This is a genomic window from Malikia spinosa (assembly GCF_002980625.1).
Classification (GTDB): domain Bacteria; phylum Pseudomonadota; class Gammaproteobacteria; order Burkholderiales; family Burkholderiaceae_C; genus Malikia; species Malikia spinosa.
Map to the genome: position 1 here is coordinate 1 of NZ_PVLR01000003.1, position 57,509 is coordinate 57,509.

The 57,509-nt window shown below is 65.9% G+C and carries 46 protein-coding genes and 1 tRNA gene (1 of these 47 running past the window's edge); 25 read left to right on the forward strand and 22 right to left on the reverse strand.

Annotated features, from left to right (window positions below; translation table 11 throughout):
* The 11 genes from C6P61_RS00650 to C6P61_RS00700 form a co-directional block, all read left to right on the forward strand.
* The coding region (locus C6P61_RS00650) for an EF-Tu C-terminal domain-related protein (protein WP_483403485.1) at positions 1 to 94 on the forward strand (94 nt) is incomplete at its 5' end.
* A gap of 14 nt (positions 95 to 108) precedes the next feature.
* Positions 109 to 184, forward strand: a tRNA-Trp gene (locus C6P61_RS00655).
* Positions 185 to 300: 116 nt separating this feature from the next.
* Entirely contained in the window at positions 301 to 681 is a 381-nt protein-coding gene (secE, locus tag C6P61_RS00660) for a preprotein translocase subunit SecE (RefSeq protein WP_105727996.1), read from the forward strand.
* Positions 682 to 683: 2 nt separating this feature from the next.
* Positions 684 to 1,256 carry a transcription termination/antitermination protein NusG gene (nusG, locus tag C6P61_RS00665; RefSeq protein WP_105727997.1) on the forward strand — a complete coding sequence of 191 codons (573 nt, stop codon included), beginning with the start codon at positions 684 to 686 and terminating at the stop codon, positions 1,254 to 1,256.
* A 191-nt stretch (positions 1,257 to 1,447) separates the two neighbouring features.
* Positions 1,448 to 1,879 (forward strand): 50S ribosomal protein L11, encoded by a 432-nt coding sequence (gene rplK, locus C6P61_RS00670; RefSeq protein WP_105727998.1) that lies wholly within the window; start codon positions 1,448 to 1,450, stop codon positions 1,877 to 1,879.
* 1 nt (position 1,880) lies between these two features.
* Entirely contained in the window at positions 1,881 to 2,576 is a 696-nt protein-coding gene (rplA, locus tag C6P61_RS00675; protein WP_105727999.1) for a 50S ribosomal protein L1, read from the forward strand.
* Positions 2,577 to 2,818: 242 nt separating this feature from the next.
* The gene (gene rplJ / locus C6P61_RS00680; RefSeq protein ID WP_105728000.1) at positions 2,819 to 3,352 is read left to right on the forward strand and encodes a 50S ribosomal protein L10; all 534 of its coding nucleotides are present in this window, start codon (positions 2,819 to 2,821) and stop codon (positions 3,350 to 3,352) included.
* Positions 3,353 to 3,388: 36 nt separating this feature from the next.
* On the forward strand, positions 3,389 to 3,763 hold the full coding sequence (gene rplL / locus C6P61_RS00685; RefSeq protein WP_105728001.1) for a 50S ribosomal protein L7/L12: 375 nt from the start codon (positions 3,389 to 3,391) through the stop codon (positions 3,761 to 3,763).
* Between the two features lie 278 nt (positions 3,764 to 4,041).
* The gene (gene rpoB / locus C6P61_RS00690) at positions 4,042 to 8,166 is read left to right on the forward strand and encodes a DNA-directed RNA polymerase subunit beta (protein ID WP_105728002.1); all 4,125 of its coding nucleotides are present in this window, start codon (positions 4,042 to 4,044) and stop codon (positions 8,164 to 8,166) included.
* Positions 8,167 to 8,245: 79 nt separating this feature from the next.
* A complete protein-coding gene (rpoC, locus tag C6P61_RS00695; protein WP_105728003.1) occupies positions 8,246 to 12,454 on the forward strand; it encodes a DNA-directed RNA polymerase subunit beta' in 4,209 nt (1,402 codons plus the stop codon).
* A 107-nt stretch (positions 12,455 to 12,561) separates the two neighbouring features.
* Entirely contained in the window at positions 12,562 to 12,906 is a 345-nt protein-coding gene (locus C6P61_RS00700; protein ID WP_105728004.1) for a RidA family protein, read from the forward strand.
* Between the two features lie 48 nt (positions 12,907 to 12,954).
* On the opposite strand, the gene C6P61_RS00705 is transcribed toward C6P61_RS00700, so the two are convergent.
* Positions 12,955 to 13,431, reverse strand: coding sequence for an Lrp/AsnC ligand binding domain-containing protein (locus tag C6P61_RS00705; protein ID WP_105728005.1), 477 nt, complete (start codon positions 13,429 to 13,431; stop codon positions 12,955 to 12,957).
* A 99-nt stretch (positions 13,432 to 13,530) separates the two neighbouring features.
* Here C6P61_RS00705 and putA point away from each other — a divergent pair, with 99 nt between their 5' ends.
* The 3 genes from putA to C6P61_RS00720 all read left to right on the forward strand — a co-directional run bounded on the left by putA (position 13,531) and on the right by C6P61_RS00720 (position 18,700).
* The gene (putA, locus tag C6P61_RS00710) at positions 13,531 to 17,253 is read left to right on the forward strand and encodes a trifunctional transcriptional regulator/proline dehydrogenase/L-glutamate gamma-semialdehyde dehydrogenase (protein WP_105728006.1); all 3,723 of its coding nucleotides are present in this window, start codon (positions 13,531 to 13,533) and stop codon (positions 17,251 to 17,253) included.
* Between the two features lie 77 nt (positions 17,254 to 17,330).
* On the forward strand, positions 17,331 to 17,930 hold the full coding sequence (locus C6P61_RS00715; protein ID WP_105728007.1) for a hypothetical protein: 600 nt from the start codon (positions 17,331 to 17,333) through the stop codon (positions 17,928 to 17,930).
* Between the two features lie 122 nt (positions 17,931 to 18,052).
* Positions 18,053 to 18,700: a class I SAM-dependent methyltransferase gene (locus tag C6P61_RS00720; protein ID WP_105728008.1), complete on the forward strand. Its 648-nt coding sequence runs from the start codon at positions 18,053 to 18,055 to the stop codon at positions 18,698 to 18,700.
* Positions 18,701 to 18,728: 28 nt separating this feature from the next.
* On the opposite strand, the gene C6P61_RS00725 is transcribed toward C6P61_RS00720, so the two are convergent.
* From C6P61_RS00725 to C6P61_RS00760, 8 genes are all read right to left on the reverse strand, one after another.
* Positions 18,729 to 19,352, reverse strand: coding sequence for a response regulator transcription factor (locus C6P61_RS00725; protein ID WP_244908706.1), 624 nt, complete (start codon positions 19,350 to 19,352; stop codon positions 18,729 to 18,731).
* An 8-nt stretch (positions 19,353 to 19,360) separates the two neighbouring features.
* The gene (locus C6P61_RS00730) at positions 19,361 to 21,358 is read right to left on the reverse strand and encodes an ATP-binding protein (RefSeq protein ID WP_105728009.1); all 1,998 of its coding nucleotides are present in this window, start codon (positions 21,356 to 21,358) and stop codon (positions 19,361 to 19,363) included.
* Positions 21,359 to 22,873, reverse strand: coding sequence for a tripartite tricarboxylate transporter permease (locus tag C6P61_RS00735; protein WP_105728010.1), 1,515 nt, complete (start codon positions 22,871 to 22,873; stop codon positions 21,359 to 21,361).
* 11 nt (positions 22,874 to 22,884) lie between these two features.
* Positions 22,885 to 23,373, reverse strand: coding sequence for a tripartite tricarboxylate transporter TctB family protein (locus C6P61_RS00740; protein WP_105728011.1), 489 nt, complete (start codon positions 23,371 to 23,373; stop codon positions 22,885 to 22,887).
* An 89-nt stretch (positions 23,374 to 23,462) separates the two neighbouring features.
* Positions 23,463 to 27,059 carry an LAGLIDADG family homing endonuclease gene (locus C6P61_RS00745; protein ID WP_105728049.1) on the reverse strand — a complete coding sequence of 1,199 codons (3,597 nt, stop codon included), beginning with the start codon at positions 27,057 to 27,059 and terminating at the stop codon, positions 23,463 to 23,465.
* A gap of 253 nt (positions 27,060 to 27,312) precedes the next feature.
* On the reverse strand, positions 27,313 to 29,004 hold the full coding sequence (locus C6P61_RS00750; RefSeq protein ID WP_105728012.1) for a SulP family inorganic anion transporter: 1,692 nt from the start codon (positions 29,002 to 29,004) through the stop codon (positions 27,313 to 27,315).
* A 25-nt stretch (positions 29,005 to 29,029) separates the two neighbouring features.
* Positions 29,030 to 30,346 (reverse strand): sulfatase family protein, encoded by a 1,317-nt coding sequence (locus tag C6P61_RS00755; RefSeq protein ID WP_105728013.1) that lies wholly within the window; start codon positions 30,344 to 30,346, stop codon positions 29,030 to 29,032.
* Positions 30,347 to 30,372: 26 nt separating this feature from the next.
* Complete coding sequence (locus C6P61_RS00760) at positions 30,373 to 31,344, reverse strand: Bug family tripartite tricarboxylate transporter substrate binding protein (RefSeq protein WP_105728014.1); 972 nt, start codon at positions 31,342 to 31,344, stop codon at positions 30,373 to 30,375.
* 100 nt (positions 31,345 to 31,444) lie between these two features.
* Here C6P61_RS00760 and C6P61_RS00765 point away from each other — a divergent pair, with 100 nt between their 5' ends.
* Positions 31,445 to 31,981: a MarR family winged helix-turn-helix transcriptional regulator gene (locus C6P61_RS00765; protein ID WP_105728015.1), complete on the forward strand. Its 537-nt coding sequence runs from the start codon at positions 31,445 to 31,447 to the stop codon at positions 31,979 to 31,981.
* Positions 31,982 to 32,070: 89 nt separating this feature from the next.
* Here the strand turns inward: C6P61_RS00765 and groL are convergent, their stop codons facing one another.
* Complete coding sequence (gene groL / locus C6P61_RS00770; RefSeq protein ID WP_105728016.1) at positions 32,071 to 33,717, reverse strand: chaperonin GroEL; 1,647 nt, start codon at positions 33,715 to 33,717, stop codon at positions 32,071 to 32,073.
* A gap of 96 nt (positions 33,718 to 33,813) precedes the next feature.
* Positions 33,814 to 34,101 (reverse strand): co-chaperone GroES, encoded by a 288-nt coding sequence (gene groES / locus C6P61_RS00775; RefSeq protein ID WP_105728017.1) that lies wholly within the window; start codon positions 34,099 to 34,101, stop codon positions 33,814 to 33,816.
* A gap of 407 nt (positions 34,102 to 34,508) precedes the next feature.
* Here groES and C6P61_RS00780 point away from each other — a divergent pair, with 407 nt between their 5' ends.
* The gene (locus C6P61_RS00780) at positions 34,509 to 35,495 is read left to right on the forward strand and encodes a porin (RefSeq protein WP_105728018.1); all 987 of its coding nucleotides are present in this window, start codon (positions 34,509 to 34,511) and stop codon (positions 35,493 to 35,495) included.
* Positions 35,496 to 35,771: 276 nt separating this feature from the next.
* On the forward strand, positions 35,772 to 36,773 hold the full coding sequence (locus C6P61_RS00785; RefSeq protein ID WP_161125798.1) for a porin: 1,002 nt from the start codon (positions 35,772 to 35,774) through the stop codon (positions 36,771 to 36,773).
* Between the two features lie 125 nt (positions 36,774 to 36,898).
* On the opposite strand, the gene C6P61_RS00790 is transcribed toward C6P61_RS00785, so the two are convergent.
* Positions 36,899 to 38,053, reverse strand: a complete 1,155-nt coding sequence (locus C6P61_RS00790; RefSeq protein WP_105728020.1) for a Fic family protein — start codon at positions 38,051 to 38,053, stop codon at positions 36,899 to 36,901.
* 264 nt (positions 38,054 to 38,317) lie between these two features.
* Here C6P61_RS00790 and C6P61_RS00795 point away from each other — a divergent pair, with 264 nt between their 5' ends.
* The gene (locus tag C6P61_RS00795; RefSeq protein WP_105728021.1) at positions 38,318 to 39,811 is read left to right on the forward strand and encodes a bifunctional aminoglycoside phosphotransferase/ATP-binding protein; all 1,494 of its coding nucleotides are present in this window, start codon (positions 38,318 to 38,320) and stop codon (positions 39,809 to 39,811) included.
* Between the two features lie 65 nt (positions 39,812 to 39,876).
* Here C6P61_RS00795 and mrdA read toward each other — a convergent pair whose 3' ends face one another.
* Genes mrdA through C6P61_RS00815 form a run of 4 tightly spaced genes read right to left on the reverse strand, consistent with a single transcriptional unit; the run spans position 39,877 to position 44,316 of the window.
* Positions 39,877 to 41,832 carry a penicillin-binding protein 2 gene (gene mrdA, locus C6P61_RS00800; RefSeq protein ID WP_105728022.1) on the reverse strand — a complete coding sequence of 652 codons (1,956 nt, stop codon included), beginning with the start codon at positions 41,830 to 41,832 and terminating at the stop codon, positions 39,877 to 39,879.
* A 6-nt stretch (positions 41,833 to 41,838) separates the two neighbouring features.
* Entirely contained in the window at positions 41,839 to 42,369 is a 531-nt protein-coding gene (mreD, locus tag C6P61_RS00805; RefSeq protein WP_105728023.1) for a rod shape-determining protein MreD, read from the reverse strand.
* On the reverse strand, positions 42,366 to 43,250 hold the full coding sequence (gene mreC, locus C6P61_RS00810) for a rod shape-determining protein MreC (RefSeq protein ID WP_105728024.1): 885 nt from the start codon (positions 43,248 to 43,250) through the stop codon (positions 42,366 to 42,368). Before mreC ends, mreD begins: the two co-directional genes overlap by 4 nt.
* A gap of 19 nt (positions 43,251 to 43,269) precedes the next feature.
* Entirely contained in the window at positions 43,270 to 44,316 is a 1,047-nt protein-coding gene (locus C6P61_RS00815; RefSeq protein ID WP_105728025.1) for a rod shape-determining protein, read from the reverse strand.
* Between the two features lie 244 nt (positions 44,317 to 44,560).
* On the opposite strand from C6P61_RS00815, the gene gatC reads away from it, so the two are divergent.
* From gatC to gatB, 3 genes are read left to right on the forward strand one after another with little or no spacing between them, the layout of a single operon-like run.
* Positions 44,561 to 44,860, forward strand: coding sequence for an Asp-tRNA(Asn)/Glu-tRNA(Gln) amidotransferase subunit GatC (gene gatC / locus C6P61_RS00820; protein ID WP_105728026.1), 300 nt, complete (start codon positions 44,561 to 44,563; stop codon positions 44,858 to 44,860).
* The gene (gene gatA / locus C6P61_RS00825; protein ID WP_105728027.1) at positions 44,857 to 46,353 is read left to right on the forward strand and encodes an Asp-tRNA(Asn)/Glu-tRNA(Gln) amidotransferase subunit GatA; all 1,497 of its coding nucleotides are present in this window, start codon (positions 44,857 to 44,859) and stop codon (positions 46,351 to 46,353) included. The genes gatC and gatA overlap by 4 nt, the downstream gene beginning before the upstream one ends.
* The gene (gene gatB, locus C6P61_RS00830; protein ID WP_105728028.1) at positions 46,350 to 47,825 is read left to right on the forward strand and encodes an Asp-tRNA(Asn)/Glu-tRNA(Gln) amidotransferase subunit GatB; all 1,476 of its coding nucleotides are present in this window, start codon (positions 46,350 to 46,352) and stop codon (positions 47,823 to 47,825) included. The genes gatA and gatB overlap by 4 nt, the downstream gene beginning before the upstream one ends.
* 60 nt (positions 47,826 to 47,885) lie before the next feature.
* On the opposite strand, the gene C6P61_RS00835 is transcribed toward gatB, so the two are convergent.
* Positions 47,886 to 48,581: a DUF4124 domain-containing protein gene (locus tag C6P61_RS00835; protein ID WP_146114945.1), complete on the reverse strand. Its 696-nt coding sequence runs from the start codon at positions 48,579 to 48,581 to the stop codon at positions 47,886 to 47,888.
* A 51-nt stretch (positions 48,582 to 48,632) separates the two neighbouring features.
* Positions 48,633 to 49,337: an orotate phosphoribosyltransferase gene (gene pyrE, locus C6P61_RS00840; RefSeq protein WP_105728030.1), complete on the reverse strand. Its 705-nt coding sequence runs from the start codon at positions 49,335 to 49,337 to the stop codon at positions 48,633 to 48,635.
* Here pyrE and C6P61_RS00845 point away from each other — a divergent pair.
* Positions 49,336 to 50,139, forward strand: a complete 804-nt coding sequence (locus tag C6P61_RS00845) for an exodeoxyribonuclease III (protein WP_211296902.1) — start codon at positions 49,336 to 49,338, stop codon at positions 50,137 to 50,139. The two genes, pyrE and C6P61_RS00845, sit on opposite strands and share 2 nt — an antisense overlap.
* A gap of 15 nt (positions 50,140 to 50,154) precedes the next feature.
* Here C6P61_RS00845 and C6P61_RS00850 read toward each other — a convergent pair whose 3' ends face one another.
* Genes C6P61_RS00850 through C6P61_RS00860 form a run of 3 tightly spaced genes read right to left on the reverse strand, consistent with a single transcriptional unit; the run spans position 50,155 to position 52,899 of the window.
* Positions 50,155 to 50,550: a glycerate kinase gene (locus C6P61_RS00850; RefSeq protein ID WP_105728031.1), complete on the reverse strand. Its 396-nt coding sequence runs from the start codon at positions 50,548 to 50,550 to the stop codon at positions 50,155 to 50,157.
* Positions 50,551 to 50,590: 40 nt separating this feature from the next.
* The gene (gene eutC, locus C6P61_RS00855) at positions 50,591 to 51,466 is read right to left on the reverse strand and encodes an ethanolamine ammonia-lyase subunit EutC (RefSeq protein ID WP_244908708.1); all 876 of its coding nucleotides are present in this window, start codon (positions 51,464 to 51,466) and stop codon (positions 50,591 to 50,593) included.
* Between the two features lie 26 nt (positions 51,467 to 51,492).
* A complete protein-coding gene (locus tag C6P61_RS00860; RefSeq protein WP_105728033.1) occupies positions 51,493 to 52,899 on the reverse strand; it encodes an ethanolamine ammonia-lyase subunit EutB in 1,407 nt (468 codons plus the stop codon).
* A gap of 119 nt (positions 52,900 to 53,018) precedes the next feature.
* Between C6P61_RS00860 and C6P61_RS00865 the strand changes: the two genes are divergently transcribed.
* From C6P61_RS00865 to C6P61_RS00875, 3 genes are all read left to right on the forward strand, one after another.
* Entirely contained in the window at positions 53,019 to 54,077 is a 1,059-nt protein-coding gene (locus tag C6P61_RS00865) for a helix-turn-helix domain-containing protein (RefSeq protein ID WP_244908710.1), read from the forward strand.
* A 188-nt stretch (positions 54,078 to 54,265) separates the two neighbouring features.
* The gene (locus C6P61_RS00870; RefSeq protein ID WP_244908712.1) at positions 54,266 to 56,203 is read left to right on the forward strand and encodes a GspE/PulE family protein; all 1,938 of its coding nucleotides are present in this window, start codon (positions 54,266 to 54,268) and stop codon (positions 56,201 to 56,203) included.
* A 28-nt stretch (positions 56,204 to 56,231) separates the two neighbouring features.
* The gene (locus C6P61_RS00875) at positions 56,232 to 56,870 is read left to right on the forward strand and encodes an MBL fold metallo-hydrolase (protein WP_105728036.1); all 639 of its coding nucleotides are present in this window, start codon (positions 56,232 to 56,234) and stop codon (positions 56,868 to 56,870) included.
* A gap of 24 nt (positions 56,871 to 56,894) precedes the next feature.
* On the opposite strand, the gene C6P61_RS00880 is transcribed toward C6P61_RS00875, so the two are convergent.
* Positions 56,895 to 57,509 carry the 3' portion of a M48 family metallopeptidase gene (locus C6P61_RS00880; RefSeq protein WP_105728037.1) on the reverse strand. 267 nt of this gene lie beyond the right edge of the window, so the window shows 615 of its 882 coding nt (coding positions 268-882); the start codon falls outside the window, past its right edge; the stop codon is at positions 56,895 to 56,897.

Genomic DNA, 57,509 nt, shown 5'->3' on the forward strand with positions numbered 1-57,509 from the left:
CGCCCCGATCGCCATGGAAGAAGGTCTGCGCTTCGCCATCCGCGAAGGCGGCCGTACCGTCGGCGCCGGCGTCGTTGCCAAGATCATCGACTGATTTTGAATCAGCGTAGGGGTATAGCTCAATTGGCAGAGCGTCGGTCTCCAAAACCGAAGGTTGGGGGTTCGATTCCCTCTGCCCCTGCCACCTGATCCGGGCAAGTTTTATCGCCCGCTTCCGAGTGGTAACCGAAAGCCCGCCCGAGTCGCAAGATTCCGGTGGGCTGGTGTTTTTTCAAGCGCATAATTCACGAGTGCAAATTCATGGCCACAACTGATGTAGAAACCGTTGGTTCCGGCGCCGACAAAGCCAAGCTCGCCGGCTCTGTTGCTCTGCTGGTGCTTGGCTTCGTGGGCTTCTACCTGCTGTCTGCCCAGGGTGCCCTGGCGCAGTGGGCGGTCCTGCTGGTCGCGCTGGCCGCGGCTGTGGCTGTGTTCGCGGTTTCCGAGCCGGGCAAGCGGTTGCAGGCCTATGGCCGCGATTCCTGGAAAGAAGTCAAGAAGGTGGTCTGGCCGACGCGTCGTGAGGCAACTCAGATGACGGCCTATGTGTTTGCCTTCGTGTTCGTGATGGCCCTGTTCCTGTGGCTGACCGACAAGACACTCGAATGGGTGCTTTACGACCTCGTGCTGGGTTGGAGATAAGAATGAACGAACAAGCTGCCACCATGAATGCCGCTCCCGCAGAGGGTATGCGCTGGTATGTCGTGCACGCCTATTCCGGCATGGAAAAGGCTGCCGAGCGCAACATCCTTGAGCGCGTCCAGCGCGCCGGCATGCAGGACAAGTTTGGTCGCATCCTGGTGCCGACCGAAGAGGTCGTCGAAGTCAAGAACGGCGTCAAGCGCACCACCGAACGCAAGTTCTTCCCTGGCTATGTGCTGGTGGAAATGGTCATGGACGACGAGACCTGGCATCTGGTCAAGAACACCGGCAAGGTGACTGGCTTCGTCGGCGGTGCCAAGAACCGTCCGGCACCGATCTCGGAAGAAGATGTCCAGAAGATCGTCAGCCAGATGCAGGAAGGCTCCGACAAGCCGCGCCACAAGGTCGAGTTCCTCACCGGCGAATATGTGCGCGTCAAGGAAGGTCCGTTCACCGACTTCAACGGCACCGTCGAGGAAGTCAACTACGAGAAGAACAAGGTGCGCGTCTCGGTCACGATCTTCGGTCGTGCGACTCCGGTCGAGCTCGAGTTCAACCAGATCGAAAAGACCTGAGCTGACGTAAAAAATGCTTGACCCCGCAGGTTGGGCGGCATAAAATCTAATGCTTTTCGCCGACGTGCTGCTGTGCGTCGGCGTTTGCACTGGTGGCTTCGTTCCGACGCCAGCTGCAATACTTTCGGAACCTGTCAGCGAGGAGGCCGTTGCCGTGGGGCAAGGGCCGATTGGACTCGCAGGAGCTCAAAATGGCGAAAAAAATCGTCGGCTTCGTCAAGCTGCAAGTCCCAGCTGGCAAGGCCAACCCCTCTCCCCCGATCGGTCCGGCGCTGGGTCAGCGCGGCCTGAACATCATGGAGTTCTGCAAGGCGTTCAACGCCCAGACCCAAGGCGTTGAGCCGGGTCTGCCGCTGCCGGTGGTGATCACCGCCTATGCGGACAAGAGCTTCACCTTCATCATCAAGACCCCGCCGGCGACGACCCTCATCAAGAAGGCCATCAAGCTGGACAAGGGTTCTTCGACTCCGAACAGCGCCAAGGTCGGCAAGATCACCCGCGCTCAGCTGGAAGAGATCGCCAAGACCAAGCTCAAGGACATGAACGCTGCCGACATCGAAGGCGCGATCAAGACCCTGGCTGGTTCTGCCCGTTCGATGGGCGTGATTGTGGAGGGCGTGTGACATGGCCAAACTGACCAAGAAGCAAAAAGCCCAAGAAGGCAAGATCGAATCGACCAAGCTGTACCCCATCGCTGACGCGCTGGCACTGGTCAAGGAATTCGCCAACGCCAAGTTCGACGAGTCGATCGACGTCGCCGTGCAACTGGGCGTTGACGCCAAGAAGTCGGACCAGGTCGTTCGTGGCGCCGTCGTGATGCCCAACGGCACCGGCAAGACCAAGCGCGTCGCCGTGTTCGCCCAGGGTGCCAAGGCTGAAGAAGCCAAGGCCGCTGGTGCCGACATCGTCGGTTTCGACGATCTGGCCGCCGACATCAAGGCTGGCAAGATGGACTTCGACGTCGTGATCGCTTCCCCGGACGCGATGCGCATCGTCGGTACCCTGGGTCAGATCCTGGGCCCGCGCGGTCTGATGCCGAACCCGAAGGTCGGCACCGTGACCCCGGACGTCGCCACCGCTGTCAAGAACGCCAAGGCTGGTCAGGTCCAGTTCCGCGTCGACAAGGCCGGCATCATCCACGGCACCATCGGTCGTCGCTCGTTCGGCGCCGAGCAGCTGCAGGGCAACCTGGCAGCACTGCTGGACGCTCTGAACAAGGCCAAGCCGGCTTCGTCCAAGGGCCAGTACCTGCGCAAGGTCGCTGTCTCGTCCACCATGGGTGTGGGCGTGCGCGTCGAAGTCGCATCCATCGCGGTCTGATCGCGAATTGAAGATTCGGTGTTCCGGCCCAGGCCGGAGCGCCAAACTGGTGGGCTCGGGCGGCGCAAGTCACCCGAGGCCATCCAAGACCGCTGGCGTGGTCGGGCCGCAAGGCCGGGCCACTTAATCAGAGCCAGCGCAGATGGCGATCCCGCCGCAGATGGATAAGTCCTGAAACGGTTGATCGCTGCAAGAAGGTGCATGGAAGGGGTGACCCGACCGTGCTTTTTAAGGAGTAGACCTTGAGTCTGAATCGCAGTGAGAAGCAAGTCGTCATCGATGAGGTGTCGGCACTCGCAGCTAAAGCTCAAACGCTCGTGATGGCGGAATACCGCGGCATCACGGTCGCTGCCCTGACCCAGTTGCGCGTTGCTGCCCGCAGCCAAGGTGTGAGCCTGAGTGTTCTGAAGAACACCCTGGCCCGCCGTGCTGTGGCCGGTACCGGCTTCGAGGCAGGCATCGACCAGATGACCGGTCCGCTGATCTACGGCTTCTCGGAAGACGCAGTTGCCGCCGCCAAGGTGGTGGCTGACTTCGCGAAAACCAACGACAAGATGGTTATTCGCGGTGGTGTCTATGCCGGCAAGTCGCTGGACGCGAACGGCGTTAAGCAACTGGCAAGCATCCCTTCGAAGGAAGTGCTGCTGGCTCAGTTGCTGGGCTTGATGCAATCCCCGATCTCGCGCACCGCACGCGTTCTGGCCGCTCTGGCCGAGCAGCGTGGTGCAGCGCAGCCTGCCGAAGCAGAAGCTCCGGCCGAGGCGCAGCCCGCTTAAGGCGTGCTGGAATCCAACTAGTTTTAGGAAATCAAAATGGCATTCGACAAAGACGCATTTTTGACCGCTCTGGACAGCATGAGCGTCATGGAACTCAACGAACTGGTCAAGGCCATCGAAGAGAAGTTTGGCGTGTCCGCTGCAGCCATGGCTGCTCCGGCCGCTGCTGGCGGCGGCGCTGCTGCTGCTGCTGAAGAGAAGACCGAATTCAACGTCGTTCTGCTCGAAGCTGGCGCCCAGAAGGTTGGCGTCATCAAGGCCGTGCGTGAAATCACCGGCCTGGGTCTGAAGGAAGCCAAGGACCTGGTCGACGGCGCTCCGAAGAACGTCAAGGAAGCGCTGCCGAAGGCTGACGCTGAAGCTGCCGTCAAGAAGCTGATCGAAGCTGGCGCCAAGGCTGAAATCAAGTAATTCATTTGGGGCTTTGCCCCAAATCGGTTACAAAGGCAGGTTGCGAAACCTGCCTTTCGGCGTTGCTCTCGAAAACGCTGAAAAGCGGATTGCCCGGCAGTCCGCTTTCCAGTGTCTTCTGACCCCGACTGCAGAAGACGACTTGGTTCGGGCCTGTGTGCAAGGCACAGGCCGTCCGCCATGGGCTGGTAGAGGCCAGCCGCCAAGACCGGGTGCTAGGCCTGTACTCCTACGCCGCCCACTAGACAGTCGCCGCAGACCTCATGTCCGGAGATCTCATGGCCCCTGCTTCCCAATATTCTTACACCGAACGCAAGCGCATCCGCAAGAGCTTTGGCACTCGCGAAAACGTCTTGGCGATTCCCTATCTGCTGCAAATGCAGAAGGATGCCTACACCGCCTTCCTGCAAGCTGACGTCGCGCCCAAGAAGCGCGCGCCAGAAGGCCTGCAGGCTGCGTTCGAGTCGGCCTTCCCGATCGTCTCGCACAACGGCTATGTCGAGATGAAGTTCGTCGAGTACAACCTGGCCAAGCCGGCGTTCGACGTGCGCGAGTGCCAGACCCGCGGTCTGACCTTTGCCTCGGCCGTGCGCGCTCGCGTGCAGTTGATCATCTATGACCGCGAGTCCTCGACCAGCCAGTCCAAGGTCGTCAAGGAAGTCAAGGAGCAAGAGGTCTACATGGGCGAAGTGCCCCTGATGACCGAGAAGGGCTCCTTCATCATCAACGGCACCGAGCGCGTGATCGTCTCGCAGCTGCATCGTTCGCCGGGCGTGTTCTTCGAGCACGACAAGGGCAAGACGCACAGCTCGGGCAAGCTGCTGTTCAGCGCCCGCATCATTCCCTACCGTGGCTCCTGGCTCGACTTCGAGTTCGACCCCAAGGACCTGCTGTACTTCCGCGTTGACCGCCGCCGCAAGATGCCGGTGTCGATCCTGCTGAAGGCGATCGGCCTGAATCCGGAATCGATCCTGGCGAACTTCTTCGTCAACGATCATTTCCGTCTGATGGACAGCGGCGCGCAGATGGCCTATGTGGCCGATCGCCTCAAGGGCGAGGTCGCGCGCTTCGACATCACCGACAAGTCGGGCCAGGTCGTCGTCGCCAAGGACAAGCGCATCACTGCGCGTCACACCCGCGAGCTCGAGCAGTCGGGCACCACCCATGTCAGCGTGCCCGAAGAGTTCCTGCTCGGCCGCGTCGTGGCCAAGAACATCGTTGACCCCGACACCGGCGAGATCATCGCCAAGGCCAACGAGGAACTGACCGAGACCCTGCTCAAGAAGCTGCGCAGCTCCGGCATCCAGGAACTGGCCTGCATCTACACCAACGAGCTGGACCAGGGCGCCTACATCAGCCAGACCCTGCGCACCGACGAGACCAGCGACGAGTTCGCGGCCCGCGTCGCGATCTACCGCATGATGCGTCCTGGCGAGCCGCCGACCGAAGACGCGGTCCAGGCCCTGTTCCACCGCCTGTTCTACAACCCGGACACCTACGACCTGTCGCGCGTGGGCCGCATGAAGTTCAACGCCCGCATCGGGCGTGACGAGTCGACCGGCGCCATGGTGCTGTCGAACGAGGACATCCTGGCGGTCGTCAAGCTGCTGGTCAACCTGCGCAACGGCAAGGGCGAAGTCGACGACATCGACCACCTGGGCAACCGCCGCGTGCGTTGCGTCGGCGAACTGGCCGAGAACCAGTACCGCACCGGCCTGGCCCGGATCGAGAAGGCGGTCAAGGAGCGTCTGGGTCAGGCTGAGCAAGAGCCGCTGATGCCGCACGACCTGATCAACTCCAAGCCGATTTCCGCGGCCCTGAAGGAGTTCTTCGGTGCGTCGCAGCTGTCGCAGTTCATGGACCAGACCAACCCGCTGGCCGAGATCACCCACAAGCGCCGCGTGTCGGCCCTTGGCCCGGGCGGTCTGACCCGCGAACGCGCCGGCTTCGAGGTGCGCGACGTGCACGTGACCCATTACGGCCGCGTCTGCCCGATCGAAACGCCTGAAGGTCCGAACATCGGCCTGATCAACTCGCTGGCCCTGTATGCGCGCCTGAACGAGTACGGCTTCATCGAGACCCCGTACCGCCGCGTCATCGACGGCAAGGTCACGAGCGAGATCGACTACCTGTCCGCGATCGAAGAGGGCAAGTACGTGATCGCCCAGGCCAACGCGGCGCTCGACGCCAGCGGCCAGCTGGTCGAGGAACTGGTGTCGGCACGTGAGAAGGGCGAATCGATCCTGACTCCGCCCGAGACGGTCCAGTACATGGACGTGTCGCCGGCGCAGATCGTGTCGGTCGCTGCCTCGCTGGTGCCCTTCCTCGAGCACGACGACGCGAACCGCGCGCTGATGGGCGCCAACATGTCGCGCCAGGCCGTGCCGGTGCTGCGTCCGGAAAAGCCGATGGTCGGCACCGGCATCGAGCGCGTCGCCGCGGTCGACTCCGGCACCGTCGTGACCGCGACCCGTGGTGGTGTGGTTGACTATGTCGACGCGACCCGGATCGTGATCCGCGTCCATGACGCCGAGGCTGTCGCTGGCGAAGTCGGCGTCGACATCTACAACCTGATCAAGTATCAGCGTTCGAACCAGAACACCAACATCCATCAGCGTCCGATCGTCAAGGTCGGCGACAAGCTGGCCAAGGGTGACGTGATTGCTGACGGCGCTTCGACCGATCTGGGCGAGATTTCGATCGGCCAGAACATGCTGATCGCCTTCATGCCCTGGAACGGCTACAACTTCGAGGACTCGATCCTGATCTCGGAGCGTGTCGTGGCCGAGGACCGCTACACCTCGATCCACATCGAGGAACTGGTGGTGATGGCGCGCGACACCAAGCTGGGCGCCGAGGAAATCACCCGCGACATCCCGAACCTGGCCGAGCAGCAGCTCAACCGCCTGGACGAGTCGGGCATCATCTACGTCGGCGCTGAAGTGCTGCCGGGCGATGTGCTGGTCGGCAAGGTCACGCCGAAGGGCGAGACCACGCTGACGCCGGAAGAGAAGCTGCTGCGCGCGATCTTCGGCGAGAAGGCTTCCGACGTGAAGGACACCTCGCTGCGCGTGGACCAGGGCTCGCAAGGCACCGTGATCGACGTCCAGGTCTTCACCCGCGAAGGCATCCAGCGCGACAAGCGCGCCCAGCAGATCATCGACGATGAGCTCAAGCGCTTCCGCCTCGACCTGAACGACCAGCTGCGTATCGTCGAGGCCGACGCCTTCGACCGGATCGAGAAGCTGCTGGTCGGCAAGGTCGCCAACGGCGGCCCGAAGAAGCTGGCCAAGGGCGCGACCATCGACAAGGCCTATCTGGCCGATGTCGAGCGCTTCCACTGGTTCGACATCCGCCCGGCTGACGAGGCCGTCGCGGCCCAGCTCGAGTCGATGAAGAACTCGATGGAGCAGACCCGTCACAGCTTCGACCTGGCTTTCGAGGAAAAGCGCAAGAAGCTGACCCAGGGCGACGAGCTGCCCGCTGGCGTGCTGAAGATGGTCAAGGTCTACCTGGCCGTCAAGCGCCGCCTGCAACCGGGCGACAAGATGGCCGGCCGTCACGGCAACAAGGGTGTGGTCTCCAAGATCACCCCGGTCGAGGACATGCCGCACCTGGCCGACGGTACCCCGGTCGACATCGTGCTGAACCCGCTGGGCGTGCCGTCGCGCATGAACATCGGTCAGGTGCTCGAGGTCCACCTGGGCTGGGCCGGCAAGGGTCTGGGCCAGCGCATCGGCGACATGCTGCAGCGCGAGGCCGCGACCACCGAGCTGCGTGGCTTCATGGAGCAGATCTACAACGGCACCGGCCGCAAGGAAGACCTGGCCGCGCTGAGCGACGGCGAGATCCGTTCCATGGCGCAGGAGCTGACCAGCGGCGTGCCGTTTGCCTCGCCGGTGTTCGATGGTGCCTCCGAGAAGGAGATCATGGACATGCTGCAGCTGGCCTACCCGGACGACATCGCCAAGGCCAAGGGCCTGACCGCGACCCGTACCCAGGCCCAGCTGTATGACGGCCGCACCGGCGACGCTTTCGAGCGCGTCACGACCGTCGGCTACATGCACTACCTGAAGCTGCACCACCTGGTCGACGACAAGATGCACGCGCGTTCGACCGGCCCGTACTCGCTCGTCACGCAGCAGCCGCTGGGTGGTAAGGCGCAGTTCGGTGGCCAGCGCTTCGGTGAGATGGAAGTCTGGGCGCTGGAAGCCTACGGTGCCTCCTACATCCTGCAGGAAATGCTGACCGTCAAGTCCGACGACGTGCAGGGCCGCACCAAGGTGTACGAGTCCATCGTCAAGGGCGAGCACGCGATCGATGCCGGCATGCCGGAATCGTTCAACGTGCTGGTCAAGGAAATCCGTTCGCTCGGTATCGACATCGAGCTGGACCGTTCCTGATCACCAAGGAAGCTGGCGGGACAGGGCAGCCAGGCACAGCCAGCCGCTCTGTCCCCAAAGAATTTAAGGAAAAATTCACATGAAATCCTTGCTCGACCTGTTCAAGCAGTTCACGCCCGACGAGCATTTCGATGCGATCCGCATCGGTCTGGCTTCGCCGGAAAAGATCCGTTCCTGGTCCTTCGGTGAAGTCAAGAAGCCCGAGACCATCAACTACCGCACCTTCAAGCCTGAGCGTGACGGCCTGTTCTGCGCCAAGATCTTCGGCCCCATCAAGGACTACGAGTGCCTGTGCGGCAAGTACAAGCGCCTCAAGCATCGCGGCGTGATCTGCGAGAAGTGCGGCGTCGAAGTCACCCAGACCAAGGTGCGCCGCGAGCGCATGGGCCACATCGATCTGGCCGCGCCTTGCGCCCATATCTGGTTCCTGAAGTCGCTGCCGAGCCGTCTGGGCATGGTGCTCGACATGACGCTGCGCGACATCGAACGCGTGCTGTATTTCGAAGCCTATGTGGTGGTCGACCCGGGCATGACCCCGCTGAAGAAGTTCAGCATCATGACCGAGGACGACTATGACGCCAAGGTCAAGGAATACGGTGACGAGTTCGTCGCCAAGATGGGTGCCGAGGGCATCAAGGACCTGCTGGAGTCGATCGACATCGAGTCCGAGATCGAGCGCCTGCGCAACGATCTGACCGGCTCCGAGCTCAAGGTCAAGAAGAACGCCAAGCGCCTGAAGGTGCTCGAAGCGTTCAAGAAGTCCGGCATCAAGCCCGAGTGGATGGTGCTCGAAGTGCTGCCGGTGCTGCCGCCGGACCTGCGTCCGCTCGTTCCGCTGGACGGCGGCCGCTTCGCGACCTCCGACTTGAACGACCTGTACCGCCGCGTCATCAACCGCAACAGCCGTCTCAAGCGCCTGCTCGAGCTGAAGGCACCGGAAATCATTGCGCGCAACGAAAAGCGCATGCTGCAGGAAGCCGTCGACTCGCTGCTCGACAACGGCCGCCGCGGCAAGGCCATGACCGGCGCCAACAAGCGTGCGCTGAAGTCGCTGGCTGACATGATCAAGGGTAAATCCGGTCGTTTCCGTCAGAACTTGCTCGGCAAGCGGGTGGACTACTCGGGTCGTTCGGTCATCACCGTGGGCCCGACCTTGAAGCTGCACCAGTGCGGCCTGCCCAAGCTGATGGCGCTCGAGCTGTTCAAGCCCTTCATCTTCGCCCGTCTCGAGAACATGGGCATCGCGACCACCATCAAGGCCGCGAAGAAGGAAGTCGAAGCCGGCACGCCGGTGGTGTGGGACATCCTCGAGGATGTGATTCGCGAACACCCGGTGCTGCTGAACCGTGCGCCGACGCTGCACCGCCTGGGCATCCAGGCCTTCGAGCCGATCCTGATCGAAGGCAAGGCGATCCAGCTGCACCCGCTCGTCTGCTCGGCCTTCAACGCCGACTTCGACGGTGACCAGATGGCCGTCCACGTCCCGCTGTCGGTGGAAGCGCAGATCGAAGCCCGCACCCTGATGCTGTCTTCGAACAACGTGCTGTTCCCGGCTTCGGGCGAACCGTCGATCGTGCCGTCGCAAGACGTGGTGCTGGGTCTGTACTACACGACCCGTGAGCGCATCAACGGCAAGGGCGAAGGCATGTACTTCACCGACGTCGCCGAGATCCAGCGCGCGCTCGACGCCGGCGTGGTCGAGCTGACGGCCCGCATCAGCGTGCGTCTGGTCGAGTGGGTCAAGGACAAGGACACTGGCGAATTCGTGCCGGAGACCAAGCTGGTCGACACCACCGCTGGCCGTGCCCTGCTGTCCGAAATCCTGCCCAAGGGCCTGGCGTTCGAGAACATCAACAAGGCCTTGAAGAAGAAGGAAATCAGCAAGCTGATCAACACCTCCTTCCGCAAGTGCGGCCTGAAGGACACCGTTGTCTTCGCCGACAAGCTGCTGCAGAACGGTTTCCGCCTGGCGACCCGCGCCGGCATCTCGATCGCGATCGACGACATGCTGGTGCCGGCCGAGAAGCCCGGCATCATCGCGCGCGCCGAAGCCGAGGTGAAGGAAATCGCCCAGCAGTACTCCTCGGGTCTGGTGACCTCGGGCGAGCGCTACAACAAGGTGGTGGACATCTGGGGCAAGGCTGGTGACGACATCTCCAAGGTCATGATGGACAACCTGCGCAAGCAGAAGACCATCGACCGCGCCGGCAATGAAGTCGACCAGGAATCGTTCAACTCGATCTACATGATGGCCGACTCGGGCGCGCGGGGTTCCGCCGCCCAGATCCGTCAGCTCTCCGGCATGCGCGGCCTGATGGCCAAGCCGGATGGCTCGATCATCGAGACCCCGATCACGGCGAACTTCCGTGAAGGTCTGAACGTGCTGCAGTACTTCATTTCGACCCACGGCGCACGTAAGGGCCTGGCCGATACCGCGCTCAAGACCGCGAACTCGGGTTACCTGACCCGTCGTCTGGTCGACGTGACGCAGGATCTGGTCGTGATCGAGAACGATTGCGGCACCGTCAATGGCACGCTGATGCGCGCCATCGTCGAGGGCGGCGAAGTGATCGAGTCGCTGCGCGAGCGTATCCTGGGCCGCACCACGGCCGAGGAAGTGCTGAACCCGGAGAACCAGCAGCTGCTGTTCCCGGCCGGCCAGATGCTGGACGAGGACGCGATCGACCTGATCGAGGCCACCGGTGTCGACGAGGTGCGCGTGCGCACCGCGCTGACCTGTGAAACCCGTTTCGGCCTGTGCGCGCGCTGCTATGGCCGCGACCTGGGTCGTGGCGGCCTGGTCAACGTCGGCGAAGCGGTCGGTGTGATCGCCGCGCAGTCGATCGGCGAGCCGGGCACCCAGCTGACCATGCGTACCTTCCACATCGGTGGTGCGGCGTCGCGTGCAGCGGTCGCTTCGAGCGTCGAGGCCAAGTCGAGCGGCAACATCGCGTTCAACGCGACGATGCGCTACGTGACCAACACCAAGGGCGAGCTGGTGGTGATTTCGCGTTCGGGCGAAATCGTGATCCAGGACGACCTGGGCCGCGAGCGTGAGCGTCACAAGGTGCCGTACGGCGCCATCCTGACGATCAAGGCCGACCAGGCTATCAAGGCCGGCACCATCCTGGCCAACTGGGACCCGCTGACCCGACCCATCATCACGGAATTCGCCGGTGTGGCGAAGTTCGAGAACGTGGAAGAGGGCCTGACGGTGGCCAAGCAGGTCGACGACGTGACGGGCCTGAGCACCCTGGTGGTGATCGATCCGAAGCGTCGCGGCTCGGCCAAGGTCGTGCGTCCGCAGGTCAAGCTGATCGATGCCAATGGCCATGAGGTCAAGATCCCCGGCACCGACCACTCGGTGACGATCGGCTTCCAGGTCGGCGCGCTGATCCAGGTCCGTGACGGCCAGGACGTGGGCCCCGGCGAGGTGCTGGCGCGTATTCCGGTCGAAGGCCAGAAGACCCGCGACATCACCGGCGGTCTGCCGCGCGTGGCCGAGCTGTTCGAAGCCCGCAGCCCGAAGGACAAGGGCATGCTGGCCGAGATCACCGGTACCGTGTCGTTCGGCAAGGAAACCAAGGGCAAGGTCCGCCTGCAGATCACCGATCCGGAAGGCAAGATCTGGGACGAGCTGATCCCGAAGGAAAAGAACATCCTGGTGCACGAAGGCCAGGTGGTCAACAAGGGCGAAAGCATCGTCGACGGTCCGGCCGATCCGCAGGACATCCTGCGCCTGCTGGGCATCGAGGAACTGTCGCGCTACATCGTTGACGAAGTCCAGGACGTCTACCGACTCCAGGGCGTGAAGATCAACGACAAGCACATCGAAGTGATCGTGCGCCAGATGCTGCGTCGGGTCGTGGTGGACAACACCGGTGACTCGAGCTACATCGCGGGCGAGCAGATCGAGCGCTCCGAGATCCTCAACACCAACGACGCGCTGCGCGCCGAAGGCAAGACCCCGGCGACCTACAGCAACGTGCTGCTCGGTATCACCAAGGCCTCGCTGTCGACCGACTCGTTCATCTCGGCGGCTTCCTTCCAGGAAACCACCCGCGTGCTGACCGAAGCGGCCATCATGGGCAAGCGCGACGAGCTGCGTGGCCTGAAGGAAAACGTGATCGTGGGTCGTCTGATCCCGGCCGGTACCGGCATGGCCTTCCACGATGCCCGTCGTGCCAAGGAGCAGATGGACGACGAAGAGCGCCGTTCGATCGCCGAGGCCGATGCCGCTGCACTGGCGAACGACCAGTCCGAAGCCAGCGACGCCGCGGCCGAGTGAGGCGCTGAGCGTTGATGGGGCAGGGCGCCAGTCCTGTCCTGCCAAGCTGCAAAACCCCGGCCGGCACCCGCCCGCCGGGGTTTTTTCATGATCAACAAGGAGTTCCCATGATTCAACGTTTCGATGTCGGCGCCCGTCTGTCCGAGATGGCGGTTCACAACGGTGTTGCCTACCTGGCCGGCCAGGTGCCGGAAGATGCCAGCCAGGACATCCGGGGCCAGACCGCCCAGGTGCTGGCGGCGATCGATGCGCTGCTGGCGCGCGCCGGCAGCGACAAGAGCCGGATCCTGATGGCGCAGATCTATCTGGCCGATCTGGCCGATTTCGCCAGCATGAACCAGGCCTGGGATGCCTGGGTGGCTGCCGGCCATGCGCCGCCGCGCGCGACCGTGCAGGCCGCGCTGGCCAAGCCGGACTGGAAGATCGAGGTCGTTGTCACGGCCGCCTGCTGACGCGGCTGGTCAGGTCGGCCTGGCCCTGGGCGCTGGCCGCCTTGGCGCTCAGCCCAGGTTCAGGTGGGTCGAGTGCTTGACCTCTTCCATCACCGCGTAGGTGCGGGTCTCGCGCACGCCGGGCAGCTGCCACAGCACCGAGCCGGCAAAGGCGCGGTAGGCGTTCATGTCGGCGCTGCGGGTCTTGAGCAGGTAGTCGAAGCCACCCGCGACCATGTGGCATTCCATGATCTCGGGCCGCACCTGCACCGCCGCCTTGAACTGGTCGAACACATTGGGCGTGGTGCGGTCGAGCAGCACCTCGACGAAGACCAGCAGGCCGGCGCCGAGCTTGAGCGGATTGAGCCTGGCCTCGTAGCCCAGGATATAGCCTTCGCGCGTCAGGCGCTGTACCCTGGCCAGCACGGCGGCCGGCGACAGCAGGACCTGCTCGGCCAGCTTGAGGTTGCTGAGGCGGCCGTCATCTTGCAGGATCTTCAGGATGCGCAGGTCGATGCGGTCGAGTTCGGCATGGGAGGGCGTCATGCGCCGAATTTTATTCGGTCATCTGGGTCAAATACGATGATTAATTTTTCGGCTGCTTCGGCATGATCGCGTCATTCACGCATTTCCGAGACGCCGACCATGAGCCCAGCCTTCACCTCCTTCGTCGATGGCCCCCTGCAGCGCGAGCCGCTGCGTGCCGCCATCACCGCCGCCTACCGCCAGCCCGAGCCCGAGGCAGTGGCCGACCTGCTGACCCAGGCCCGGTTGCCCAAGACGCAGGCCGATGCCGCACAGGCACTGGCCCAGCGCATCGCGCGCCAGTTGCGCGAGCGCAAGAGCGAAGGCGGCCGTGCCGGCATCGTCCAGGGATTGCTGCAGGAATATGCGCTGTCCTCGCAGGAGGGGGTGGCGCTGATGTGCCTGGCCGAGGCGCTGCTGCGCATCCCCGATGCCGCCACCCGCGACGCGCTGATCCGCGACAAGATCTCGCACGGTGACTGGACGCCGCATCTGGGGCAAAGCCCCTCGCTGTTCGTCAACGCCGCTTCCTGGGGCTTGCTGATCACCGGCAAGCTGGTCAGCACCCACAGCGAGCGCGGTCTGGGCAGCACCCTGGGCGGATTGATCCGCAAGGGCGGCGAGCCGCTGATCCGCAAGGGCGTCGACATGGCGATGCGCATGATGGGCCAGCAGTTCGTGACCGGCGAGACCATCGGGCTGGCACTCGAGCACGCCCGCGACCTGGAAGCGCAGGGTTTCCGCTATTCCTACGACATGCTGGGCGAGGCCGCGCTGACGGCTGAGGACGCCGAGCGCTACCTGGCGTCCTACGAGGCCGCCATCCATGCGATCGGCCAGGCCGCGGCCGGCAAGGGGATCTACGACGGCGCCGGCATCTCGATCAAGCTGTCGGCTCTGCACCCGCGCTACAGCCGCGCGCAATACCGCCGCGTCATGGCCGAGCTCTATCCGGTGCTGCTCAAGCTGACCCTGCTGGCCCGACAGTACGACATCGGCCTCAACATCGATGCCGAGGAGACCGACCGGCTCGAACTCTCGCTCGACCTGCTCGAACAACTGTGCTTTGCGCCCGAGCTCAAGGGCTTCAACGGCATCGGCTTCGTGATCCAGGCCTACCAGAAGCGCTGCCCCCATGTGATCGATTACTGCATCGACCTGGCGCGCCGCAGCGGCCACCGCCTGATGATCCGCCTGGTCAAGGGCGCCTACTGGGACAGCGAGATCAAGCGCGCCCAGCTCGACGGCCAGGATGGCTATCCGGTCTACACCCGCAAGGCCTATACCGATGTCTCCTATCTGGCCTGCGCCAGCAAGCTGCTGGCGGCGCCCGAGGCGGTCTATCCGCAGTTCGCGACCCACAACGCGCACAGCCTGGCCGCCATCTACCAGATGGCCGGTCCCGATAGCTACACCCCGACCCAGTACGAGTTCCAGTGTCTGCACGGCATGGGCGAGCCGCTCTACGAGCAGGTGGTCGGCAAGACCAGCGACGGCAAGCTCGGCCGGCCCTGCCGCATCTACGCGCCGGTCGGCACCCACGAGACGCTGCTGGCCTACCTGGTGCGCCGCCTGCTCGAGAACGGCGCCAACACCTCGTTCGTGAACCGGATCGCCGACCCCAGCATCGCGATCGAGACCCTGGTCGAGGACCCGGTCGCAACCGTCGAGCGCTGGGCCGCCGATGAAGGCGCTGTCGGCCTGCCGCATCCGGGCATCCCGCTGCCGCAAGCACTGTATGGCGCGCAGCGTGTCAACTCCGCCGGCCTGGACCTCTCTAACGAGACCACGCTGGCTGCACTGAGCGATGCGGTGCGCCGTACCTGCCAGCAGTCCTGGGACGTGACGCCGCTGCTGGCGTTCGATGGCGCCGACAAGCTGCCGGCCGAGCTGGTGCTGAACCCGGCCAATCATGCTGATCGGGTCGGCAGCGTGCGCTCGGCGACCCCCGCTGAGGTCGAGGCAGCTATCGGCCACGCGCAGGCCTGCTTCCCGGACTGGGCCGCGACCGCTGCGGTCGATCGCGCCGCCTTGCTCGATCGTGCCGCCGACCTGATGCAGGGCGAGCTCCAGACCCTGATCGGACTGCTGATCCGCGAGGCCGGCAAGACCGCTGCCAACGCGATCGCCGAGGTGCGCGAGGCGATCGACTTCCTGCGCTACTACGCGGCCCAGGTGCGCGCCGATTTCCACCACGACACGCATCTGCCGCTGGGCCCGGTAGTCTGCATCAGCCCCTGGAACTTCCCGCTTGCCATCTTCACCGGCCAGGTCGCTGCCGCGCTGGCTGCCGGCAACACCGTGCTGGCCAAGCCGGCCGAGCAGACCCCGATCGTCGCCCACTACGCCGTCGAGCTGTTGTGGCAGGCCGGCGTGCCGCGCGCCGCGGTTCAGCTGGTGCCGGGTTCCGGCTCGAGCGTCGGCGCGCAGCTGGTGGCCGATGCCCGGGTCCAGGGCGTGATGTTCACCGGCTCGACCGAGGTGGCACGCCTGCTGCAGGCCACCCTGGCACAGCGGCTCAGCCCGACCGGCAAGCCGGTGCCGCTGATCGCCGAGACCGGTGGCCAGAACTGCATGATCGTCGATTCCTCGGCCCTGACCGAGCAGGTCGTCAACGACGTGGTGTCGTCGGCCTTCGACAGCGCCGGCCAGCGCTGCTCGGCGCTGCGCGTGCTGTGCCTGCAGGAGGAGATCGCCGACCGCGTGATCGAGATGCTCAAGGGCGCGATGGCCGAGCAGCAGCTGGGATCACCCGACGCGCTTCAGGTCGACATCGGCCCGGTGATCGACGCCGAGGCGCGCGACGGCATCGCGCGCCACATCGACGCCATGCGTGCCAACGGCCGTCCGGTGTTCCAGCAGGCCCGCCAGGCCGCAGGCGCGACCGCCCAGGGCAGCTTCATCGTGCCGACGCTGATCGAGCTCGAGCGCATCGGCGAGCTCAAGCGCGAGATCTTCGGCCCGGTGCTGCATGTGTTGCGCTACCAGCGCCGCGAGCTCGGTGCCTTGATCGAGCAGATCAACGCGACCGGCTATGGCCTGACCTTCGGTATCCACACCCGGATCGACGAGACCATCGCGCGCGTGACCGAATCGGTCCATGCCGGCAACCTGTACGTGAACCGCAACCTGGTCGGTGCCGTGGTCGGTGTCCAGCCCTTCGGTGGCGAAGGCCTGTCGGGCACCGGCCCCAAGGCCGGCGGTCCGCTCTACCTGTACCGGTTGCTGGCGCAGCATCCGGCCGACGCGATGGCGCGCGGCGTGGACTTCTCGGGCGGCGCCGAGCGGCCTGCGGTCAGGCCGGCATTGCAGGCCTTGTACCAGTGGGCGCAGACCGGTCGTCGCAGCGCACTGGTTGCCGCCTGCGACCGCTTCGCGCTGCAGTCGCGTAGCGGTGTCACGGTCCTGCTGGCCGGCCCGACCGGCGAGCGCAACAGCTATCAGCTGCTGGCGCGCGAGGCGACGCTGAGCCTGGCCCGCCAGGAATCCGACCGCCTGTTGCAGCTGGCTGCCACGCTGGCGGTCGGTAGCCGGGCAGTCTGGCCGGCCGCTGCGGCCCCGCTGCGCGAAAGCCTGCCGCCGCTCGTGCGCGAGCAGATCGCGTTGGCCGAGGACTGGCAGTCGCCGCTGGTGCATTTCGATGCGGTGCTGCACCATGGTGATGCCGCCGAGCTGCGCGAGGTCTGTGCCGTCCTGGCCCGACGTCCGGGCGCCATCGTCGGCATCCAGAGCCTGGCCGATGGCGAGTCCGAGCTGGTGCTGGAGCGGCTGGTGATCGAGCGCTCGGTCAGCGTCAACACCGCAGCGGCCGGCGGCAATGCCAGTCTGATGACGCTGGCCTGAACGCAGCGCCTGGTCCGGCCGGCTGTCCTTGACAGGCCGGCGGTGGTACAGTGCGCTCGACCGCACTGCACAGACCCATGAACCTTTACCTGTTGGCGGCCCTGGCCGCCTTTTTCCTTTTCCAGTTGCGCACTCGCGAGCAGCGCCAGCGCATCGCCTTGCTGGCCGAGCAACTGCGCCGCTACCAGATCGAGCCGCTGATGGAGCGCCTGACCGAGGGCTACCAGCGCGCGCTGGCCGAGTCCGATCCCGAGCGTCGCCAGTCGCTGTGGCAGCAGCATGGTGCCAGCGAGCTGGCGCTGGCCGACCAGGTCGGCCGGCTGGCGAACGATTTCGCCCGCCTCGACGCTGCCCAAACCAGCGTCAGTCGCATTCCCCTGCCTTACGCCACCCGTTGGTGGCCGCAGACCAGCTTCGATTTCCGTCAGCTGCTGGCGCTGCATGCGCGCGGACTGGCCGCGGCGGCGAGCCAGGAGTTGGCGCGCTCGCCGCAGGATCGTGCCTACACCCTGCTGGCCGAGATGCTGCTGCTGCAGCACAGCTGCCACTGGTTCTGCCGTTCGCGTCCGGTCGCCAGCGCGCGGCTGCTGGCACGCCACAAGACCCGTCACGACCAGGTCCTGCAGTCGGTCGGCGCGGCGACGCGCGAGGGCTACGGCCAGATCGTCGGCACCTGAGTCCGGTCAGCCCGCGTATCCCAGGGCCTCCTGGCTGCTTGCCCCCCTGTTGTCGGCCGCCTACACTGGTCCGGCGGCCTGCCTCCGTCTGGCGGAGGTGCCCATTACAACAAGGGGAGCGGATGAGGGACTTTGCACTACCCGGAGCGGGCCAGGCCGATGAGGCCGCCGCCCTGGCGCTGTATCGGGCGCGCTGTGGCTATTACGACTGGCAGCTCGCGCCCTACGAGGCGATCCGCCGCTGTGCGGTCGAGCGCCTGGGCCTGCAGCGCGGCCAGATCGTGCTCGACATCGGCTGCGGCTCCGGCATGAGCCTGGATCTGCTGCAGCAGGCGGTCGGACCCGAGGGCCGGGTGATCGCGATCGACCAGAGCCCCGAGATGCTCGAGCAGGCGCGCCAGCGCGTCGAGCGCGGCGGCTGGAGCCAGGTTGAGCTGGTCTGCAGTCCGGTCCAGCAGGCGAGCCTGCCGGCTCGGGCCGACGCGGCGCTGTTCCACTTCACCCACGACATCCTGCAGACACCGGCGGCGCTCGACCATGTGCTGTCGCATCTGGCGCCCGGTGCGCGGCTGGCGGTCAGCGGGCTCAAGTGGGCGCCGCCGCTGTACGGCATGCTCAATCCGCTGGTCTGGTGGAATGCGGTCCAGTCGGTCACGACCTTGGCCGGGCTCGACATGCCCTGGGCTGGACTCGCGCTGCGCGGCGCCCGGCTGACGGTCGAGCCCCTGTGCGGCGGGGCGCTCTACCTGGCCAGCGGTCGCATGCCCTAGCCGGCCCCGGCCGGGGTGCTGCCCGGCTTCAGCTCTGGTGCAGCAGCCTGACCAGGTCGACCACCGACCGGACTCCCATCTTGTCGAAGATGCGGGCGCGGTGGACTTCGACCGTGCGCACGCTGATCCCGAGCTGGTCGGCCACCAGCTTGTTCGGCATGCCGGAGGCAATCCACTGCATGACGGCCTGCTCGCGCTCGGTCAGGCCGGCAATCCGTTGCTGCAGCTCTTGGCTGCGCTTGCGCTGGCTCAGCCGTTCGGCCGATTGCTCCAGCGCGCATTCGACCCGGGCCACCAGCGCGTTGTCCGAGAAGGGTTTTTCGCAGAAGTCGAAGGCGCCACGCAGCACTGCGTCGACCGCGGTCGGCACATCGGCATGGCCGGACAGGAAGATCACCGGCATCTGGGCGAACCAGGGCTGCTCGCGCAGGTGCTCGAACAGCGCCAGCCCGCTCATGCCCGGCATGCGCAGGTCGAGCAGCGCGCAGCAGGGCGAGGACGGACCTCCGGTCCAGCCCTGGGCTTCGGCCCAGAAGGCATCGGCACTGGCGTAGGGGATGCTGAGCAGGCGGCGCGTGCGCAGCAGCCAGCCCAGCGAGTCGCGTACCGCGTCGTCGTCGTCGATCAGGAATACCGTGCCGTCTCTCGTCATGCCCCGCATCATAGGGCGGCCGGCAAGGTGAAGCTGAACCGGGTGCCGCGCGGCGAGTGGCGCGCGTAGCCCAGCGCTCCGCCATGCTGCTCGACCACGGTGCGGCACAGGCTCAGCCCCAGGCCCATGCCCTCGCGCTTGGTCGTGAAGAAGGGCGTGAACAGGCGCTGCGCCACCTCGTCCGACAGGCCGCTGCCATGGTCGGTCACGCTGAACGAGACCCATTGCCGTCCGCTGCCGGCCTGCGTGGGCGCCGGCGCTGCCCGCAGCTGCAAGGTGCGCAGGCCCGAGGCCGGCGGCGGATCGCCCGCCGGCATGGCCTGCAAGCCGTTGCGCACCAGGTTCAGCAGCACCTGCTCGACCATGGTCGAGTCGCACCAGACCGGCGGGCAGCCGGGTGCAATGTCCCACTGCACCTCGATGCCGACCTTGCGCGCCTGCAGCTGCACCAGCGGTGCGATGCCGTCGAACAGCAGCTGCGGCGCCACGGCGCTGCGCTCGCGCTCGCGCCGACGCACCAGGTCGCTGACGCTTTTGATGACCTTGCCGGCGCGCTCGGCCTGGGTCGCGATGCGCCGCATCGCTTCCTCGAGTTCCTGCCGCAGGTCGGCGCTGTCCTGGTCCGGGTCCTGCAGCAGGTTGAGCGAGCCGTTGGCGTAGCTCGAGATCGCCGCTAGCGGCTGATTCAGCTCGTGGCTGATCAGCGACGCCATCTCGCCCGCCATTGCCAGCCGGGCGGTTGCGGCCAGCCGTTCCTGCGAGGTGCGCGACTGCTCCTCGATCTTGCGCTGCGCGCTCAGGTCTAGCACCGCGCTCATCCAGCCGGTCTGCTTGCCGATGCCGTTGATCAGCGGGGCCTCGACGATCAGCACCGGCAGGCGGGTGCCGTCGGAGCGCAGGTATTCCGATTCGAAGCCCTGGCGCGGCAGCGGCTGGCCGGCCTGGCGGCTGGTCTGGCGCTGCAGGTATTCCTCGACCCGGTCCGATGGCCAGTAGGGGGCTGGATCGCTGGTGCCGATCAAGGCCTCCGGCGGCAGTCCGACCAGCTGGCAGAACGCCGGGTTGACATAGGTGATGCGGCCCTTCATGTCACGCGCGCGCAGTCCGGTCAGCAGCGAGTCCTCCATCGCCTTGCGAAAGGCCAGTGCCTCGCCGAGCCGGGCTTCGGTCTGCAGGCGCTTGCGCACGTCATAGCTCAGCAGCGCGAGCATACCGACCAGTGCCATGGCCAGTAGGGTCAGGGTCGAGCTCAGCGCCTTGGGCCTGAGTCCCTTGAGTTCGCGTGCCTGGTCGACCCGCAAGGTGTAGGCGCTGCCGGGCAGCTCCAGCAGATGCACCGCTTCCACCGTGTTGCGGTCGCGCGCGGCATGGCCGGCGATGGCCAGCCGGGTACCGTCGGATTCGGTCAACGCGACGCTGAACGAACGGTAGGCTTCGCGCGCTTGCAGCTCGCCCAGCAGATCAGTCAGGCCATAGGTCATGACCAGGAAGCCGCCATCGTCGGGCAGGGGCAGGCACATCTCGAGCAGTTCCTGGCCGCGGCCTTCCTGCAGCGGCAGGAAGTAGCTGGTCGAGTAGGCGGGACCGGCGAAGCGCAGCGCGTTGGCACAGGCCTGCTTGACATCAGGCTGGACCTGCGAGCGCGGCATGTGGTCGAACAGGAAAGGCAGGAAGGGGCTGGCCTGTGCCAGCCGGATCTTCAGCTCGGGGCTGCGCCATTCGATGCGCAGGATCTCGCGGTTGCTCAGCAGCAGCGCAGTGGCCCCGCGCTGCCAGGCCGCATCGTCCGGCCTGGGCGCTTGCAGCCTTTGCAGCGCCTGCACGTTGTGGCTCAGGTCGGAGCGGATCTCGGTGACCATGTCGACCGCGACCTGCTCGAGCTCGCGTGCCAGCCGACTTTCCTCATAGGCCCGGGCCAGGAAGACCAGTGCGCCCAGCAGCAGCAGCAGCAGGACGCACAGAGCCGACCACAGCCACCAGCGGCCGGCTCCGAGCGACAAGTTCAATCACTCCTCCACGAAGGCTTCCTCGCGCTTCTTCTTGATAGAAGGCGAGAGCACGATCAGCAGCAGCAGTGCGGCGACGGCCAGCAGCGAGGCCGAGATCGGACGCGACACGAACACGCCCCAGTCGCCACGCGACAGCAGCATGGCGCGGCGCAGGTTTTCCTCCATCATCGGGCCCAGGATCAGGCCCAGCAGCAGCGGTGCGGGCTCGCAGCCGAACTTGACGAACAGGTAGCCGATCACGCCGAACATGCCGGTGGTCCAGATGTCGAAGGTGTTGTTGTTGGTCGAGTAGACGCCGACCGCGCAGAACAGCACGATGGCCGGGAACATCCAGCGGTAGGGCACCGACAGCAGCTTGATCCAGAGGCCGACCAGCGGCAGGTTCAGGATCACCAGCATCAGGTTGCCGATCCACATCGAGGCGATCAGGCCCCAGAACAGCTCCGGGTTGCTGGTCATGACCTGCGGGCCGGGCTGGATGTTGTGGATCGTCATCGCACCGACCATCAGCGCCATCACGGCGTTGGGCGGGATGCCCAGCGTCAGCAGCGGGATGAAGGAGGTCTGCGAGCCGGCGTTGTTGGCGGCCTCGGGTGCGGCGACGCCGCGGATATTGCCCTGGCCGAACGGCACTTCGCCCGGCTTGAGCTTGGTCTTCTTCTCGATCGTGTAGGCCGCGAAGGACGACAGCAGCGCGCCGCCGCCGGGCAGGATGCCGAGCGCCGAACCCAGCGCGGTGCCGCGCAGGATGGCGGGCATCATGGCCTTGAAGTCTGCCTTGGTCGGCATCAGGCCGCTGACCTTCTTGGTGTTGAGCGCGCGTTCCTCTTCCGGCTTGGCCAGGTTCTGGATGATCTCGCCGTAGCCGAACACGCCCATCGCGATCACGATGAAGCCCAGGCCATCGGTCAACTCGGGGATGTCGAAGGAAAAGCGTGCCACGCCCGAGTTGACGTCGGTGCCGACCATGCCGAACAGCAGGCCCAGGATGATCATCGCGATCGCCTTCAGCAGCGAGCCCGAGGCCAGCACCACGGCGCCAATCAGGCCCAGCACCATCAGCGAGAAATACTCGGCGGGCCCGAACATGAAGGCGACCTCGGTCAGCGGCACCGCGAAGGCAGCCAGCACCAATGTACCGACCGAGCCGGCGAAGAAGCTGCCGATGCCGGCGGCGGCCAGCGCCGGACCGGCGCGGCCCTTCTTGGCCATCTGGTAGCCGTCGAGCGCGGTCACGACCGAGGAGGCCTCGCCCGGCAGGTTGACCAGGATCGCGGTGGTCGAGCCGCCGTACTGGGCGCCGTAGTAGATGCCGGCCAGCATGATCAGCGCGGCAATCGGCGGCAGCGCGTAGGTCGCCGGCAGCAGCATCGCGATCGTGGTCACGGGCCCCAGGCCCGGCAGCACGCCGATCAGGGTGCCGAGCAGGCAGCCGAGCAGCGCGTAGAGCAGGTTCTGCATCGTGAAGGCGACGCTGAAACCGAGTGAGAGGTGATCAATCAGATCCGTCATGATGTTTCCTTTCAGGCGCCGACGAACCAGGGCCAGACCTGGAAGGTCAGTCCGAGCATCTTGACGAATACGAGATAGCTGCCGACGGTCAGGATGGCCGACAGCATGATGGCGCGCTTGATGCAGAAGTCCTTGCTGGCCAGCATCGACACGAAGGTCAGGCCGATGATCGCGACGATCAGGCCCATGGCTGGCAGGCCGACGCTGGGCAGGCCGCCGAGCAGCAGGCCGAAGATCAGGTTGGCGCCGATGATGAAGATCAGCGGCCGCCAGGCGAAATGGCCGATCTCACCGCCCGGCTGCGGCTTGTTGCCGAAGGACTGCAAGGTGATCAGGATGCCGAGCCCCGCCAGGATGACGCCGAGCACGAGCGGGAAGTAACCCGGTCCCATGCGGCCTGAGGTGCCCATGTCGTAGTCACGGGCGCCCAGCGTGAAGGCGGCACCCGTGAGCGTGAACATCAGCCCCGCAAGCAGATCTTTTTGGCTTTTGATCGCCATATGTACTCCTGTCATGATTTTTATGGTGACCGCATTGTCCACCAGCCACCATGACAGGAGAATTGTGGAAGCTACTTAGGCCGCCAGGCTCAGCCGCAGCTGCCCAGGTGGCCGCACTGGGTGCAGTACTCGCAGCCGTCCTTCTTGATCACGGCATGGGCGCCGCATTCGGGGCATTTCTTGCCGGCCATCACGGGCGGGGCTTCGGAGGCCGGCGCGGCATCCTGCTCGGCCAGCGGCAGGTCGAGCTGCTCGGACTGCTCGTTCTGGCGCGAGCGCAGCAGCAGGATGTTCTGGATCGCAAACGCGATCGCTGCCACTTCCGAGTCGTGCCACATCGGAATGCGGACCCCGTCCTCGCGCTCATGCGTGCCCAGGCGTACCGGTCCGCGGTCCCAGGCCACCTTGCGCATGTCGCTCAGTGCGCGCTCCAGGAAACCACCGCGCGCGGCCAGCGACAGCAGGCGCATGCTCGAGGTGATCCACTGCTGCGACTCGTTGCTCTGGCCGACCGGCATGAAGAACTCGACCGCGCGGTCCACCGTCTTGCCGTTGCCGTCGGCCACCGGCAGGAAGGACACGATCAGGTACAGCGTCTTCTGGCCTTCCTGGGTCCAGTACTCGAGCTTCTCGGCCACCGCCGACAGCGCGCCCTTGGGGCGGCTCTCGATCACGGTGCGCATCGGGTCGAACGGGACTGCAGCTGGCACCGGTGCCGCGGCGGGCGCCGGGGCAGCGGCCGGAGCCGGTGCCGGAGTAACTTCGAGCACCGAGCCTAGGATGCTGTTCGGGCGGTAGGTCGCCAGGCCCTTGAGGCGTGCGTTCCAGGCCTGCAGGTACAGGTCCTTGAAGTCCTCGTAGCGGTAGTCGGCCGGTACGTTGACGGTCTTGGAGATCGCGGTGTCGACGAAGGGCTGGACCGCCTGCATCATGCCGATGTGGTCGGCCGCCTTCATCTCGAGCGCGTTGACGAAGCCTTCGGGCAGCTGCTCCGGGTCGCCGCCGAGTTCCTGCCACAGACGCCAGGCATGGTCCTGCACCTGGTACTCGCTGCGGCTGCCGTCGGCCTCGCGCTTCTTGCGGGTGTAGGTCCAGGAGAACGCCGGTTCGATGCCGTTGGAGGCGTTGTCGGCGAAGGCCAGGCTCACGGTGCCGGTCGGCGCGATCGACAGCAGATGGCTGTTGCGGATGCCATGCTGGCGGATCGCCTGCTGGATGTCTGCCGGCAGGCGGCTGGCGAAGGTGCCGGCCTGCAGGTAGCCGTCGGCGTCGAACAGCGGGAAGGCGCCTTTTTCCTGCGCCAGCTCGACCGAGGCGCGGTAGGCGGCGTCGCGCATGGCTTCGGCGATGCGGGCGGCCATCGACCGGCCGGCTTCGCTGTCGTAGCGCAGGTTCAGCAGCGTCAGCGTGTTGCCCATGCCGGTGAAGCCGACGCCGATGCGGCGCTTGGACTTCGATTCCTCGTTCTGCTGCGGCAGCGGCCACCAGGTCAGGTCGAGCACGTTGTCGAGCGCGCGCACCTGGAGTGCCACGACCTGCTCGAAGGCCTCGAAGTCGAAGCTGGCCTCGCCGTCGCGGCCGAAGGGATGGCGCACGAAGCGGGTCAGGATCACCGGACCCAGGTCGCAGCAGCCGTAGGAAGGCAGAGGCTGCTCGCCGCAGTTGTGCACCACCAGGCCATTGGCATCAAAGGCATGGACATCGTCCACCGTCACGTCGTAGACGGTTTCCTCGCCGTCGGCTTGCAGCGATTCGACGGTGGCAATGAAGCGCTCGCGGTTGAGCTCGCGCCGGTAGCTGGCGAGCGACTGCTCCAGTCGCGCGGCCTTGTCCTCGTCGGCAAAGCCGATCCGGTCGGCGAACAGGCGCAGGTTGTCGCCGCTGATCACCAGCTCGTGCTGTGCTTGGGTGGGGTATTCGCTGCTGCCGCCTTGGCCATTGGGCAGCAGGCTCAGGCCGGCCGGGCGGCGGTTGCGGTACAGCGTGGATACGATGCCCAGGCGTAGCAGCATGCGCTGCGCGCCTTCGAGCAGCTCGGCGTCGCTCTGCGACAGGCGGATGCTCACGCCCTTGTCCTGCGTGCCTTGCACGCTGCCGTCGGCATCGAACAGGCCGCGCAGCATGCCTGCGGCGAAAGCCGAGGATTGTTGCTCGATCGCCGGCGTGATGCACTTGTTGCCAACGCTCAGCCCCAAGCTGAAGGCCAGATCGCGCAGTGCAGTGCTGGCCAGACGGGCTTCGCCGTGGCTGGCCAGCGGACGCTGGAAGCCCTTGAAGTCGGCACGATGCGCCAGCGTGGCGGCAGCGGCCTCGGCCGCCTGCATGATGCCATTGCCGGCGCGCAGGACCGGACCGTCCTGGCCGACCAGGCGCAACTCGGGCGCCCAGACCGACAGCACGGCCTTGTCGGCCTTCAGCGTGCCGTCACCCAGCAGCAGGCCGATCAGGTAGCCTTCGGCCTCGTTGCCCTGGCCGCTCCAGCCCGTCAGCGCCCGGTGATCGTTGAGCACGATCTCGTCGCCCGCCTGCAGTTGGCCGGCCTCCACCCAGTCGAGTTCCAGGCTGTGACGGGTCTTGCGGGCGACACGGCGCACGCGGTGGTCGGCGGTCAGGCGCAGGCGGTAGCCCTCGCGGGTACGCAGGCTCAGCACCGGCTTGTGTCCGGTCTCGAAGAAACCCTGGCTCTGCAGCCGGTAGCTGCGGCCGTCGATCACCGCCTTGAAATCCTGGCCGATCAGGCTGGCGACCTGGCGCGGCCCGTCCTCCGTCATCACCCAGGTGTCAGCCGTGACACAGGGGTTGGTCGCGGCGATGGTCTCGCAGTAGCTCAGGTTGTTGTCGGTGTTGATGTTGTCCAGGAACAGGATGCCCGGCTCGGCGAAGTCGTAGGCCGACTTCATCACGGTGTCCCAGAGCTCGCGCGCCGGCAGGGTCTGGTAGACCCAGAGACCGTCCTCGCGCATGTGAGCGCCGGCGGCCAGCAGGGTCTCGCCCGGCATGGCGCGGTGCACCAGCTGCCAGTCGGCATCAGCGACCACGGCCTGCATGAAGGCGTCCGACACGCCGACCGAGACGTTGAAGTTGTTCCAGCGACCCGGGGTGCGCTTGGCGGTGATGAACTCGCGCACGTCCGGATGGTCGATACGCAGCACCCCCATCTGGGCGCCGCGGCGCGCGCCGGCGCTCTCGACCGTCGAGCAGGACTGGTCGAACACATTGATATAGCTGCAGGGGCCCGATGCCATCGAGGCCGTGCCCTTGACGCGCGCGCCCTTGGGGCGGATGCGCGAGAAGTCGTAGCCGACGCCGCCGCCGCGGCGCATGGTCTCGGCAGCTTCGCGCAGCGCCTCGTAGATGCCGGGGAAGCCCTCGTCGTCTACGCCCTGGATGCAGTCGCCGACCGGCTGCACGAAGCAGTTGATCAGCGTGGCCTGGATGTCGGTGCCGGCGGCGCTCATGATGCGGCCGGCGCCGATCGCGCCGGCATGCAGGTTCTGCAGGAAGCGCGCTTCGTATTCTTCGCGCAGCTCGGGCTGCTCGACCGAGGCCAGCGCGCGCGCGACGCGGGCGTACAGGTCCTCGATGCTGGACTCGTCGCCCTTGAGGTATTTCTCGCGCAGCACGTCCAGGCTGATCGGTTGCGGGGCCATTGCGTGGGCCGACAGATGCAGGTCGTCGAGTTTCATCTTCATCCTTGGGTCTGGTGGGGGCAGCCGGGTAGACCGGTGCCGCAGGGCGGGCAGTGGGAGGCGCCAGCAGGGACACCGCTCGGACTGCCGAGCCCGAAAAACTTGCCGCCCGCTCATCTGGGCAGCGAGCCGATTTTAGCGGCGAACGCGATTCGGCACTAGATGTAGTGCCGGAAATTATTTTCCTCACTACATCTAGTGTTTGTGCTAGGGGCTGTGCGTTGCAGTTTCGTCCCCGGGGCGGCCCGCTTCAGATCACTGGCCAGGGATCGCAGGGCATGTCCGCCAGCCGGCCTGGCCGCTGCAGGGCCGTCAGCGCTTCGGCATCGGTGCGGTAAAGCGCCAGCTGGGGCGAGGCGCGCAGACAGTCCGCGCGCCGCAGCGCCTGTTCCACCGGCAGCTTGATGCCACTGATGTGCAGCCTGATGTGGCGCGTCTGCAACTGCCGCACCAGCTTGGCGAACAGCTCGACCCCGGTGGCATCGATCCGGTTGATCGGCTGGGCAAACAGGCAGACCTGTTCGGTCTCCGGGTGCCGGGCCAGGTACTCGATGATGGCGCGCTCGAAGTCGGCGGCACTGGCGAAATCCAGCGCTGCATCCATGCGCAGCGCGTAGGTGCGCGCGGCCAATGGCGGCAGTTTCCAGAGCAGGCGGTCGCGCAGGCTGCCGTCCGGGTGCTGTCCGACCTCGATGATGCGCGGGCGCAGGCGCTGGAACACGAACAAGCTCAGCGCCATCAGCACGCCGGCCAGCACGCCCCAGTACAGTCGCGGCGCTGCCAGCAGGGTGACGGCAAAAGTCACGCCGGCGATCACCGCCTCGACGCGCGAGATGCGCCACAGGCGTGCGAACTCGCGCGGCTTGATCAGCCCCAGCACGGCGACCAGCACGATCGCGGCCAGCACCGCCTGCGGCACATGGCGCAGCACCGGCGTGAAGACCAGCAGCGCGCCGAACACGACCGCGACCGAGAACAGCGTGGCCCAGCCGGTGCGCGCGCCCGCATACAGGTTGAGCGCCGAGCGCGAGAACGACGAACTGGTCGGGAAAGCGCCACTGAATCCCGAGGCCAGCTTGCCCAGGCCCTGGCCGATCAGGTCCTGGTTCTGGTTCCAGCGTTTGCCTTGGCGCTCGTTGTCGACCTTGGCGCTGGAGGCAGTCTCGAGGAAGCTCGCCAGCGTGACGATCAGCGTCGGCAGCAGCAGCTGGGTCAGGGTGGACAGTTCGGGCAGCGCCGGCCAATACAGCGCCGGCAGGCCCTGTGGCAGCGCGCCCACCACCTGACCGCCACCGGCCTCGAAATCCAGTGCCCAGGACAGCGCCGCGCTGGCCAGCACGATCAGCAGCACCGAGGGAAAGGCCGGCTTCCAGCGCCTGGCCAGCTGCAGCAGCGCCAGGCTGGCCAGGCCGAAGGCCAGCGAAGGCCAATGCAGGGCGGGCGCCTGCAGCCATTGGTCCCAGCTCAGCTGGATGCCCAGCAGATCGCGCAGCTGCGAGCCGATGATCAGCAGCGCGGCCGCCTGGGTGAAGGCCATCAGCACCGGCGCATTGACCAGGTTCAGCAGCCAGCCAAAGCGCATCAAGCCGAGCGCGACCTGCAACAGTCCCGACAGCAGGGCCAGCCAGACCGCCAGTTCGACCCAGCGCGCACTGCCGGGCTCGGCCAGGCCAGTGAGCGAGGCGCTGACCAGCAGGCAGCTCAGCGCGGTGGGCCCGACCGACAGCCGGACCGAACTGCTGAACAGCACTGCCAGCAGCGCCGGCAGCATCGAGGCATAGATGCCGGTCACCAGCGGCATGCCGGCCAGCGCCGCATAGGCCACGCCCTGCGGAATCACCATCAGGCCGACGGCCAGCCCGGCCATGGCCTCGCTGCGCAGCAGCGCGGCGTCGGGCCTGGGCCAGGACAGGAAGGGGAGCCAGCGTTGCAGTCGCTTCATGGCCGTAGGTCGTCAGCTCGGTTCATCAGCGTTGCGGCATGTCCTTGTAGGAATAACCCAGGCTGATGGTGGCATCGAGCGGGATCGGCGGCACCGAGTCGTTCCAGGCTTCCCAGCGCGCCCGCATCGCTGCCAGCCGTTCGGGCTCGCGCGGGCCCAGGTTGGCACGCTCGCGCTCGTCGGCCGGCAGGTTGAACAGATAGTCGTTGCCGTCGACGCGCAGGTATTTCCAGTCGCCGTCGCGCAGCGCACGCTGGCCGCGGTGGTTCATGCGCCAATACAGCGGCCGTGCAAACTCCTGCTGTTCGGCCTGCAGCACCGGCAGCAGCGAGACGCCGTCGAGCGGATAGTCCGGATCGGCCGCGACACCCGCGGCCGCCAGCATCGTGGCCGACCAGTCCATCGTCATGCAGGACTGGGTGCTGTTGCGTCCGGGTGCGATCACCGCCGGCCAGTGCGCGATCCATGGCACCCGGATGCCGCCCTCGGTCAGGTCCATCTTGCCGCCGACCAGCGGCCAGTTGTCGGAGAAACGCTCGCCGCCGTTGTCGCTGGTGAACACGAGCAGGGTGTTGTCGAGCTGACCATTGCGCCGCAGCGCCTCGACCAGCCAGCCTATGCCTTCGTCCATGTGGTGGATCATGCGGCGGTAGGTGTGGATGTTGCCGCCATGCAGGTGAAACAGGTTGTCCTTGACCTCTTTGGACAGAGCTTCGTCGTCGCGTGTCTCCCAGGGCCAGTGCGGCGCCGTGTAGTGCAGGCTCAGCAGGAAGGGGGCATCCTGCTGCGCCATCCGGTCGACATAGTCGACCGCGCGCTGCGACAGCAGGTCGGTCAGGTAGCCTTCCTCGCTGTGCGCCTCCTCGCCAAAATACAGGTCATGTGTGCCGCTGCTGCTGCAATGGCTGAAGTAGTCGACCCCGCCCGACATCGGGCCGAAGAACTCCTCGTAGCCCGACTGGAGCGGGCCGAAGGCCGGCGGATAGCCCAAGTGCCATTTGCCGATCAGCGCGGTGCGGTAGCCATTGTCCTTGAGCAGCGAGGGCAGGGTCGGAATCTCGGGCGGCAGGCCCAGCACCGTGCTGCCCTTGCTCTTGCTGTTGATCGGCTCGTCGGCGCCGCCGCGCAGGCGGTACTGCCAGCGCGCCGTGATCATGGCAAAGCGGGTCGGCGAGCAGACCGGCGAGTTGGAATAGCCCTGGGTGAACTTGAGCCCGTTGGCCGCCAATTGGTCGAGCACCGGCGACACCTGACCGAATTCGGCCTCGCGCCCGCCATAGCAGCCCAGGTCGGCAAAGCCGAGGTCGTCGGCAACGATGAAGATGAAGTTGGGTTTTTTCATGTTGGAGCTCCTGCTGGCGCGCGGCCTCATTCCACCTTCATGCCAGTAGCGCGCACCAGCTTGCCGTAGCGTTCCGAGGTCTCGGCCAGGCGCTTGCTGGCTTCGGCGCCGGTCTGGCCTTCAAGTGCCATGTCCAGGTTGGCCAGGCGGCTCTCGAACTCGGGCCGCTTGAGTGCTTCCAGGATGCCCGTCTGCAGTTTCTGCACCACGGCTTCCGGTGTTGCGCTCGGCACCAGCGCCAGATAGAGGATGTCCTGCTCCAGCTCCTTCATGCCGAGTTCGGCTACCGTCGGCAGTTCGGGTGCCAGCCTGGAGCGCTTGGAACTGGTCACCGCCAGGCCGGTGATCTTGCCGCTGCGCACGAACGGCAGCAGGCCGGACGTGGCCAGCACGCCGCCATCGACCTCGTTGGCCAGCACCGCCGTGACGGCCGGCGAGTTGCCCTTGTAGGGAATATGGGTGATCTTGATCTGGGCCGCATCGGTCAGGCGTTCGGCCGCCAGGTGGCCCGGCGCTCCGTTGCCCGCCGAGCTCAGGGTCAGGCCCTTGGCCTTGCCGACAGCGATGAAGTCCTTCAGCGTCTTGATGCCGGTGGCCGGATTGACCGCCACCATCAGGCCCGAGGAGCTGATGATCACCACCGGCCTGAGCTCGCTGGCCTTGAACGGCATGGTCTTGCCGTAGATATGCGGGTTGACCGTGAAGGTGGTGTCGATGCTGAACAGCAGCGTGTGGCCGTCGGCCGGGCTCTTGACCACCGCATCGGCGCCGAGATTGCCCGCCGCGCCAGGCTTGTTCTCGACGATCACGGCTTGCTTGAACTTCTCGGCCAGCACCTGCCCGATCGAGCGCGCCAGCACGTCAGAAGGACCGCCGGCGGCGAAGTTGTTGACGATCTTGATCGTCTTGCTCGGAAAACTGTCCTGGGCCATGGCCGGAGTCCAGGCGCAGCAGGCCGACAGGCACAGCGTCAGCAGGCGGAAGGTGGGGCGTTTCATGATTTGTCTCCTGATGTTTTGACTTGGATCAAGCGCGTGCCCAGAATGTAGGGGTGTAACAATCACTTGTTCAAATCAACTGTTCTAGGAAAAAACCCTGATGCCATCGACCGGATTGAGCGGGCTCGAGACGGTCAACGACCTGCTGCTCTATCGCCTGGGCCGCCTGGTTTCGACCGGCGGCAGTCTGGTGGTGCGGCTGTGCGAAGGCCAGTTCGGCATCACCCGGCGCGAATGGCGGCTGCTGGCGCAGCTCGCGCTCAAGCCCGGTCTGTCGCCGACCGAGCTCGCCAGCTTGTCCAGCCTCGACAAGGCGCGCACCTCGCGCGCCATCGGCGGACTGGTCGACAAGGGCCTGCTCGAGCGCCGCCCGCTGCCGCAGGACCGGCGCCAGGCCGAACTGGCCTTGACTGCCGCCGGCCAGGCGCTCTACGAGCAACTGATGCCCGAGGCGCGACGCATCAACCGGGAACTGCTGGCGCCGCTGAGCGCAGCCGAGCTGGCGCAGCTCGACGGGCTGCTGACAAGACTGCAGGCCCATGCCAGCCTGGTGGTGCAGCACAACGACGACCAGTTGCCGCGTATCCAGCGTCACAAGGGCGGCAGTGGCCGCGTCAACCAGGGCGCTGGCCGCTAGCCGCTAGCGCCGGACGCAAAAAAACCCGCCGGGTTAGCCCAGGCGGGTTGTTCTTGGCGACGGCCGCAGCTGCAGCCGTCAGGCAGGCATTACATGCCCATGCCGCCCATGCCACCCATGCCGCCCATGTCGGGCATGCCGCCGGCCGGAGCGTCGTCCTTCGGGGACTCGGCGACCATGCACTCGGTGGTCAGCATCAGCGAAGCGACCGAAGCGGCGTTCTGCAGCGCGGTGCGGGTCACCTTGGTCGGGTCCAGGATGCCCATCTCGATCATGTCGCCGTAGGTGTGGTTGGCGGCGTTGAAGCCGTAGTTGCCCGAACCGGCCAGCACGGCGTTGACGACCACGCTCGGCTCGTCGCCAGCGTTGGAGACGATTTCGCGCAGCGGCGCTTCGATCGCCTTCAGCACCAGCTTGATGCCGGCGTCCTGGTCGTGGTTGTCACCCTTGAGGGCGCCAACCTGGGCGCGTGCGCGCAGCAGGGCCACGCCACCGCCGGCCACGATGCCTTCTTCAACGGCTGCGCGGGTCGCGTGCAGCGCGTCTTCGACGCGGGCCTTCTTTTCCTTCATCTCGACTTCGGTGGCAGCGCCGACCTTGATCACGGCCACGCCGCCGGCCAGCTTGGCCACGCGCTCTTGCAGCTTCTCGCGGTCGTAGTCGCTGGTGGCTTCCTCGATCTGGATGCGGATCTGCTTGACGCGTGCCTGGATGTCGTCTTCAGCGCCAGCACCGTCGATGATGGTGGTGTTTTCCTTGCCCACTTCGATGCGCTTGGCCTGGCCCAGATCGGCCAGGGTCACCTTGTCCAGGGTCAGGCCGACTTCCTCGGCGATCACCTTGCCGCCGGTCAGGATGGCGATGTCTTCCAGCATGGCCTTGCGGCGGTCGCCGAAGCCCGGAGCCTTGACGGCGACAACCTTCAGGATGCCACGGATGGTGTTGACCACCAGGGTCGCCAGCGCTTCGCCTTCGACGTCCTCGGCGATGATCAGCAGCGGACGGCCAGCCTTGGCAACGGCTTCGAGCGTCGGCAGCAGGTCGCGGATGTTGCTGATCTTCTTGTCGAACAGCAGGACAAACGGGTTGTCCAGCAGGGCAGCCTGCTTTTCCGGGTTGTTGATGAAGTAGGGCGACAGGTAGCCGCGGTCGAACTGCATGCCTTCGACGACGTCGAGTTCGTTCTGCAGCGACTTGCCGTCTTCAACGGTGATCACGCCTTCCTTGCCGACCTTGTCCATCGCGTTGGCGATGATCTCGCCGATCGAGTAGTCGCTGTTGGCCGAGATCGAGCCGACCTGGGCAATTTCCTTGCTGGTCGTGGTGGCCTTGGAGGCCTTCTTCAGCTCGACGATCAGCGCTTCGACCGCCTTGTCGATGCCGCGCTTGAGGTCCATCGGGTTCATGCCGGCGGCGACATACTTCATGCCTTCGCGCACGATCGACTGAGCCAGCACGGTAGCGGTGGTGGTGCCGTCGCCAGCGTTGTCAGAAGTCTTGGAAGCGACTTCCTTGACCATCTGGGCGCCCATGTTCATGAGCTTGTCCTTCAGCTCGATTTCCTTGGCCACGGACACGCCGTCCTTGGTCACGGTCGGGGCGCCGAAGGAACGCTCCAGCACCACGTTGCGACCCTTGGGGCCCAGGGTGACCTTGACCGCGTTGGCCAGGATGTTCACGCCTTCGACCATGCGAGCGCGTGCGTCAGCGCCGAAAACAACGTCTTTTGCTGCCATTTTTCAGATTCCTTGAATACTTAAGCTTATAGAGACCTAGTCAGTTGAGGACAGAGCGACCGGGCGCTGCGCGCGTCGTTCGGTCTGTCCCGCAAATCACTCCACTACTGCGAACAGGTCGTCTTCCTTCATGACCAGCAGCTCGTCGCCGTCGATCTTGACGGTCTGGCCGCTGTACTTGCCGAACAGGACGCGGTCGCCGACCTTGACGGTCAGGGCCTTGGTCTCGCCCTTGTCATTGGTCTTGCCCGGGCCGACGGCCAGCACTTCGCCCTGGTCGGGCTTCTCGGCGGCGTTGTCGGGGATGTAGATGCCCGATGCGGTCTTGGTTTCGTTTTCCAGGCGCTTGACGATCACGCGATCGGCGAGGGGACGCAGTTTCATGGGATTCACTCCGAATTCAAAGACACAGGGGTTGTCAGGGCTGGCCTCGGATGCTGTTAGCACTCGTTGCCATCGAGTGCTAATCATAAGGGCTGGGCGCCGGGTTTTCAAGTGTGGGGTCGAGTGCCGCTCAAACGTTCCGGCCCGAGGTCAGCCCTGGCGCTTGCCGGTGAGCCTCAGCTGATCTTGGCTGGGACAGTCACGGTGCTTATCGGTTTCGGGTAAACCCTTGGGACACTAGCGCGAAAAAGTGTCGTTTTTATGACACGGTCCGCCGCAAAACCAAGGGTAAACCTGGATTTTTGGCCCGTTATCTGGTGAAATTGCTTTGCGTTTTCATTTCCTGTGATGAAAGTTTGCCAGACGCACCTCGATGCGTCCAACCCCTACCTCAAGAGGAATTCGATATGAAAAAGTCTCTGATCGCTCTGGCCGTGATGGCCGCCGCTGGTGCCGCTTCCGCTCAATCCTCCGTGCAGCTGTACGGTATCGCTGACGTCTGGTTCGGTTCCACCGAAACCGGCGTGGGCGCAGCCAAGCTCAAGCAAATCGGCCTGACCGACGGCGGCGTCGACGGCAGCCGTTTCGGCCTGATGGGTTCGGAAGACCTGGGTGGCGGTCTGAAGGCCATCTTCACTCTGGAGCAGGGTTTTGCTCTGGACACCGGTGTCGCAGCTTCTGGCTTCAACCGTGAAGCATCGGTCGGTCTGGCTGGCAACTTCGGTACCGTCAAGCTCGGTAAGCAGTTCAACGCATTCGACGACGTGAGCGGCGCTGCTGCCACCGTGTTCGACGGCGCCCTGACCCCGATGAACAACGTGTTCGAGTCCGGTGCTTTCGCCACCAATGACGCCAACACCGTCAAGTACATCTCGCCTGCCTTCAGCGGCTTCTCCGGTTCCGCCAGCTACAGCTTCGGCGAAAACAAGACCGCTACCGTTGACGCAACCAACAGCTACTCGCTGGCTGGTCAGTACGCCAACGGCCCGTTCGCTGCTGGCCTCGGCTACGCAGTCAAGGACCTGGGCGCTGCTGGCGAAGACAAGGCTACCCGCCTGAACGGTTCGTACAACCTCGGCGTCGCCACGCTGAAGGCTTCCTACGGCCTGGTTGATTTCGCCAACAACAACGAAACCAACGAATACGAAATCGGCGTTGACTACCCGGTCGCTTCGAACCTGGTCCTGTCGGCTGGCTACGCCTTCTCCAAGAAGGAAAATGGCGCTGGCGCCAAGCTGAGCGAGACCAACGGTTTCGGTCTGGCTGCTGCCTACCTGCTGTCCAAGCGCACCACCGCTTACGCTGGCGCTACCCAAGCTACCACCGAGAACGCCGCTGGCGTGGACATCGGCAAGACCACCGTTTACGCGGTCGGCGTCAAGCACGCTTTCTGATCTTGCGGCGGGCTAGCCCGCTGTTGATCACAAGCCAAAAGCCAGTCGGTTTGCCGACTGGCTTTTTTCATGGGCGTGACCCGTCCTGCCCAGACTCCATCCGGCTTATGGTTAACCCTAGTTTGTTGTGTGCTTGCAACATTTTTCGGGTATGACGCCGCCCCAATCCTTGGTGGGGGCGGGGCTCTCTGCTTTAATTCATTCAGCTTCTCTAGCTTGAAGTCAGGCGCGGCAGGATGCCGTGATCGAAGTAAATCAATTTTTGGAGATAACCCCATGAAAAAGAATCTGATCGTTCTGGCCCTGCTGGCCGCTGCTGGTGCCGCTTCCGCTCAATCCTCCGTGACCCTGTACGGTCGCGTTGACGCTGGCGTCGGCAGCTTCAAGGACAGCATCGGTGGTGACGGCGTTACCCGCACCAAGCTGCAATCCAACATCCTGAACAACAGCCTGTGGGGCTTCAAGGGCACCGAAGACCTGGGCAATGGCCTGAAGGCCAACTTCGTGCTGGAAGCTGGCATGAACATGGATGACGGCACCGCCTCGGTGGCTGGCCAGACCTTCAACCGCAAGGCCACCGTCGGCCTGTCGGGCAACTTCGGTACCGTTGAACTGGGCCGCAACTACACCGCCTACGACTCGCTGCGCGGCGCGACCAACAACACGGCTGATACCAACATGGCTGTGACCGGCGACGTCTGGGCAGTTGGCGGCGACTACGCCAACCGCACCAACAACTCGGTCCGCTTCGACAGCAACACCTACAGCGGCTTCAGCGGTGCTGTTGCCTACGCTTTCGGCGAGAACAAGGACCTGAACGGCACCACCTACACCCCGGGCCGTGACTCCACCGACACCCTGTCGCTGCACGTGAAGTACGCCAACGGCCCGGTGCTGGTCGGCTACGCTCACCAGGCTCTGCAAGCTGCCACCGGCACCGACACCAAGTACAACTTGGTGGCTGGTACCTACGACTTCGGCGTTGCCAAGCTGTCGGCTGGCTACAACAAGGCCGACCGTGCTGGCTCTGAAGATCAGGAATACCAAGTCGGCGTGTCGGCACCGTTCGGCGCCACCACCGTCTACTTCGGCTACGCCAACGGCAAGCAAGAAAACACCGCCGGTGTCACCCTCGAAGAGCGTTCGGGCTTCGACCTGGCTGCTACCTACGCCCTGTCCAAGCGCACCACCGCTTACGCTGGCTACAAGTCGTACGAAGTCAAGAACTCCAGCAAGGAAGCTACCGCTTTCGGCGTTGGCGTCCGTCACGTCTTCTGATTTCCCGCTGGCGTGAGCCAGCTGGTCTGAAGAAACCCAAAAGCCTGACTGCGCAAGCTGTCAGGCTTTGTTCGTATTGGCGCCCGACAGGTAGAGCAGCCCCAGATTGGTACGGCTGGTGCTGCTCAAGCCCCCTTGAGCGGCTGTGAGATGAAGTTCTCCTGCGACAGCGCGTGGATCACGCCGCGCATCAGGTAGTTGTTGTCGAAGCCCAGGGTGTACTGGCGTGCATTGGGCTGTATCGGCTGCAGCATCTTGCGCTCGACCAGCTTGCGAATCTGGTAAGTGCGCTGCGTCGCGTTGAGACCAGGCATGGCGACTCCCAGGTCGGCAGCCTTGACGATGCCGAGCCGGACTGCAGTGCTCAGAATGCTCTCTTCCTGCTCCGTGAGCAAAGCCCTGTTGCGTGCGTAGGCCAGGGCTGGCAGCAGGATTTTCTGTGTCAGGTAGTCGTAACGGGTCAGTTGATCGACCTTTTGCAGTTCCGTGAGGATGCCCTGCAGGACATAGGTGCACCAGTGCTCAAGATCATCAGCTTGCCCGCGGTCGGCACGCGCCAGCATGGCGTAGTACTGCTCGCGGTCGCTGCAGAAAACTGCCGTGGGGTTCAGCACGCGGCCGCCAGCCTGAACGTTGAATCCGTACTTGATCAGTAGCGCATAAGTCAGCAGTCGCACCACGCGGCCATTGCCATTGCCAAACGGGTGGATCCAGCCAAAGCGGTGATGCGCCAGCGCGACCTTGATCAAGTCGTACTTGGGGGCATCCTGGTAGTTGATGAAGCTGACCAGTTCCCGCATGTAGTCACCGACCAGCAGTGCATCTGGAGGCAGATGTTCTGCCTGTGCAATTCGTACCGGCATCAGCCGGTAGGCGCCAGGGCGGTCGTCACCCTCGCGCACCAGGTCGTTGACAGTCAAGACATGCAACTCGCGAATGAAATGTTCGGATATGTCCGCACCGGGCTTCATCGACTCCTCGATGTAGGCCATTGCAGTTTCGATGTTGGCGATTTCGCGCAGATGGTCTGCCGTCGTGGCGGCGCCTTCAAGCGAGCTTTCAACATAGTCTGCCAGGGTGGTGTGGTTGCCTTCAATGCGTGCAGAACCCAGGCTTTCCAGAATGTGGAAAACATGTTTGAGTTGGTAGAACACTGGTGCGGGGGTGGTGCCCCCCAGCTGGAGGCGTCTGAGGTGTTCAAGTTCTGTCAAAACGTCGACCAGAGCTGAGTCGAAGGCTGGTTTGACAAGGCTGAGTTCGATGTGCTTGCAGATGGGCATAGCAGTGACTATCTGGAGTATGCTCAAAGTTTTTCTTTGAAAAAATTTAATATATATATATATATCATTGACTTATGGTATTTTTATAGATCAATTATCTGTATATTGCAAGAGTGGATTCTGCACTGTACCAGTGTGAACTCTTGTCTGCCCGGTGTCGCTCGTGCGGGCGACACGGAACGTGGCAGACTGGCGCTACGAGCCATCGCAAGAAGCTGCCGAGCTAGGCAGGAAAAGCATCGCCGGGGCGCGCACAATCCAGCCATGGACCTAAGCCTCTGCCTGCCCGGTGCCGTCCGGATCGACACCCATATCTCGACCGTCTGGCTTGCTGGCGACTACGCCTACAAGCTCAAGAAGCCGGTCAAGCTGCCTTTCCTGGATTTCTCGACCCTGGCCTTGCGCCGGCATTTCCTGGCCGAGGAGCTGCGTCTGAACCAACGCACCGCGCCCGAGCTCTACCTCGACCTGTTGCCGGTCACGGGCAGCGCTTCTGTCCCCGTGCTGGGGGGCGCAGGCGAGCCGATCGAATGGGTGCTGCGCATGCGGCGCTTTCCCGCCGGGGCCCTGCTGTCCGAGCTCGCCGCCTCCGGGCAGTTGCAGGCCAGTCAGATTGACGCACTGGCCGCGCATGTGGCCGACTTTCATCGCCGCCTGCCCGCGCTGGCGCCTGCCGAGGCACCGGCCAAGGATGTCGTGGCCTGGACCTGCGAGAGCCTGGATGAGGCCGAATCCAATCCCGGGCGTCCGCCCGAGGTCGATCGGGTCCGGGTCCAGGCCTTGCGCGAGCGCTTGCTGACCCTGCTCGAAACCCAGGCTGGCTGGCGTACGCGCCGCTTGCAGGGCGGTTTCCTGCGCGAGTGCCATGGCGACCTGCATCTGGGCAATCTGGTGCTGTGGCGCGAAGCCGTGATTGCCTTCGATGCGATCGAGTTCGAGCCCGCGCTGCGCTGCATCGACCTGATCAACGACCTCGCCTTTGCCTTCATGGACCTGCTGGCCTGCGGGCAGGCCGAGCTGGCCTGGCACCTGGTCAACGGCTATGTCGAGCGCAGCGGCGATTTCGATGGCCTGACCGGCTTGCGTGCCTTTGCCGCCTACCGTGCGCTGGTGCGGGCCAAGGTGGCCTTGCTGTCGGGGCAGACCGAGGGCTTCCTGCGCTACTGGCCGCTGGCAGAAAGGCTGGCGGCCGATCCGCCACCGCCGCGCCTGCTGCTGGTCATGGGCCTGAGCGGCGCCGGCAAGTCCACGCTGGCGGCCATGCTGGCCGAGCAGTCGGGTGCGATCAGGCTGCGCTCCGATGTCGAGCGCAAGCGGCTCCATGGGCTGGCGGCGACCGATCGGCCGACGCCGAGGCTTGACCTCTACGGCGCCGCGGCGACTCTGGCCACTTACGCGCGCCTGGTCGAGCTGGCCGATGGCTTGCTGGCCGCCGGCCACTCGGTCGTGATCGATGCCGCCTTGCTGCGCCAGTCCGAGCGTGCCGCGCTGCGGCAGCTGGCGCAGCGCCGCCAGCTGCCTTGCCTGCTGGTCGAATGCCGCACCGATCCGGCCTTGATGGAGCGCCGGCTGCTGCAGCGCACTGCCGCCGGTACCGATGCGTCGGATGCCGGCATCGAGGTGCTGCGGCACCAGCGCGAGACGGTCGAGGCGGTCCCGGCCGACTGGGCGGCCGAACACCGCGTGCTGTGCAATGACGGCAGCCTGGAGCAGCTACGCGGGGCAGCCGCAGCCTTGCTGGCGGACTGGACGCGCTGAAGGTTTCTGCTGGCGGCTGTGTGGCTGCTGCCCGCAGCAGGCTCAGAAGTCCGGTCGCAGAGGGGTCAGCGTAGCGCAGCCGGGGGCCATTCGACTTCGCTGGCCGGGCGGAACGGCCCGATCGGGCTGCCTGACTGGCCGAGCCGGGTCGCGCGGATATCGTCCTCGCTCGGGTAGCGGCCTTGCAGCAGGTAGTCGAAGACGCGGCGCGCGATCGGCGCCGCGCTGGCGGCGCCGAAGCCGGCGTTCTCGACGATCACGGCCAGCGCGACCTGTGGCTTGTCCGCCGGCGCGAAGGCCGAATAGAGCGCGTGGTCGCGTTGGCGCTCGGCCATTCGCGCGGCGTTGTACTTGTCCTTCTGCCCGATCGTCACGGCCTGCGCGGTGCCGGTCTTGCCGCCGCTGCGGTAGGGCGCGCCGGCGAAGACCCGGGTGCCGGTGCCTTCGGTCGTCACGCCTTCCATCGCGCTGAGCACGGTGGCGACATGTGCGGGCTTGTAGCCGAGCGATTCGCCGGGTCCGACCTCGGCCGGGGTCTCGGCCCGGGTCACGACATCCTGCGTGGCCAGCAGCACATGCGGCTTGTGCTTGACGCCGCCGTTGGCCAGCGTCGCGGTCGCGTGCGCGAGCTGCAGCATCGTGAAGCTGTTGTAGCCCTGGCCGATGCCGAGCGAGATCGTCTCGCCCGCATACCATTTGCGCTGCTCGGGGCGTTTGTAGGTGTTGCGCTTCCACTCCTGGTTCGGCAGCACGCCACGGACCTCGCCGCGCAGGTCGATGCCGGTGATCTGGCCAAAGCCCAGCGGTGCCATGAAGTCGTGGATCGCATCGACGCCGAGGTCGTTGGCGAGGATGTAGTAGTAGACGTTGCTCGACACCACGATGCTGCGGCGCATGTTGACCGCCCCGAGCCCGCCGTCGCCATGGCTGCGGAAGCGGTGGCCGCCGAACTCCCAGTAGCCCGGGTCGTTGATCACGGTTTCGGCCTTGCGCTTGCCCAGCTCGAGTGCGGCCAGCGCCATGAAGGGCTTGTAGGTCGATCCGGGCGGGTAGGTGCCGCGCAGCGCGCGGTTCAGCAGCGGCTTGTCGATCGACTCGTTGAGTGCCTTCCAGTTCTCGACATCGATGCCCTCGACGAACAGGTTCGGGTCGAAGGTCGGCTTGCTGACGAAGGCCAGCAGTTCGCCATTGCGCGGGTCGATCGCGACCAGCGCGCCGCGACGGTCGCCAAACAGGTCCTCGACCATCTTCTGCAGCTTGATGTCGATCGTGAGCTTGACGGTGTTGCCTGGCGTCGCGGGCGAGTCGGCCAGCTTGCGCACCGCGTGGCCGCCGGCCGAGGTCTCGACCCGCTCGAAACCGGTGATGCCGTGCAGCACCTGCTCGTAGCTCTGCTCGACCCCGAGCTTGCCGATGTACTCGGTGCCGCGGTAGTTGGCGATTTCCTCGTCGCTCCAGTCCTCCATCTGCGCCTTCTCGCGCGCGTTGATGCGGCCGATATAGCCGATCACATGGCTGGCGGTCTCGCCCAGCGGATAGTGGCGGAACAGCCGGGCCTGGATCTCGACGCCCGGGAAGCGGTAGCGCTGGGCCGCGAAGCGGGCGATCTCCTCGTCGCTCAGGCGCGTGCGGATCGGGATCGAGTCGAAGCGGCGCGACTCCTCCGACAGGCGCTTGAAGCGGCGCAGGTCGCGCGGGGTGATCTCGATCAGCTCCTTCAGGCCTTCGATCACCTCGTCGAGCTTGCCGACCTTGGAGGGCGTGATCTCGAGCGTGTAGGCCGAGTAGTTGTTGGCCAGCACCACGCCGTTGCGGTCCGTGATCAGGCCGCGGTGCGGTACCACCGGCAGCACCGCGATCCGGTTCGACTCGGCCTGCTCGAGCAGGTCCTCGTGCCGGATCACCTGCAGGTAGAACATGCGTGCCAGCACCAGGCTGAAGCAGAACGCGGCGAACAGGCCCGCGACCCAGACCCGGGAACGGAACTGGGCCAGTTGCTGCTCGAGGTTGCGCAACTCCATGACGGCTCAGAGCGGACGGCTGTCGTCGGGGTCGTGCGCGCGCCGCTGCGGCGCCAGCAGCAGCCAGTTGGCCGGCAGCCAGAGCGCGGCCTCGATCAGCGGCGCCAGCAGCGCGCTCCAGTCGGGCCAGCCCGATCCCGTCAGCAGTCTGACCAGCCATTGCAGCGCATGCGCGGCCAGCAGCAGCGGCAGCACATGCAGGGCCTGGGTCGGCAGCGCGAACCAGAGCAGGCGCCGGTGCACTTGCAGGCCCAGGAAGGCGAGCGCCGAGAAAGCCAGCGCATGCTGGCCCAGCAGCGCGCCCTGGTGCACGTCCAGCGCGATGCCAAAGGCAAAGCAGGCTCCGATGCCGAGCCGGCGTGGTTCGTGCACGACCCAGAACAGCAGCACGACGGCGAGCAGGCTGGGCGCCCAGGCGGCGCGATCGCTCAGGCCCATGCCCAGCATCATTTCGAGCAGCAGCGCCAGCACCAGGCTCAAGCCGATGAACCAGGGCTTGACAGGCAGCAGCAGGGGCTGGCCAGCCGGCATGATCATCGCTTGCTCCCTTCGGGGTTGCGCAGGGGCTTGTCGTTCAAGGGCTCCAGCACCAGCAGCTGCAGCGAATGTTCCGGCCGTGCCATCGGCTGGCACAGCACGCGCGCGAAGCCGCCGTCGCCCTGGTGGGTGATGCTGTGGATATGGGCGACCGGCAGCCCGGGCGGGTAGATGCCATCGACGCCGCTGGTGGTCAGCAGGTCGCCGACCTCGAGGTCGGCACTGGCGGCGATGAAGCGCAGTTCGAGCAGTCCCTGCCGGGGCTGGCCGTAGGCGACGCTGCGCTGTCCGGTACGGGTATTGAGCACGGGAATCGCCTGGTCGCGGTCGGTCAGCAGCGTGACCTCGGACACCAAGGGGTAGACCCGGGTGACCTGGCCCAGCACACCGTAGCCGTCCATGACCGGCGAGCCGGGCTTGATGCCCTGGGCTTCGCCGCGGTCGATCACGAGCTTGCGGGTATAGGGGTCGGCGCTGTCATACAGGGCTTCGGCGCCATGCGCCTTCACCGTCAGCCGTTCACGCATGCCGAGCAGGGCGCGCAGCTCGCGGTTTTCCTGACCCAGATGCTCGACCTGGGCCGCGCGCTGGACCTGGCGCGTCAGCTCGGTGCGCGCGGCACTGGCTTCCTGTTGTGCGGCTTGCAGGCTGCCGAGGTAGCCGCTGCCGGCCTGCAAGGCGCGGATCGGCGCCAGCGCCAGCCATTGCAGCGGCGTCAGCGCGGTGGCGACGGCCGCGCGCAGCGGCGCGCCCAGCTGCAAGCGGGTGTCGACCACCATCAGCAGCACCGACAGCGCGCTCAGCAGCAGCAGCTTGGACAGGGGCGTCAGGCCCTGCCGGAACAGCGGCGGAGGTCTGCGGTCTACGGTCGCCTTCGGCATGGCCCGAGCCGCTCAGGGTTTATTCGTGGGACAGGACGCTGCCGCCCAGGCGATCCATGCGTTCGAGCGCCATGCCGCAACCGCGCACGACGCAGGTCAGCGGCTCTTCGGCCACCAGCACCGGCAGGCCGGTTTCCTCGGCCAGCAGGCGGTCGAGGTCGCTCAGCAGCGCGCCGCCGCCCGTCAGCATCATGCCGCGCTCGGCGATGTCGGCGCCCAGCTCGGGCGGGGTCTGCTCGAGCGCGATCTTGACCGCCGATACGATCTGGTTCAGCGGATCGGTCAGCGCTTCCAGCACCTCGTTGCTGCTGATCGTGAAGCTGCGCGGCACGCCTTCGGACAGGTTGCGGCCCTTGACTTCCATCTCCTTGATCTCGGAGCCGGGGAAGGCCGAGCCGATCTGCTTCTTGATCGCTTCGGCGGTTTGCTCGCCGATCAGCATGCCGTAGTTGCGGCGGATGTAGTTGATGATGGCGTCGTCGAACTTGTCGCCACCGACGCGCACGCTGCCCTTGTAGACCATGCCGCCCAGGCTGATGACGCCGACTTCGGTCGTGCCGCCGCCAATGTCGATCACCATCGAGCCCGAGGCTTCTGATACCGGCAGTCCGGCGCCGATCGCGGCGGCCATCGGTTCCTCGATCAGGTAGACCGCGCTGGCGCCAGCGGCCTCGGCCGCATCCTTGATCGCGCGGCGCTCGACCTGGGTCGAGCCGCAGGGCACGCAGATGATGATGCGCGGGCTCGGCGTCAGCAGGCTGCGCGGGTGCACCATCTTAATGAACTGCTTGATCATCTGCTCGGTGACCACGAAGTCGGCGATCACGCCGTCCTTCATCGGGCGGATCGCCTCGATGTTGCCCGGCACCTTGCCGAGCATGGCCTTGGCTTCCCGGCCGACCGCCTGGATCGTCTTCTTGCCGCTCGGGCCGCCTTCGTGACGGATCGCGACCACCGACGGTTCGTCGAGCACGATGCCCTTGTCGCGCATGTAGATCAGGGTGTTGGCGGTGCCGAGGTCAATTGCCAGGTCGGTGGAGAAATGCCGACGGAAAACTTCGAACATGTCTGGATATCCTGTGAGGCCTGCCGGCGGCTGTGGCGCGGCAGCGCCTAAGTATGGGGGGTTGTAGCTGGACTGGGGGCTGGCCGATATCAGTGCTTGGCGCGCGAGAACGCGGCAGCCGCAGCGGTCGCCAAACGGAGGATAATACCGCAATGGCCTGTCTCTAAGGCCTTTTGGCGCCAAGCTTTTTTGTAACGAAGTTCCGGTTGCGAAGCTGGATCTGTCTCACTTTCTGGACCCCGCAATGTCCCTGACCCTGCCAGATATCGGGCGCATCGCCCATCTCGCGCGGCTCGAGCTCGACCAGGCGCACGCCGAGCGCATGCTGAGCCGGCTCAACGGCTTTTTCGACCTGGTCGAACAGATGCAAGCGGTCGATACCGCCGGCGTCGAGCCGCTCGCGCACCCGACTGCCGTGATCGGCCAGGTCGCGCTGCGCCTGCGCGACGACGTGGTGAGCGAATTCAACCAGCGCGAAGCCAACCAGAAGAGCGCCCCGGCCGTGGAAAACGGCCTGTTCCTCGTGCCCAAGGTGATCGAATGAGCGAGCTGTATCAACTGGATGTGAGCGCGCTGGCCGCCAAGCTGGCCGCGCGCGAGGTTTCGAGCGTCGAAGTCACGCAGGCCCTGCTGGAGCGTGCCAAGGCGAACGCCGATCTCGGCGCCTACCTGGCGCTCGACGAGGAAACCAGCCTGGCGCAGGCCCGTGCCGCCGACGAGCGGCTGGCCGCTGGCGAGCGCGCGCCGCTGCTGGGCGTGCCGATCGCTCACAAGGACATCTTCGTCACCAAGGACTTCCCGACTACCGCCGGCTCGAAGATGCTTGAGGGCTATCGCAGCCCGTTCGACGCCACCGTGGTCGCCAAGCTGGCCGCCACCGGTGCCGTCACTTTAGGCAAGCTCAACTGCGACGAGTTCGCGATGGGCTCGGGCAACGACAACTCGGCCTACGGCCCCGTGCTCAACCCCTGGGACAAGACCCGGGTGCCGGGCGGCTCCTCGGGCGGTTCGTCGGCCGCCGTGGCCGCGCGCCTGGTGCCGGCCGCGACTGGCACCGACACCGGCGGCTCGATCCGTCAGCCGGCCAGCTTCACCGGCATCACCGGCATCAAGCCAACCTATGGCCGCTGCTCGCGTTACGGCATGGTGGCCTATGCGTCGAGCCTGGACCAGGCCGGCCCGATGGCGCGCAGCGCCAAGGACTGCGCGCTGCTGCTGTCGGCGATGGTCGGCCCCGACCTCGATCGCGACTCGACCAGCCTGGACCGCCCGGTCGAGGACTATGCCGCCGCGCTCGGACTGCCGCTGTCGCCTGAGGCCACGGTGGCCCAGCCCTTGAAGGGCCTGCGCATCGGCCTGCCGCAGGAATTCTTCGGCGCCGGCTGCGCGCCCGATGTGCTGGCCGCAGTGCATGCCGCGCTGGCCGAATACGAAAAGCTCGGCGCGACGCTGGTCGAGATCCGGCTGCCGCGCACCGAACTCTCGATTCCGGCCTACTACATCATCGCCCCGGCCGAGGCCAGCTCCAACCTGAGCCGCTTCGACGGCGTCAAGTTCGGCCATCGCGCCAAGGACTACGCCGACCTGAGCGACATGTACAAGAAGTCGCGCAGCGAGGGCTTCGGCGAGGAAGTGCAGCGCCGCATCCTGACCGGCGCCTATGTGCTGAGCCACGGCTACTACGACGCCTATTACCTGAAGGCGCAGCAGATCCGGCGCCTGATCGCGCAGGACTTCCAGTCCGCCTTCGAGCAATGCGACCTGATCGCCGGTCCGGTCGCGCCCAGCGTGGCCTGGAAGATCGGCGAGAAGTCGGACGACCCGGTCGCGGCCTACCTGGCCGACATCTACACCCTGCCGGCCTCGCTGTCGGGCCTGCCGGGCATGAGCGTGCCGGCTGGCTTTGGTTCTGATGGCATGCCGGTCGGCCTGCAGCTGATCGGCAACTATTTCCAGGAAGCGCGCCTGCTGGGCGCCGCCCACCATTTCCAGTGCGCCACCGACTGGCACACCCGTGCTCCGAAGGACTTCGCATGAGCAAGAAGCAAGCCTCCCTGCTGGTGCAGGGCTACGAGGTCGTGATCGGCTTCGAGACCCACGCCCAGCTCTCGACCCACAGCAAGATCTTCAGCCGTGCCTCGGTCGCCTTCGGCGCCGAGCCCAATACCCAGGCCTGCGCGGTCGACCTGGCGCTGCCGGGCACGCTGCCGGTCATGAACAAGGGTGCGGTCGAGCGCGCGATCCAGTTCGGCCTGGCGGTCGGCTCGCATGTGGCTGAGCGCAGCATCTTCGCGCGCAAGAACTACTTCTACCCCGACCTGCCCAAGGGCTACCAGATCAGCCAGTTCGAGATCCCGGTGGTGCAGGGCGGCGAAGTGTCGTTCTTCCTCGGCGACGAGAAGAAGAGCGTGCGCCTGGTGCGCGCCCACCTCGAAGAGGACGCTGGCAAGTCGCTGCACGAGGACTTCCACGGCCTGTCGGGCATCGACCTGAACCGCGCCGGCACGCCGCTGCTCGAGATCGTGACCGAGCCCGACATCCGTTCCAGCGCCGAGGCCGTGGCCTATGCCAAGGAACTGCACAAGATCGTGACCTGGATCGGCATCTGCGACGGCAACATGCAGGAAGGTTCGTTCCGCTGCGACGCCAACGTGTCGGTGCGCAAGCCCGGCGCGCCGCTGGGCACCCGCCGCGAGATCAAGAACCTGAACAGCTTCAAGTTCATGCAGCAGGCGATCGATTTCGAGGTCCGCTGGCAGATCGACCGCATCGAGGACGGTTATGAGATCGAGCAGGCCACTGTGCTGTTCGACCCCGATACCGGCGAGACCCGCGCCATGCGCACCAAGGAAGACGCGGCCGACTACCGTTATTTCCCCGACCCGGACCTGCCGCCGCTCATGATCGAGCGCGACTGGGTCGAGCGCGTGCGCGCCGAAATGCCCGAGCTGCCGCGCGTGCAGGCCGAGCGCTTCGTCGCCGACTACGGCCTGCCTGAATACGACGCTACCACGCTGACCCAGAGCCCGGCCATGGGCGCCTACTTCGAGCAGGCGGCCAAGCTGAGCGGACAAGCCAAGCTGGTCAGCAACTGGATCATGGGCGAGATCTCGCGCCGCCTCAACGCGGGCGAGCTCGACATCGCGGCCAGTCCAGTCAGCGCAGCCCAGCTCGCCGCGCTGGTCGCGCGCATCGCCGACAACACCATCAGCAACAACGCCGGCAAGCAGCTGATGGACGCGCTGTGGGCCGGCGAGGCGATCGCTGGCGAGCCGCAGGCGCAGGTCGACGCGCTGATCGAGTCCAAGGGCTTGAAGCAGATGAACGACAGCGGCGCGCTGGAAGCCATCGTCGACGAGGTGCTGGCCGCCAACGAGAAGAACGTGGCCGAGTACCGCGCCGGCAAGGAAAAGGCGTTCAACGCGCTGGTCGGCCAGGTCATGAAGGCCAGCAAGGGCAAGGCCAATCCGGGCCAGGTCAACGAGGTCCTGAAGGCCCGTCTGGGCTGATCCGCCACGGTTCCCGGCGGCTGCCGGGCCTGTCAGGCCGGGCGCCCGCTGGCGCTGGTGTCAGCGCGCTTCCTGCGTCCAGAGCTGGCGCAGTCGTGCCAGCTCCTCGTCGAAGCGCTGTTCGATGCGCTGGCGCTCGCGCTGCTGTGCCTCGAGCTGGGCTGACTGGAAGGCACGCTGGCGTGTGTTTTCCTGCTCCAGCTGCCTGAGCTCGGCCGGCGCCTGGTCGGGCTGCTGGCGGTAGAACTCGAGCTTGGCGGCCAGGCTCAGGCGCTGCCGGTCCAGCTCGGCTGCGCGTACTCGCACCGCGGCAATCAGTCCGTCTTGCTGTTCGAGCAGTTCGGCCCTGGCCCGGTAATGCGCGGCCGGATCGGGGTAGCGCAGCACCAGCGCGCGGTTCTGGCGCTGGTCCTCCTTGATCTGGGCCTGCAGATTCGCTTCCTGTTCCAGGCGTGCGGCTTGCTGAGCCCGCTCGCTGCCGGTCAGCAGCGGGGGAATCACGCGCTTGAGGTCGCCGCTGGCCTTGAGCTCGCGCTGGCCCGTTCCGATGCACTCGGGAATCGGCCGGTCAGCGGTGATGCGCCGACCCCTGGGGTCGATGCAGACATAGATGCTGGGCTGTCCGCCGGTCGCGTAGCTGCCCTCCTGGGCCTGGGCCCACAACAGACCCGGGCTGCCCGAGTAGCCGGCCAGGACCAGGATCAGCCAGGCAGCCGCCTTGAGGCTGCGCCCCGACCCGACCGGCTGGTTTGCCATGCTGCCTGTCCCTTCGTCGTTGGCTTCCGCCAAGACGGGCGGAACCTGGGCTCAGGCCACGCCGTAGCGGTTGCGGTAGGCCTGGACCCGATCGCGGTGTTCGGTCATCTCGCCGCCCACCTGCTGCTGCAGATAATGCAGCAGGTCGGACAGTTGCGCAATCGCGCAGACCTGCAGGCCGAGCTGTCCGCGCACATATTGCACGGCGCTGTAGGGCACGTCGCGCACGCCATCCGCCGTGGTCTCGGTCGCCATTTCCTGGCGATCCAGCGCGATCGCCACCGCATGCGGCGTGGCGCCGGCGGCCTTGATCAGCGCGATCGATTCGCGGGCGGCGGTACCCGCGCTCATGACGTCATCGATGATCAGCACCCGGCCCTTGAGCGGCGCGCCGACCAGGCTGCCGCCCTCGCCATGGTCCTTGGCTTCCTTGCGGTTATAGGCGAAGGGCTTGTTGACGCCCAGGCGTGCGAGCTCGATCGCGACCGCCGCCGCCAGCGGGATGCCCTTGTAGGCCGGGCCGAAGATCATGTCGAACTCCAGACCGCTGGCCTGGATGCGCCGGGCATAGAAGGACGCCAGCCGACCCAGCTTGGCGCCATCGTCGAACAGGCCGGCGTTGAAGAAGTAGGGGCTCAGGCGACCGGCCTTGGTCTTGAACTCGCCAAAGCGCAACACGCCCGATTCGACGGAAAATTGCACAAATTCCAGCGCCAGTGCGTCGTCTGACGCCGGCTTGTTCGCTTCAACCACCATGGGAAATTCCTTGTTCAAACTCACCAGCCTCAACCTCAACGGCATCCGATCCGCCACTTCCAAGGGGCTGGAAGACTGGGTCGCGGCCCAGGCGCCTGATTGTATTGGCGTGCAGGAGCTCAAGGCGCAAGGCGCCGACGTGGCCGGCCGCTTCGAGCAGCTCGCCGGCCTGCAGGGCTACTTCCACTACGCCGAGAAGAAGGGCTATTCGGGCGTCGCGTTCTACAGCCGGCACGAGCCCAGCGACGTGATCGTCGGCCTGGGCGAGCCTGAGTTCGACGCCGAGGGCCGCTATGTCGAGCTGCGCTTCGATACGCTCGGCCAGAAGCGCAGCCTTATCAGCTGCTACTTCCCGAGCGGCTCATCGAGCGAGGAGCGCCAGCAGGCCAAGTTCCGTTTCCTCGAGCTGATCTACCCGCATCTGGCCAGCCTGAACGCCGAGCGCGACTATGTGCTGTGCGGCGACGTCAACATCGCGCACCGCGAGATCGACCTGAAGAACTGGAAGGGCAACCTCAAGAACAGCGGCTTCCTGCCCGAGGAACGCGCCTGGATGAGCAAGCTGCTGGGCGAGGCCGGTCTGGTTGACGTCTACCGCCAGCTGCACCCGGAGGAGGGCGAGGGCGGCTACACCTGGTGGAGCAACCGCGGCCAGGCGCGCGCCAACAACGTCGGTTGGCGCATCGACTACCAGCTCGCGAGCCCGGCGCTGGCCGAGCATGCGCGTCGCGCCAGTATCTACAAGCAGCAATGGTTCAGCGACCACGCGCCGCTGACCATCGAGTACGACTGGACGCTCTGACCCCGCGCTGGCGTCTCAGTCCTGCGTCGGTCGAACCAGCTGCCAGCGCGCGAGCTTGCCGCCTTCGAATTCACAGCTCACGCTCGAGCCCGATTCGTCGCTCCAGCGGTAGATCTCGGGCTGGGCGCCTTCGGCCGACAGCCGCTCGCCGAGCGCGCGCGTCTGCGCGATCACATGCAGCAGCGGGCGGCCCGACTGCAGCTTCGCGTTGAGCATGACCGCGCTGTCGACATGGCCGACCGGCCGATTGGCCGCGCGCTTCATGACGCCCATCAGGCGCGTGAAATGCAGCAGCAGCCACATCACGAGGCCGGCGACCGCGAAAGCCACGCCGGGCCAGCCGAACTGGGATTGCGCCAGTACCAGCAGCGCTGCCACGCCGGCCCATAACAAAATGCTTTGGAATCTCATGCCGGGATTGTCGCCGCAGCCGACCCGGGGCCTGCCGTCCTCATCCGGTTTGATCAAGCTGCGGCTGGCCGGGCAGCAGGAAATGAGAGGGCGCGGACAGGGCCAGGGTGGCAGCGCTGCTCGGTGCTTCGTCCTTGAGCGCCACACCCGAAACGGCACGGGCCCGGGCTTCGGTCATCAGGTAGTGGAGCTTGTGCAGGGCCTCGTCATAGGGCAGCCCTGCAGGCCTCACGTTGGAGATGCAGTTGCGGTTCGCGTCGCTCAGGCCCACGCGGGGCATCCAGGTCAGGTACAGCCCCATGCTGTCGGGCGAGCTCAGACCGGGCCGCTCGCCAATCAGGATCACCACCAGGCGCGCGCGCAGCAACTGGCCCACCTCGTCAGCCACCGCCACGCGGCCCTGGCTGACCAGAGTCAGGGGTGCCACCTGCCAGCCTTCGTCCCGCAGGCGGGGCAGCAGCGCCTGCAAGAAAGGCACGGCATGGCGGCAGATGGCCAGGGCGGACAGGCCATCTGCCACCACGAAGGCCACATCGTGCACGCGCTCGACGACCGCCTGGTCCAGCATGCTGGCCTGCGGGGACACCAGCGCCTGCTGGGTCGCGGTCAGCCTGTGCAGCAGCAGCGCACGCGATTCGGCGTCCAGGCGCCGGCCCAGGTCGGGGCGCTGCAAGTACGTGTCCCGGTCGGCGGCAGCGCTGTGCAGTGCGACAGCCTCGTGGCCCAGCTCAGCCAGGGCCTGCCGCAAGGCTGTCGGGTCGAGTGCCAGATGCACGGCATCGCGGGCCTGGGCATGGGCCAGCTGAAAGGCCAGCTGCGCTTGTGTGGGCAGGCTCACGCCGGCGCGACCCAGCGCGATGCGTGCATCGGTGTAGCGGCGCAAGGCCGACCAGGGGTTGGTGGTGACGAGTGACATGGGAGGGACTTGGGCTTTTGTCATGCTCAGGCTCCCCCGACATGCGCCAGAGCCGGCTGAAACAGCGACGGCAGGCCATCGGGCAGCCGGAAGCTGGCATCGGGCCGGCTGAAGATCTGCGTCCGGGCCAGCCAGGCTTCGAATTCGGGTGCCGGGCGCAGGCCCAGCAGGCGCCGCGCATAGAGCGCGTCGTGGAAGGACGTGGTCTGGTAGTTCAGCATGATGTCGTCCGACCCCGGAATGCCCATCACGAAGGTACACCCCGCCGTGGCCAGCAGCGTCAGCAGCACGTCCATGTCGTTCTGATCGGCCTCGGCATGGTTGGTATAGCAGACATCGCAGCCCATGGGCAGGCCCAGCAGCTTGGCGCAGAAATGGTCCTCCAGCCCGGCGCGGATGATCTGCTTGCCGTCGTACAGGTATTCGGGCCCGATGAAGCCCACCACGCTGTTGACCAGCAGCGGCTTGAAGTGGCGTGCCACCGCGTAGGCGCGAGCCTCGCAGGTCTGCTGATCGACACCATGATGGCCGTTGGCGGACAGGGCGCTGCCCTGCCCGGTCTCGAAGTACATGACGTTGTCGCCCACCGTGCCGCGCTGCAGCGACAGCGCGGCTTGATGCGCTTCGGCCAGCAAGTCCAGCGTGATGCCGAAGCTGCGATTGGTGGCCTCGGTGCCGCCAATCGACTGGAAGACCAGGTCCACCGGCGCGCCCCGCTCGATGGCCTGCAGGGTGTTGGTCACGTGGGTCAGCACGCAGGACTGAGTCGGGATGCCGTAATGCTCGATCACCTCGGCCATCATGCTCACGAGTCGGATGACCTGGGCTACGTTGTCAGTTGCGGGGTTGATGCCGATCACCGCGTCGCCACTGCCGTACAACAGCCCGTCGAGCAGGCTGGCAGCGATGCCGCTGCTGTCGTCGGTCGGGTGGTTGGGCTGCAGGCGCGTGGACAGGCGTCCCGGCAGGCCGATGCTGTTGCGAAAAGCCGATCGCACCTCGCACTTGCTGGCCACCAGGATCAGGTCCTGGTGGCGCATGATCTTGCTGACGGCCGCCGCCATCTCGGGCGTGATGCCGGCGCGCACGGCCGCCAGCGCGGCCCCATCGGTGTCATCGGCCAGCAGCCAGTTGCGCAAGTCGCCCACGGTCAGGTGCGCGATCGGCGCGAAGGCCTCTGCGCTGTGCGTATCCATGATCAGGCGCGTGACCTCGTCCTCTTCATACGGGATCAGGGCCTCGTTCAGGAAGGTGCGCAGCGGCAGCTCGGCCAGGGTCATCTGTGCCACCACGCGCTCCTGCGCAGTCCGAGCCGCCACGCCCGCCAGCAAGTCGCCCGACCGGGCTGGCGTGGCCTTGGCCATCAGATCCTTGAGGTCACGGAAGGTGAAGGTCTGCGCCCCCACCTGGTGCCGATAGCGCGCGCGGCTCATGATTGCAGTGCCGGGGCACTGGATGAGGAGGATGTCGTCATGGCAGATGAAGGGAATGGTTATTGCTTCAGCCACTGTAGGACAACGCTCGAGTCGGGCGTTATCGGAAATCGGCAAAGTTGCAAACCGCCCCCATGCCCACTGCCACGCCGTCCAGTGCGTTTCGCGCGCCGAGCGCCTCCGTTTGGTGCAACCAGTCGCCCGTCGTGGCCCTGCGGTCGTCACTGGTGCACGATGCCGACGAACAAGCCAGCCAGCTGACCGGCTGGAATCAGCAGTACGACCAGCTGAGCTGCGGCGCGTTCAGCGGAGAGCTGCTGGAGCTGCAGCTGCCGCAGATGCAGGTGTTTCGCGAGCGCGTCAGCCAGTCGGTGCGCCAGTCCTGCACCTTGTGGTCCGACGCCCTGTGGCTGGGCCTGCCCGACATGTCCAACATGTCCGCCATGGCGGACCAGGCCCATATCCGCATCAATGGCCGGCTCAATGTGGGCCACGACATCATGCTGCGGCCGGGTGACGAGCCCTTTGAGCTGCTGACCCCTCCGGCACACAGCATCTTCGGCGTGGTGGTGCGGCAGCAGGCCCTGCAAGCCGCGGCTGAACGCCAGGGCAGTCGCATCGATTGGGCCGGCTTGCAACAGGCTCACTGGCTGCAGGCGGGCGGAACTTCGCGCGCGCGCAGCCAACGCCTGCTGCAGGCGGCACTGGTCAACGCTCCCGTGGGCCTGAGCCCCGCCTTGCAGGCACGGCACGCGCAGGCCTTGCAGTCCGAACTGCTTGACATGGTGGTGGGCCTGCTCGAGCACGGCATTGCCGACCCAGGCCCGCGCCAGAGCTTGGCGAAACGGCAACGTGTCGTGTCCCAGGCGCGAGAACTGGTGCTGGCCCGGCCTGACCATGCGGTGACCGTGCCGGAGCTTTGCGAGCAGCTGCATGTGAGCCGTCGGACCCTGCAGTACTGCTTCGAGGATGTGCTGGGCCTGAGCCCGCTGCAATACCTGCGCGCGATCCGGCTCAACGGGGCGCGCCGCCAGCTGCGCCAGGCCGCGTTGCGCCAGCAGTCGGTGCAGGACGTGGCCGTGAACTGGGGTTTCTGGCACTTCAGCCAGTTCGCCAGCGACTACCGCAAGCTGTTTGGCGAAACGCCTTCGACCACACGCAAGGCCGGGGCGCATTGAGGGCGAGGGCGCGTGCGCCCTCGCTCCCTGGCCTGGCTGCACCCGCCGGATGGGCTTTCTCGCCAATCCCGCCGGAGAATGGCTGGCCCGGATCGGGTGATCGTGACCCGGCAGTGAAAAATCGGCACAATGAACCGGGCAGCCGTCGGGCATCGGGCCCGTCGCTCGTTTCCGATCCGGGCCAGAACTTGTCAGACCTTCCTTCCGATATTGTTGCTCCGGTCTCTGCCAGCTCGGCCTATCCCAGGCCCAGGATGCCGGATGAGCTCTGGCAGCTGCTGCAGAACCCGCAGTCCTCCGCCCATGGCGCGCGCCATCTGGGTGACGCGCTGGTGCGCAGCGGCACCCTGACTGCCGAGCAGCTGTCCGAAGCACTCGCGACCCAGGCCGAGCAGCGCTCGCTCGGCATCCACCGCCAGCTCGGCCAGCAGCTGGTCGAGAGCGGTCTGCTGACCGAGGCCCAGTTGCGCCATGTGATCGCGGGCTGGCTGGGCAACCGGGTGCTCGACCCCTCGGTCTACCTGTTCGACCAGGAGGCGCTCGCGCTGGTGCCGCGCAGCTTCGCCGAGCGCGAGGCGGTGCTGCCGCTGTTGCTGCAGGATGACATCCTGGTGCTCGCGATGGCCGACCCGCTCGACAAGCGGCTGCTCGATGAACTGCGCTTCATGACCCAGCGTCGGATTGTCTCGGTGCTGGCAGCGCCCGGCACGCTGATGCCCTCGGTCGCGCGCGCCTACGAACCGCAGGTCGGTCTGGGCGAGCTGCCCAGGCCCAAGGAGGTCAACCGTGCCTCGTCGCGCGACCTGGTCAACGACCTGCAGGCCGGCGCCGAGGTGGGCCGCGAACCCGAGTCCGATGTCGTCAGCGAGTCCGACAACACGCTGGTGCGGCTGATCAACTCGCTGATCGCCGAGGCGATCGCGCAGAAGGCGTCCGACATCCATATCGAGACCCAGCCCGCCCCGCGCAAGGTCAGGATTCGGTTCCGCATCGACGGCGAACTGCGGCGCTACCTCGAGGTCGAGTCGCGCTTTCGCTACGCGCTGGTGGCGCGCATCAAGATCATGGCGGGCATGGACATTTCCGAGCACCGCAAGCCGCAGGATGGCAAGATCGATTTCGCCCGCTTCGGCGGCAGCAAGACCGAACTGCGCGTCGTGACCGTGCCGACCCATGGCGGACTCGAGGATGTCGTGCTGCGACTGCTGGCCGGCTCCAAGCCGATGCCGATCGACTCGATCGGCCTGAGTGCCGGCAATCTGGCCGACCTGCGCCGGATGGCGCTCAAGCCCTATGGCCTGATGCTGGTCTGCGGCCCGACCGGCAGCGGCAAGACCACCACGCTGCATTCGCTGATCAGCGACATCAACACCGAGAACCGCAAGATCTGGACCGCCGAGGACCCGATCGAGATCACCCAGGACGGCCTGCGCCAGGTGCAGATGAACCCGCGCATCGGCTGGACCTTCGCTGCCGCGATGCGGACCTTCCTGCGTGCCGACCCCGACGTGATCATGATCGGCGAGATGCGCGACGAGGAGACCGCGCGCATCGCGGTCGAGGCCTCGCTGACCGGCCACCTGGTGCTGTCGACCCTGCACACCAACTCGGCGCCCGAGAGCATCGCGCGGCTGCTCGAGATCGGACTCGATCCGTTCAACTTCTCCGATTCGTTGCTGGCCATCCTGGCCCAGCGCCTGGTGCGCCGCCTGTGCCAGCAATGCGTCGAAGTCCGACCGGCCACCGCCGAGGAGATCGAGTCCCTGGCCAATCAGTACCTCGATGGCCACTCCCAGCATGACCCGCGCGAGGTCGCCGCGCTGATCGAGCGCTGGCGCCGCGACCATGGCCGGCCCGACGCCTTCGGTATCCGGCAACTCAACAGCTTCGTGCGGCATGGTTGCGAGGCCTGCGAGCAGCGCGGCTACCGGGGCCGGCTCGGCATCTACGAGTTGATGCTCAACGACGACCAGATCCGCCACCATATCCGCCACCGCGCCCCGGCTGGCGAGATCCGCCACAGCGCGCTTGGCGCCGGCATGCACACGCTGCGCCAGGACGGCATCGAGAAGGTGGTGGCAGGCCTGACCGATCTGGCCGAGGTGATCGCCGCGACCAATATGTGAGTCGTCCGGCTTGCCTACAATGAGGCGCATGCTGCAATACCTCACGATACCCGTCACGCCCTTCCAGCAGAACTGCTCGCTCGTCTGGTGCGACCAGACCCTGGAGGCCGCCGTGATCGATCCGGGCGGCGATCTCGAGTTGGTGCTGGCCGAGGTCGACCGGCTCGGACTCAAGCTCGGCCAGATCTGGCTGACGCACGCGCATATCGACCATGCCGGCGGCACCGCCGAGCTGGCACAGCGCTGCAAGCTGCCGATCATCGGTCCGCACGAGGGTGACCAGTACTGGATCGACGGCCTGCCGATGCAGAGCGTCAAGTTCGGTTTTCCGCCGGCCGGCCATTTCACGCCGACGCGCTGGCTGCATGACCTTGACCAGTTGCAGCTCGGCCGCAGCGAGGTGACGGTGCGCCATTGCCCGGGCCACACGCCCGGCCATGTGGTCTTTCATTCGGCCGAGGCCAAGCGCGCCTTCGTCGGTGATGTGCTGTTCGCCGGCAGCATCGGCCGCACCGATTTCCCTGGCGGCAACCATGAGCAGTTGATTGCCAGCATCACGCAGCGCCTGTGGCCGATGGGCGACGACACCGTCTTCATCCCGGGTCACGGCCCCGAAAGCAGCTTCGGCCGCGAGCGGCGCGTGAACCCCTACGTACGCGGCACCTGATCGCGTCGTGGGGCTGGCCTGGCTTCAGCCCCGGGCCTGTTCGTAGAGTTGCCTGACTCGGGGCAGGTTGTCCTGCAGTTCCTGGATCCGGTTCGGGCCGCTCGGGTGGGTGGACAGGAAGCCCGGCCCGCCGCGGCCGTTGGCCGCCATCATCTTGCGCCAGAGCGAGACGCTGGCCTGCGGGTTGTAGGCCCCGCGTGCGCCGAGCTCGAGTCCGACCAGATCGGCCTCGGTCTCGTCATCGCGGCTGTACTTGAGCGCCAGCAGCTGGGTGCCGAGGTCGGCCGCGACATTGCCCAGCTCGCCCAGGCCCAGCAGGCGCGCGCCCAGCGACAGCCCCAGGCTGGTGGCCTGGGTCTTGGCCAGCCGCTCGCGTGCATGCTCGCGCAGGGCATGCGCCATCTCGTGGCCCATGACCATCGCGACCTCGTCGTCGCCGAGCTTGAGCTTGTCGAGGATGCCGGTGTAGAAGCAGATCTTGCCGCCCGGCATGCAGAAGGCGTTGACTTGGGAGTTGCCGATCAGGTTGACTTCCCATTGCCAGCTGCGCGAGCGCGAGTTCCACGGTGCGGTGAAGGGAATCAGGCGGCGCGCGATCTGGCGCAGCCGCTGCAGCTGCGGGTGCTGCTCGGGCGCCAG

Coding starts and splice junctions, on each gene's coding strand:
- secE (WP_105727996.1), top strand. CDS start 301: ATGGCCACAACTGATGTAGAAACCGTTGGTTCCGGCGCCGACAAAGCC.
- nusG (WP_105727997.1), top strand. CDS start 684: ATGAACGAACAAGCTGCCACCATGAATGCCGCTCCCGCAGAGGGTATG.
- rplK (WP_105727998.1), top strand. CDS start 1,448: ATGGCGAAAAAAATCGTCGGCTTCGTCAAGCTGCAAGTCCCAGCTGGC.
- rplA (WP_105727999.1), top strand. CDS start 1,881: ATGGCCAAACTGACCAAGAAGCAAAAAGCCCAAGAAGGCAAGATCGAA.
- rplL (WP_105728001.1), top strand. CDS start 3,389: ATGGCATTCGACAAAGACGCATTTTTGACCGCTCTGGACAGCATGAGC.
- rpoB (WP_105728002.1), top strand. CDS start 4,042: ATGGCCCCTGCTTCCCAATATTCTTACACCGAACGCAAGCGCATCCGC.
- rpoC (WP_105728003.1), top strand. CDS start 8,246: ATGAAATCCTTGCTCGACCTGTTCAAGCAGTTCACGCCCGACGAGCAT.
- C6P61_RS00700 (WP_105728004.1), top strand. CDS start 12,562: ATGATTCAACGTTTCGATGTCGGCGCCCGTCTGTCCGAGATGGCGGTT.
- C6P61_RS00705 (WP_105728005.1), bottom strand. CDS start 13,431: ATGACGCCCTCCCATGCCGAACTCGACCGCATCGACCTGCGCATCCTG.
- putA (WP_105728006.1), top strand. CDS start 13,531: ATGAGCCCAGCCTTCACCTCCTTCGTCGATGGCCCCCTGCAGCGCGAG.
- C6P61_RS00715 (WP_105728007.1), top strand. CDS start 17,331: ATGAACCTTTACCTGTTGGCGGCCCTGGCCGCCTTTTTCCTTTTCCAG.
- C6P61_RS00720 (WP_105728008.1), top strand. CDS start 18,053: ATGAGGGACTTTGCACTACCCGGAGCGGGCCAGGCCGATGAGGCCGCC.
- C6P61_RS00725 (WP_244908706.1), bottom strand. CDS start 19,352: ATGACGAGAGACGGCACGGTATTCCTGATCGACGACGACGACGCGGTA.
- C6P61_RS00735 (WP_105728010.1), bottom strand. CDS start 22,873: ATGACGGATCTGATTGATCACCTCTCACTCGGTTTCAGCGTCGCCTTC.
- C6P61_RS00740 (WP_105728011.1), bottom strand. CDS start 23,373: ATGGCGATCAAAAGCCAAAAAGATCTGCTTGCGGGGCTGATGTTCACG.
- C6P61_RS00745 (WP_105728049.1), bottom strand. CDS start 27,059: ATGAAACTCGACGACCTGCATCTGTCGGCCCACGCAATGGCCCCGCAA.
- C6P61_RS00750 (WP_105728012.1), bottom strand. CDS start 29,004: ATGAAGCGACTGCAACGCTGGCTCCCCTTCCTGTCCTGGCCCAGGCCC.
- C6P61_RS00755 (WP_105728013.1), bottom strand. CDS start 30,346: ATGAAAAAACCCAACTTCATCTTCATCGTTGCCGACGACCTCGGCTTT.
- C6P61_RS00760 (WP_105728014.1), bottom strand. CDS start 31,344: ATGAAACGCCCCACCTTCCGCCTGCTGACGCTGTGCCTGTCGGCCTGC.
- C6P61_RS00765 (WP_105728015.1), top strand. CDS start 31,445: ATGCCATCGACCGGATTGAGCGGGCTCGAGACGGTCAACGACCTGCTG.
- groL (WP_105728016.1), bottom strand. CDS start 33,717: ATGGCAGCAAAAGACGTTGTTTTCGGCGCTGACGCACGCGCTCGCATG.
- groES (WP_105728017.1), bottom strand. CDS start 34,101: ATGAAACTGCGTCCCCTCGCCGATCGCGTGATCGTCAAGCGCCTGGAA.
- C6P61_RS00780 (WP_105728018.1), top strand. CDS start 34,509: ATGAAAAAGTCTCTGATCGCTCTGGCCGTGATGGCCGCCGCTGGTGCC.
- C6P61_RS00785 (WP_161125798.1), top strand. CDS start 35,772: ATGAAAAAGAATCTGATCGTTCTGGCCCTGCTGGCCGCTGCTGGTGCC.
- C6P61_RS00790 (WP_105728020.1), bottom strand. CDS start 38,053: ATGCCCATCTGCAAGCACATCGAACTCAGCCTTGTCAAACCAGCCTTC.
- C6P61_RS00795 (WP_105728021.1), top strand. CDS start 38,318: ATGGACCTAAGCCTCTGCCTGCCCGGTGCCGTCCGGATCGACACCCAT.
- mrdA (WP_105728022.1), bottom strand. CDS start 41,832: ATGGAGTTGCGCAACCTCGAGCAGCAACTGGCCCAGTTCCGTTCCCGG.
- mreD (WP_105728023.1), bottom strand. CDS start 42,369: ATGATCATGCCGGCTGGCCAGCCCCTGCTGCTGCCTGTCAAGCCCTGG.
- mreC (WP_105728024.1), bottom strand. CDS start 43,250: ATGCCGAAGGCGACCGTAGACCGCAGACCTCCGCCGCTGTTCCGGCAG.
- C6P61_RS00815 (WP_105728025.1), bottom strand. CDS start 44,316: ATGTTCGAAGTTTTCCGTCGGCATTTCTCCACCGACCTGGCAATTGAC.
- gatC (WP_105728026.1), top strand. CDS start 44,561: ATGTCCCTGACCCTGCCAGATATCGGGCGCATCGCCCATCTCGCGCGG.
- gatA (WP_105728027.1), top strand. CDS start 44,857: ATGAGCGAGCTGTATCAACTGGATGTGAGCGCGCTGGCCGCCAAGCTG.
- gatB (WP_105728028.1), top strand. CDS start 46,350: ATGAGCAAGAAGCAAGCCTCCCTGCTGGTGCAGGGCTACGAGGTCGTG.
- C6P61_RS00835 (WP_146114945.1), bottom strand. CDS start 48,581: ATGGCAAACCAGCCGGTCGGGTCGGGGCGCAGCCTCAAGGCGGCTGCC.
- C6P61_RS00845 (WP_211296902.1), top strand. CDS start 49,336: ATGGGAAATTCCTTGTTCAAACTCACCAGCCTCAACCTCAACGGCATC.
- pyrE (WP_105728030.1), bottom strand. CDS start 49,337: ATGGTGGTTGAAGCGAACAAGCCGGCGTCAGACGACGCACTGGCGCTG.
- C6P61_RS00850 (WP_105728031.1), bottom strand. CDS start 50,550: ATGAGATTCCAAAGCATTTTGTTATGGGCCGGCGTGGCAGCGCTGCTG.
- eutC (WP_244908708.1), bottom strand. CDS start 51,466: ATGTCACTCGTCACCACCAACCCCTGGTCGGCCTTGCGCCGCTACACC.
- C6P61_RS00860 (WP_105728033.1), bottom strand. CDS start 52,899: ATGAGCCGCGCGCGCTATCGGCACCAGGTGGGGGCGCAGACCTTCACC.
- C6P61_RS00875 (WP_105728036.1), top strand. CDS start 56,232: ATGCTGCAATACCTCACGATACCCGTCACGCCCTTCCAGCAGAACTGC.